This is a genomic window from Mucilaginibacter sp. P4_D1, from assembly GCF_056401935.1.
Genome location: NZ_JBFUIJ010000005.1, coordinates 57,672 through 115,342, shown reverse-complemented (window position 1 = coordinate 115,342; position 57,671 = coordinate 57,672). Strand labels below are relative to the sequence as shown.

The window sequence follows — 57,671 nt, the reverse complement described above, 5'->3', positions numbered from 1 at the left end:
TATGTTACGTTTACATTGATCGTTTCGGCGGTGGGGTTGGGGTAAAGGGTAAACATATTAACATTGCCACTTTTATCATAGTAAATATTAACCAGGGCCGAGTAGGTGATGTTTCCAAATAAGTCGACCTGTTTTAAGCGGTAAATGTTATTGCCCGCGTTTGGTGTTTTATCAGTGTACTTATAAATTGTGCCGCCATTGCTCTGCAACTGATAAATTGGCGAATAGTTGGTGCCGTTTGCCTGCTGTTTTTCGAGACTGAAGGAGTAATTATTGCCTTCATTGTAAGCACGCCAGGTGAGTAAAACACCATCCGTAGCCTTTTGGGCATTAAAGCTTGCCAACTGATAAACGGATGCCGGCAATTGCCTGATAGATAACTTAAACCGGTTGGCGCCAAAAGTGTTGGTATCGCTTTTTAAGATGTTGAAAGCATAAGATTTATAGCGCCCAATATCCAACGAATCGTTCTTGAAATGGTCCAGTAGGGTTATTTTGTAATTGAGGGTATCAATGTTTTGGATGCCTTCTATTTTTAATTTATATAAACCATCAGTTTTGCTATCGGTATATAGCCTGATAAGCGCTCCTTTTTTATAATCGGGAAAATGTTTTACTGCCGAGCGTATACCATCTGACGAATAGCTCGACATATAAACTCTCGGGCCGGCGCCGTCAAGATCAAAGGCGTCACCATCATGGAATTTGGCATCCCATTGATCATTGAAATAGATCCCACAATAATCATAAGTTGTACTGTCTTTTTCCATCTTCATGAAAAGACCGGTTAACCCATCCTGTATAGATTGAATAGTTGTGTTGCCGCCGACCGGAATTAGTTGATTGAAACTTCTTCCGGTATTAATATTACTTATGGTAAGTATTGGCCGTTCGGGTGCCGATAAAATCGACGAACTTCCTGTGAGCTGAATAAGGGGCGCTTTTTCACTTTCTTTAAATGTAAGCGCGCCTGAAATGCCCGCAGATGACTTTGCATGTACCATAAACCCTTCGCCGCTTGCAGCATAACCGCGGCCGCCGGTGCCCAGCGGCGCCGAAGTACCCGAGGCGGTATAGGCAGTGTAAACCTGGTTTGGGCTATTTTTTGCCGATAATAGGTAAATGTTATCAATTCCGGTACTGCTGTTATTGTCGGATAAAACTGTTGCCAGGTTTATGGTACAGGGATAGGGGTTACCAACCATGTTATAGCCCGGGGATAATGATGCCGTATTGCCAAGCTTCCCTACTCCGCCGTTAGGGCTATACCATAAATTGACGGTAACATCCCCCTGGTTAATGTACCCCCCTGCTGTTAATGTAGTATTGGCAGGCGCGGTTGACGTTGATCCGTCGGTACGGCTGCTTGGCCCAACAAAATACATCAGGAACCCGTTGGCTACCGGTAGCGATTGCCCGAGCGAAGAACCTGTCTGTGTATTGGTAAGATCGATAGTGCTGGTTGTGCCTGTTGCACTCGTCGTATTGGTTGTTGTAATTTTTATTACCGCAACATTTTTGCCCGATGTGAAAAGTGAATTATTATTGTTCAGGTTTTCGCGATAAACGTAAATAGTTGGGTTGGTATTGGCGTAACTAAACCCGCTTGAGGTGCCGCCGGGCCCGGCGGTAAAAGCACCTGCGTAGGTAGCATTACGATACACGTGACTATTCAGATAATTTAGCCCCACTGTATTTGATGTACTTGAGGTTGCGCTGGTTTGGTTAACCGGAGAGGATAGCAAACGATACCCGCGATTGGATGATAATCCGCCGCCAGTTAAAAAACGTTCCACATTAAATAATCCTACGGCAGTGCAACCAGAATTGATAGCACCAAAAGCTGCCGATCCGTATTGGTCTGATTGTAATGTTAAAATGCCTGGGTTTGTATTGGTTACATTTTCGGTAACTCCACTCATGGTTATAACAGAAGTTGAACCAACATAAAAAATATTGGTATTTGCAATATTGGCAGATTGTCCGGTTAAAGTTATATTACACGCCGAATTTGATGTTCCGCAATAAAATGTACCTGAATTGGTTATAGCACTGGTAAAAGTGCCTATTGTGATAACAGATGCCGAATCTACTTTAAATATATTCGTATTATTGATAACATGCCCGTTATTGGTGGGGCCAAAGGTTATAGTGGTGCCGCTGCCATAAAAATTTCCTGAACCCGTATTTTGAATGTTACAGCTTTGCCCGCTCAGGGTGAACGTAGAGCCATGGTCTCTGAATGTGCCTGTGTTGCTAAAATATGAACTGCTTGTTGTTAAGCCAAATGTACATGCAGACTGTGTTGTAAATGTGCCGGAATTTTGAATATTGTTGCCATTGCCAAACGGGAAGCTGCAAGCGGTAGCTTTAAACGTTGCCGAGTTAGTAATATAAGTACCCGCACCTGCCATATTAAACGTACTACTAACCCCAGTGACGGTTGCCGAGCCAGAGTTTATTAAGCGGCAGTTAGTATTGTTTAACCTTATAGTTGATGAGTTTAACGTTAAGGTATTTGTATTTGTAAAAATAGACGGTGTTCCGGGAAAGTCAAATAAGGCATTGCTTGTTAAGGCTATTTTATTATTATTAGTTAAGTCGCTTGTGGTATAAAACGTGCCGCTTGTGCAATTGATAGTTCCATTATTTGTGGTAGCGGCGCTTGTTGAAAAAGAGGCGCTCGCCCCACTGATATTAAGCGTACCTGTTGAGCTTATGGTTGAAGAGGTTGTTGTTGTAAATGTTGCATTATTTAAATTAAGCGTGCCATCACAAACAAATGAGGGGGGATTGTTGAAGGATACCGCCGCCCCTGAAGCAAAATTTACCGTAGCGTTAACACCAACACCAAAACCTGCTGCATAACCAAAGGAAGGTGAGGTAGCTATGTTAACCGTACCAGGGCCGGTAAATGTAATCCCGATTAACGAAGCAACTGGCTGAGCGACCGTTAGGCTACTAATATTTACCGTAGGCGACCCTGACATTGTAATTGTTACCCCGTATGTGCCATAATTTTGTGTTTGAAGCGAGGAAATTGTAATACTGCTTGAAAGCGTAATATTTGCCAGCGACAATTGGATTTGCGCCACATCTGTTGTTCCGCTGCTTCCCGGATACCCGGTACTTGGAGACCAGTTTGAGTTTTGAGTCCAGCTGCCCGAGAGTCCGCCAACCCATGTATAAGTCGTTGCAGCTACATCCGTAATATTTAATGTCATTACGAAAAGCAGAAGACAAAAAAGGAATCTCGTTTTCAACTGGCTATTTAATTAAATAAGGTTTACAATAGTTACATTGGTAGGTTTTATCATGATAAAAATACCTAAACTTATTGTATTCAAAACGTTTACGGAAATAAAAAAAATAAAGTTTCCTTATAGTTTTTTTGCTCAGTTTTGTTTATCTGAAAAGAAAAAAAATAAACTGCAGCTACTGCCTTCATGTATTTATTTTAAGCGGTTTTGCAGTATACGAAAATATGCGGTGAAAATGTTTCTTGTTGTAACCAATGTAGCCGACTTAAACAAGCAATAATCTTCTTCGTTTAAGTCAATCTCTGTAAATAAGGCAGCTACAATCATTCCTACGATAACCGAAAGAGAAATGAGTATGCGGTGCAAAATAAAGCGAAAGTATTCGGGGTAATTGGCCCTTTGTTTTGGCTGAAGCAGTAATATTAGCAATAGTTAAATTGGCAATAAGTGAGGCATTGTCATTTGGATGTGCTACATTTTTTTATTAGAGCAGATGATTTTACTATTGCTTTAAAAATTTGGTCTTTCCTAACGAACTGCCCTTATTGTCTTTTAATTCTACAACATAAACACCTGCTTTAAATTCCGAAACGTTTTGACTGAACGAACTGTTATCGGCTGTTTTTTGGGTTACCAATGAACCTGTTGCATCATAAATATTTAATTTATAACTCCCGGTGGTGGCAGATGATGTTTTACCATAGGTTACATTTATATTAATTGCCTCTACGGTAGGATTAGGGTATAAGGTGAACATACTTGCATTGCCGTTGTTATCGTAGTAAATATTAACAAGTGCCGAGTAGGTGATGTTACCAAATAGATCTACCTGTTTTAGGCGGTAAATATTATTGCCTGTATTTGGTGTTTTGTCGGTGTATTTATAAATGGTGCCACCATTACTTTGTATTTGATATAAAGAGGTGTAACCGGTACCATTTGCCTGTTGTTTTTCAAGCGTATAAAAGTAATTAACTCCCTCGTTGTATGCCCGCCAGGTAAGCAGCACACCATCTGTTGCCTTTTGTGCCGTGAAACTTGCCAACTGATACCGGGCAGTACTTGGCAGTTGCTGAATAGATAGTTCAAACCTATTGGCGCCATAAGTGCCGGTATCGCTTTTTAAGATGTTAAAAGCGTAAGATTTATAGCGCCCGATATCTAACGAGTCTTTTTTAAAGTGGTCAAGCAGGGTTATTTTGTAGTTATTGGTATCAATATTACGTATTCCTTCAACTTTTAAGTTGTATAAGCCATCAGTCTTTCCGTTGGCATAAAGCTTAATGCTTACGCCTTTTCTATAATCAGGAAAGTGCTTTACAGATGCATTCATCCCATCTGATGAAAGGCTTGACACCAACGCACTTGAGGTGCTTGCATCCAGCTCCAACGCGTCTAAGTTTTCATTATAGGTGCTTTGCCAGTCGCTTCTGAAATATACGCCGCAATAATCGTATGTAGCGCTGTCTTTTTCAAGTTTTACATATAAACCAGTAAGCGGATTGCCTTGAGCATCTGACTCTTTAACCGAGGCCGTTTGGGGTCCAAATGCTGTGGCGGCACTTTTAAAAGATTTACCGGTGCCATCAATTGTTAACGCCTGGCCTTTTGGCAACGACATAAGTAGGTTGCTGCCGGTAAGCTGTTGTGTAGCAACTTTATCGGTCTCCTTAAATGTTAATGAGTTGCCCCCGCTTGTTGTACGTACCAGGAAACCTTCGCCACTTAAGGCGTAACCAATACCAGGTGCCGATGTGCCGTTTGCGGTGTAAGCATAATAGGCCTGACCAGGGCTATTGGTTCTGTTTAGTAAATAAGCGGTACTTATATTGGAGTTATGGCCCAGCACCGTGGCTATATTGATTGTGCTTGGATAAGGATTACCTACCATATTATAGCCGGCACCGCCGGTTAACGTACTTAACGAATAAGATAGCTGGCCTGTAGCTGCATTTGATGCCCCGTTTTTAGGGGTATACCATAATGCAACCGTAACATCGCCCTGGTTAATGTAACCTACATTGGTAATGTAACAATCCAGCGGGTTGCCTGTAGTGCCATTTGTACGACTATTGGGCCCAACATAATACATTAAATAACCATTGCCCACAGGCATGCTTACAGCTCCAACGCCATTTAATGTAACGGTGCTGGCACCAATAGCGGTAACCCCAACGTGCTTGCCCGAATTGAATGTTAAATTGCTTGATGCCCTGGTTTCGTTATAAAAATATATAATTGAGTTGTTATTGGGGTTAATATAACTAAAGCCTGTTCCGCCCGAAGGCCCTGCAGTAAACGCGCCGGGATAGCTTGAACTGGCAGATAAACTGCTGTAAACCGTATAGCTGTTTTTTAGCGTGTTTAATGTGATGTAATTGGTATAAGTAGTACTTGTGGAATAAGGACTTGTAATGTTTGTTGGCGATGAAAAAATTCTGTAGCCGCGGTTGGTTGCAAGATTGCCGCCGCTTACAAAACGTTGAACATTATATGTGCCTGCAATTGCCAGAGTACCCGAATCGTAGCCGGTAGATGATATCTGATCAAAAGCAGCAGACCCTGAGGCATCAGACATTAAAGTAAAAAACGAATAAGCATTGTTGGTGTTGGTTACCGTTGGCAGGTAACCGGCCGAAAGATCGATGATAGATGTTGAACCAAGATTGAAATATGCAGCTTGTGACGAGCTGCCGGTATTGGTAACAAAACAAGCCTGGGCGCTTAATGTAATTACACAGGAGGATCCGGAAGTACCGGCGTTAAAAACACCTGTATTGGTTAATCCATCCTGGTACGATGCCAGGTTGATATATGACGTAGAATCGGCGGTGAAGGTGCCACTGTTGGTCATATTCATAGAATTACTTCCGTTGGTGCCAAGGTTAAAAGTAGCTCCCCGGGCTTTCACAACCGCACTGGTACCAGAATTTTGAAAATAGGAGCCTGAGCCAAACAGGTTATAGGTCGATCCGTGGTCGTTATAAGTAGCTGTATTAGCGATATACGAGTTGGATGTACTCACATTGAATATACAGCCCGATTGCGTAGTTAGTGTGCCCGAGTTCTTTATGTAGTTACCATTGTTGAAATTAAAAGTACAACCGGTTGCATTCAATGTATATGAATTGTCGATATAGGAGCCAGATCCCGATATGTTGAACGTAGTGTTTTTAGCAGTTACCAACGCAGTGCCCGAATTGGTTAAATTTACGTTGTTGTTGTTTAAAGTTATGGTTGATGAACTTGCGATAATTGTACCTGTATTGGCTATGTTTTGGTTGCCGCCGGATAAACTTAGTGTGCTTGATGCTAAATTGAGGGTGCCCGTATTTATAAAAGAACTTGAAGTGCCTAGACTTAAAGCACAGCCGGAAAGTAAATACAGCGTTCCATTATTGGTAAATGGTTTTTGAGTACCCGAATAATCAATAGTTGTATTGGCTGCAAATGTAATTGTATTACCGGTTCCAATAGTTAAAGACGAATTAAACTTAAAAGTTGGGTCGCCGGTTAAGGTTGTTGTGCCTGTTCCATTCCAGGTTAATGCAAAAGGCTGGCCCACAAATAACGCGGCACCAATGGTGTTGCCGGTTGCATTAGTAGTAATTGTTGTCGAACTCGTCACTGTCATGCCTCCGCTAATTGCTAATTGGCCGCTTAGTGTGTATGTACCTGTGGCGATGGATAAACTTGTAGCAGAGATAGTTGATCCTGTAGTAGACGTAATTGTGCTGCTGCTTGTGGCTGTTAAGGCACCCGAAAGTGTAAGTGTCGATCCTAATGCAACAGTTGAGCCCGTAACCGACATGCCTGCGGCAGCTACAGCGGCCGTGGTAGTTAAAGTGCTTCCGCTTGATAAAGTGACGGCCCCGCTAACACTAACGGGCGTATTCGCCGTAAACGCGACGGCGTTTATAGCCAATGTACTGGTACCCGAAAGCGTGCCTGTACCTGCAAGTGTTGTATTGGTACTGATACTGATTGCACCGCTCACCGCAAGGCCAACACCATTTAACGTGAGTGTAGTGCCAAGGCCATTTATAGTTAACGTTTTGCAAGCACCGGCTGTAGTACTTATGGTAGGGTTATTTAAAACTCCAGAAAGTGTAATTACGACATCCTCCGAATTTGTTGGTACATGTGATAAAGACCAATTAGTTGAAGTATTCCAACTGGAAGAAACGCCAAGCCAACTATTTGTTGCCGCATTTGCTTTCTCAGCGTTTATCATTACTCCTAAAAATGCTATCCAAAAAAGTAATTTTGTTTTCAAATAAATATTAATAAAATAGGGGTATATAAAACAATGTTAGAGAAATATAATCGCCTAAAACTAATAAAAATTTCAACAATAGTACTATTTGAATATGAAATCGATAAAATAGATGCGTTTTATGAAAAAAAGTTTCAAAAATAGTGCTCCTAAAGGTGTGTTGATTTTCACTTAAGGAAAGTGATGTTTCTCCCGGTGAAAAACCAGTACTTTGGATTGGGTGGTCTAAGAAAACTGAATCGTATTAGTTATTAAGTTGTCCTTTAGGTTAAAATATGGCATTTTTGGCAATGCATCGGATAATTGGTGAATTGAAGTTCCAAATCGAGGATAAAACAAGTTGAAAAATATATAAGATGGCAGCGATATGCACTGTCGCTGCCTTAAAATTAATGACTAACGGAAATTGTGCCCCTTAAATAAGTTACAGCTTTGCCACTCATAAGTACGCGGTCGCCTTTAAGTTCGCACCAAAGTTCGCCGCGGCGGGTCGAGATCTGGTAAGCGTGCAATGTGTTTTTACCTAACTTTTTTGCCCAGTAGGGGATCAGGTTACAATGTGCCGATCCCGTAACCGGGTCTTCGGGGATGCCCGCACCGGGGGCGAAGAAGCGCGATACAAAATCGCTGTTATCGCCTGGAGCTGTAACTATAACGCCCACAGTATCCATTTTTGACAAGGCGAAAAAATCAGGCATAATGTCTTTAATATCCTGTTCGCTCTCATAAACCAGGAAGTAATCCCTTGACCGGAAAAAGGCCAGCGGTTGTTTTTCGCCTAACGCCTCGGCCAACCCGTTTGGTGGTTCAATAGGTATGGGCGGCCTTGACGGAAAATCCATCGTGTACTTATCGCCAGCGCGTTTAATATGCAAAGTGCCTGCTTTTACGGTTTCAAAATGTATTTCGTCGCCCTCAAAGCCCAACTCGGTAAACAATATATGAGCGGCTGCCAGGGTGGCGTGGCCGCAAAGGTCAATCTCGTATTCGGGGGTAAACCAGCGCAGTTTGTAGCCACTATCAGTTTTTACAAAAAAGGCAGTTTCTGCCAAATTGTTTTCAATGGCTATCTTTTGCATGGTAGCATCTGGCAGCCATTCGGCAAGCGGGCAAATAGCCGCAGGGTTGCCGCCAAATAATTTATCAGTAAAGGCGTCAGCCTGGTATATGGGGATAGTCATAACAAATGTTTCGGTGTAGCTAATATAGTGATGAGAATCAAGAATAAAGTCTGATTAATCAATAAAAAGCTTATTAATTTGGAGTTACACTAAACTGCCAATAATATCCCGCCTTGAATCGTAATTTACTAACTCTCCGCTTGCTTTATAATTAGGGCCAAGCAAAAAGTTAATTATTAAACAATTCAATGTGTCCATTTGGCTCTTTGTATGAATAAATTGTTTTTATTCAGAAAAAAATCGCTTACTTAACCTATCTTTTTAGTGCTTTATCACGTAAAACCACCTTTTTAATTAATTATTTATTTTAAATKGAAAAGCTGAAGCGAATTATTGGTTATGGCGATCCAGCTTTATCGCTCGAGAATAAACTTTTTAATGCCATAGCCTTATTCATTTGCCTTAATAATGTTATATCGGTTAGTGTCAATGTCTTTTTAGGGTTCAGTTGGGGGCTGATACTGGCCAATCTTTTTGTACTAAGTTTTTCTGCTTTTGCTTATTACCGTAGCCGTTTTGTACGCTACAGCGAAAAAACGGCTTACATTTATATTGGTTTGGGTATTGCAGCCATGTTCCCTGGTTGGTTTTACAACGGTGGCATCAGCGGGTCAACAACCCAAATAGGCATCTTTTTAATTGTATTGATAACCTTATTAGTAAAGCAACGTTACCATTATATTTTCATCGCTTTGTTATGTGCAGTTTTTGTTACCTGTTATCAGTTAGAAAAAATGCATCCCGAATGGGTAACAGGGGCAGGCAGCAAAGCATCTGCCGAATTTGACCTGGTTGCATCTGCCGTAATTAATATAGTACTGGTAGGCTTACTTATAGGTTTCATCAAAAAAAGTCACGAAAGCGATAAACGGGACTTAATTAAAAAAAGCGAGGAACTGCAACAGTCACAAGTTGAACTCCGGTCGTCAAAAGAAGAGGCCGAAGCCGCTACATTTGCTAAATCGAACTTTTTGGCCAATATGAGCCATGAAATACGCACACCGTTAAATGGCATCATCGGGGCTTCGCAGTTGTTATCCAGGTCTGCCCTTACGCCAGAGCAGCATGAACTTTTGCAAACCTTGCAATCAAGCGGGCACATCCTCATCAATATCATCAGCGATATATTGGATATCTCAAAAATCGAGGCTGATAAACTAACCATTACCCCGGTTGCCACCAACATCAGGCATTGCGTTAAAACTATCATTGATATTAGCCAGCCAGGTATCACCAATTTGCGTAAACCCATTAACCTGAGTTATCATGTTGATGATAATGTATCGCAATTTGTAAAGGTTGATGAGGGGCGCCTGCAGCAAATTTTAGTAAACCTGATAGGCAACGCCATTAAATTTACCGATGAAGGCGCGGTTACTGTAACAGTTAAAGGGGCCGAGATAAAAGATAGCATACAGGATATCAGTTTCCACGTAAAGGACGATGGTATAGGCATTAGCCAGGAATCATTAACCCAATTATTTAAGCCATTTACGCAGGTAAATACTACCGCCCTGCGTAAGTACGGCGGTACCGGTCTTGGCCTATCCATCTGTAAAAAGCTGGTGGAGCTGATGGGGGGCAAAATATGGGCCATCAGTAAAGAAGCCAAAGGATCGGTGTTTATTTTTAATTTGCCCCTGCAAATTACCAGCGGCGATTTGCCCGCCGAAACGAAAACGGATAATAAAGAGACTTTTAGGTACCGCCCGCTTAAAATACTTTTGGCCGAGGATAATAAGATGAACCAGTTGATAGCCAGCAAAATTTTTAAAAAGGTTGGCTATAGCATCGACATTGCCGAAAACGGCGTTGAAGCCATCCTGATGAGCGACAAGCAGCATTACGACCTAATATTTATGGATGTACAGATGCCCGAAATGGATGGGCTGCAAGCCACCCGTACCATTATTAAAAAGCAGGGTAAAAACGCGCCGCCTATTATAGCCATGACCGCCAATGTTTTAAGCGAAGACGAAAACGAATGTGCCACAGCCGGTATGAAGGATTTTGTAAGTAAACCCTTTACCTTTGAGCGGTTGGAGAACGTAATACAGAAATGGACTAAGGTTTGATAGTCCCAAATTAAAAAATCAGTAAATAATACCATTCAAACTATGTACAGTACCATTAAAGCGATGGTATTGTGTGTAGCTTTGAATCATGATACAAAGCATTCCCGTTTATGATATTTGTTCCTTGTCTGACGTAAGGCAGGATGATTTGCTGGTAAGCCGTTTTGCACCGTATCTTGATGCTCATAAAAATCTTTTTTTTCCGCACCGGCATTCGTTTTATCACCTGGTACTATTTACCCACGGTGCCGGCACACATAGCATCGATTTTGAGCGTTTTGATGTAAAGCCGGGTCAAATATACTTTATGGTGCCGGGGCAGGTTCACTCCTGGCATTTTGAGGGTTTTACCGATGGTTATATCATCAATTTTTCGGAAGCTTTTATCCAGTCGTTTTTATTACAGCCGGGTTACCTGGATAGTTTTTCGTTTTTTAACGGCAATTTAAAGGATGCCGTGGTTAATTTACCTGCCGATACTTTTGCCACCGCAAAAGAGCTGTTTGAACAAACTATTCACGAAATAATGAAACCTGCGCCATCGGGCAGCGATATGGTGCGCCTGCTGATGCTACAGATATTTATCCATGTAAACAGGCTTAATTCCAATCCGGTTGGTACTGGTAAACTAACCTATAATCAAACACTGCTCAAAAACTATCAAAAATTAATTGAACAGCATTATGCCGATATTAAGCTGCCAAAAGATTATGCCGAATTGCTTTATATCACCCCAAATCACCTTAACGCGGTTTGTAAGGATCTGTTAGATCTATCGGCAGGCGAACTGATCCGTAACCGCACTTTGCTGGAGGCTAAACGCTTGCTCACCAATCCACAGTTGAACATCAGCGATATCTCGCTCAGGCTGAATTTTAGCGACAACTCTTATTTTACCAAATTTTTCAAAAAAACAGAAGGCGTTACCCCCGAAGAGTTTCGCAAACAAATATTAAAATCTTAAAACGGATAACATCATGGAAAATACCCAATATAAAATAGCGGCCTGGCCGGCCATAGTGCACGCCAAATGCCCCCGTTGTCGCCGGGGCGACTTGTTTGCCAACAGCATGTATGGCTTTAAAGGGCAGGTGATGAACAAAACCTGCGCACACTGCGGCCTCGTTTATGAACGTGAGCCAGGCTATTTTTATGTGGCCATGTTTGTGAGTTACGCCTTAAATGTTGCCGAGATGGTTACCCTTGCAGTTGCCATTAGTGTTTTAACTGGCAGCAGCAACCCATGGTTATATTGTGGTATTATATTAAGTGTGGCTGTGGTATTGTCGCCTTTTAATTTCAGGTATTCAAGGGTGGTGTTGTTGCATTGGCTAACTCCGGGTTTGCATTATCATCCCGAAATGAGCAAGGATAATTTGTAAACCATTAAACCAAGCGGTGCGCTTTCTGTCAAAATTATAACAGTCCACATTTACCGTGACTTTAATTTTTGAGTTATGAAAGCGAGAATAGAAACCATAAAGACCGACATGTACAAAGTATTTGTAACAGGTAATGCTGATAACGTGCAATTAGCCAAAGCGTATTTTTTATTGGCAATTCCGTTGCTTACTGTATTTTTCACCCTCGGCCATTTTAAGTATTAATATGCTGCACGGCAGTGTATAAAAACAAGGCAGCCGGCACATTACTGTACCGGCTGCTTGCAACTGTTTCCCTAACTAAATTAAACTAAAATTAACTGAATCGAACTATTTGAATTTTTGGGGCAGACTAAATTGATTAAATGCCATTTGAAAATTACCCAGGTACGAATACTTTTTATAGGCGTGAAGCATATTTTCGTTATTTGCATAATAAATATATGAAGGTGTAGTTTCCTTTACATTGGTAAGTACAAACGGCCCTGTTTGGTTGGCAGCCATTGTTGAATCATGTGCCGGGTTTTCGCTACCTGGCTCTGGTGATGTAAATTCGTCTGTTTGCGATTGAATCTGCGGATCGGATGCAAACACACTGGCACATGCCAATAACACGAGTGATGCAATCACGAAGAATAAAAAATGGTAAAATAATTTCATAGCGATAGGCGATTAATATCAGGACTAGGTATTAAATAAATGTTACATCAAATATACGGCTTGACAATTAAAAAACACACGGTGTTTTCACTGAAAATGCATACGTAGTTTTACGCAATTTTCAAGAGAAATTAGGTTTTATTGATATATTTTATAGTTAATACCCTCAGATTTTAAATTCTTTGTAACATACCTATTACAATTGAGCCATAAAACCCTCATCTGTTCTGGAGCGCCCTGGCACGTCAAATAGGTGCCAGCTTGTGGCTTGGTACCACTGAAGTCCTGCAAATTAACATCAGTGCTTGCTGATGCTATGGTTTAGATTGGGAGTATGCTTAACAACAGACATTGCCTAAATAACAAGTTGGCAAAAAGATAAACCTCAAACGTTTAAAACAATTTAGGCGCCCCACAAATGTTTAAAAACAAAAACTGAATCAACCGACAACTTTTCGTCGAAAGAAGCTTCTCAAAAATATGAACGGTTAAGTCAAATCAACACCATATCCGGTTGTAAATAAAATGGGATATCGGCACAAAAAACGTGCTCTAAAACTGTTAAATATAGATAGTGTTTTACGAACACCACAAAAACCATACCGCTTGCCTGTTTCCGTAGTTTTTATACAAAAACAGAATAATTCATCATTGTTGAATTATTAATTGATTGTAAATCAATATATTAAAAAAATTATCTATAGCTTATTTTTTTTGAAAATACACCGTACAATTGTAATTTTTTACAACAATTTTATAACTTTGGTCGTTCTGTAGTAAATAAAAAAGTACAGAGAGGTTTATAAATAGATGAGACAACTCAAAATAACGCAATCCATTACCAATCGCGAGTCGCAGTCGCTTGACAAGTATCTACACGAGATTGGTAAAGTTGATCTGATAACAGCCGAAGAAGAAGTAATATTAGCCCAAAAAATCCGTGAAGGCGACCAGGCCGCTTTGGAGCGTTTAACCAAAACCAACCTGCGCTTTGTTGTATCCGTTGCTAAACAATACCAAAACCAGGGCCTTACACTGGGCGACTTGATTAATGAGGGCAACCTGGGCCTGATTAAAGCCGCTAAACGTTTTGATGAAACCAAGGGTTTCAAATTCATATCCTATGCCGTTTGGTGGATCCGTCAATCCATATTACAGGCTATTGCCGAGCAATCGCGCATTGTACGTTTGCCGTTAAACCAGGTAGGCTCATTAAGTAAAATAAGTAAAGCATTCTCCAAACTGGAGCAGGAGTACGAGCGTGAGCCATCGCCCGAAGAACTTGCCGATATTTTGGAAACCACTGTAGATAAAATATCTGATACCCTAAGCAATTCTGGCCGCCATGTATCTATGGATGCCCCCTTTGTACAGGGCGAAGAAAATACCTTATTGGATGTACTGGAAAACCAGGAGCCCAACACAGATTCGATCCTGATCAATGAGTCGTTATCCGAAGAGATTAAACGTTCCCTTTCAACCCTAACCGAGCGCGAGCGTGAAATTATTGTGCTATTCTTTGGTTTGGGCACCAATCACCCGCTTTCGTTAGAGGAAATTGGCGAAAAATTTAACCTTACCCGCGAACGCGTTCGCCAAATAAAGGATAAAGCCCTGCAACGTTTGCGCCATACGTCAAGGAGCAAAATTTTGAAATCGTATTTGGGGTAGTTGAGCAGAGTCAAGAAATAAGAACCAAGAATTAAGATATATAAGGCCAGGATTGATTTAACTACTTAAGTCCCGGCCTTTTTTATGGGAGAAACGAATCGCATCGCATACATCCCTCAGCAATTGCACCCCATAATTACAAACCTGCAACAATTTAGTCTCCGTAAAATTTAATGCTCAAATTGCCGTTACATAGCTAACCTGTCATAGTTAGCTCAAATGGTAAAATCAATAAAAATAGGGTGGTACTTTTATAAACCGTTAATGGTATGGTGTATACTGGCTTCGCTGGCTTGTTTATATTACCTTACCTCGCACCAACTGAATGTTCCGTTCGTTGTACTATGTAAGCTGGTTAGTTACGCCGCCATACTTGGCGTGCAGTACCTCAATTTTAATGCGGTGCAAACCTATTTCTATTTTCGCAATGCCGGCTATAATATCAACCTGCTTTACTTATCCGTATTCGTCTGCGATTTTGCCGCTTTCATCATTCTTTTATCCTTATCAACTATCCGTTAAGTTTGGAGCCACTCATTTTAAAAACCGATAGCGTACAACTGGAGTTCGGCGGGCGCAAAATACTGCAGGATGTTTACCTGGAGTGCAAACAAGGCGAAGTATTGGGCATCCTGGGCCGAAACGGCTGCGGCAAATCATCTTTATTACGGATTATATTTGGCACGCTCAGCCCTGCCTACAAACACGTAAGCATTAACGGCGAATACATCAAAAAGGGTTATAAAAATATGCGCGTGGCGTACCTGCCCCAACACAATTATCTGCCCAAAGGAATCAAAATAAAAAAGCTGGCTGCAACCATTATCGACGATCGGTTTTGGGACGATTTTTCGGCTCATCCCATCTATGAAAAATACGCCGAAAAAACTATAGCCGACTTATCGGGCGGCGAACTGCGGCAACTGGAAACACTGATGGTTATTTACAGCAAAGCCGACTTTATTTTGCTTGATGAGCCTTTCACCCACATCTCGCCCATACAGGCCGAGGCTTTTAAAGAAATTATCAGGAAATGCGCCAAAATAAAAGGCATCATAGTAACCGATCATCAATATTACAATATCCTGGATGTAAGCGACAGGATTATCCTGATAACCGATGGCTACACAAGGCCAATACGCAATAAGGATGAATTGGTTACGTATGGCTATGTGAGCCATATTAATTAAACACCACCCCATGTAACATATAAGCATTTGGCACTGTCTACTACCTAAACAACCACGATGCCCCGGCCTTACGTATATTTGATAGTTTTGTTATTTGTTGCTTGCTGGCAAAAAGGCGAGTGCAGCATAAACACAGCCATCAACGGCATCACCTTCAAAAACGCCAAACGCGGACCCGATCCAGACCCCTCGGGCGATTTTAATACACTTATAGTGCCTATAAAACGGGCTGGTAATCTTATCCTGGTAGAAGCCCAGATTGACTCCGTTGCAGGCAATTTTGTGCTGGATACCGGCGCGCCTTACCTCGTTTTAAACGCTACCTACTTCAGGTACATGCCCGTTATAGCCGACCAGGAATCGGCGGGTTTAAATGGTAATGCGCCCGGCGCATTCACTACCGAAGTGCGCAATTTCAGCATCCTTGATTTGCATTACCCGCGCCTTACGGCCGATGTAACAGATCTTTCGGCCATCGAAAACGGGCGAAACATTAAAATACTGGGCTTATTGGGTACCCGGCTGTTTAAAAAATTTGCCATTACTGTTGATTTGTTCAGGAATACCCTGTACATCCACAAACTGAATGACGACGGTGAAATACCTGTAAATGAAAAAGTATTTCATAATCCATGGATGTTTACCTCGTTTAATTACACCAATGATGTCATGTTTATAAAGGGCGTTGCCAATAACACGCCCTTGTGGTTTGCATTTGATACCGGTGCCGAAACCAACCTGATGGATTATGACAGGGTGCGCAAACTATTGCCGGGGATGGCAGTACTCAACCGTACAAAAACTACCGGCATTGGCGGCTCATCATTCGAGGTGATTTACGCCAGGTTTGATACGCTTACGGTTGGCGGCCGGCGGTTTGTGAAAAACCGGGTGCTGTTAACCAACCTTGATAAAATGGGCAAAGCCTACGGGCACACTGTTGATGGGATACTTGGCTTTGATTTTTTTATCCGTGGTATCTTTAGCATCAACTTTGTAAAAAGAGAATTTGAAATGTACATTTACACTAACCAGTAGTATGAAAAAGTGCAGATCGGTTTTAATTATTTTTTTGTTGTTTACCTGCTTCTCAATTGCAGCAAGCGCGCAAACACGCAATTCCCTTGTGTTAGGTAAAGATCATTTGATTATGCTGCTTGATCTGCATTCGTCAAAAACACAACTGGATAGTGTTTTAAAAATCGCGGGTATAAAAAAGCCAAACGGCGCTGCTATTTTAAAGGGCGATTTCTCGTCATTGGCCAAAGACGGATGGAACATTGGTAAACGCGATAAAAATATGGTTAGGTTTGACAGGTCGCTTACCGATTTAAACCTGAACCCGCAAAACCCACCCTACCGGATAACCACCAACCTCGCCGGCAATATTGACGCCCCCGCGGGTATGCCGGGCTATCCTGCCGATGAATTATACGGCTTAAACAAGTTTATGCGGCTTACGGTATATGAATTACCATCGGGTTTAACACGCTTTTACCTGCCCGGCTATTTAAGCGCCAAGCGCGTTTTATTATCTGGTAACTTTAATAATTGGAGTACGCTGAAGGGTGTAATGGCAAAAACCGATAGCGGTTGGGTAAGCGATATAAAACTGTCGCCGGGGGTATATGAGTACAAATACATCATAAATGGCCGTTGGCAGCACGATAAAAACAACCTGCAGCAACACCCGGATGGTTTTAGTGATGTAAACTCGGTTTACTACCGCGTTAATCATATCTTCAGGCTTAATGGCTTTACAGGTGCCCATAAAGTTATGGTAGCCGGTAGTTTTAATAACTGGAATACCGATAATATCCCGCTACAAAAAAAGGACGGCGGCTGGGAAACCAAACTTTACCTGCGCGATGGCACCCATACTTATCGGTTTTGGGTAGATGGCCAATGGTACGCCGATCCGGCCAACCCGGCGAAAGTGAAAGATAACGAAGGGCATATTAATTCGGTGTTAAACCAGGGCGAGGCGGTTAGCTTTAAACTTGATGGATATAAAGATGCTAAAGCCGTTTACATTGCCGGAAGCTTTAATAACTGGAAACCCAATGAAATAAGCCTCCGGAAAACGGCTACCGGCTGGGCCATACCTTTAATGATTCCGGCGGGTAACTACGGCTACAAATTTATTGTTGACGGAAACTGGATAACTGACCCTAAAAACCGCCTTTATGCTATTGAGGGCGGCGTAAACAATTCCTTTATTGCCGTTAAACCTAATTATACGTTCTGGCTCAAGGGGCACGCCAACGCCGGAAGCGTGCACCTGGCAGGCAACTTTAATGATTGGGATCCATCGGGTTTCACCATGGCGCACAATGCCGACGAGTGGGTAATAAGCCTGTACCTTAAACCTGGCAAATACCGGTACAAGTTTTTGATTGACGGCAACTGGATTCTTGACCCCGCCAATAAATTATACGAGCAAAACGAATATAATACAGGAAATTCTGTTCTGTGGGTGGAGTGAACTGTGGGTTGTGAGTTGTGAGTTGTGAGTTGTGAGTTGTGAGTTGTGAGTTGTGAGTTGTGAGTTGTGAGTTGTGAGTTGTGAGTTGTGAGTTGTGAGTTGTGAGTTGTGAGTAAAATAGACGGTAAGATAATCAAAATCCAAAAAATCACGAAAGATTGTTTCCTGGTTCCAGGGCAAACGCATCTAAATAGTTAACGGCGATAAGCTGTATTTAATAATAGCTAACGAAATAAGCTTATGTCGTCGGGAAGATAGAAGCATTAAACGACACCTTGTTTTTATTGGCTGATCCTGGTTAAATGATCGAGGTACCGAAAGGTCTTGAATTGGTCAACAACAGGCACAAATATTTGGATGTGCCTAAATTGCGCTATCAGTTTAGTGTTAACCATGATTAAAGTATAAGACATTGTATATCAAGTGTTTGCAAATATTTTATCTGAAATGTGTTAAGTTATGTTAACCCAATTAGATGCGTTTCCCCTGTTCCTGGTTCATACAAAATATGGCTGTAGCAGTTTGTGCTGATTAGAGTCGCTTAACGAAAATTGCCGGCAACGCTCCGTAATCTGTTGGTTTTACGGGTGTTGTCGGCAATCTGTGTGCAATACAATCTCTTGTTCTGCAGCAATTAATAGGCGCTTGCCGTCGTCAATAATTCAATAGCCTCATTGCTTAGTTGCAATGTAGCTGCTTCGGTAAGGTCTTTTAATTGGGGGATATTGGTTGCGCTTACAATTGGGGCAGTTACCGTTGGCCTTGCTATTAGCCAGGCTAGTGCAACAGCGGCAGGTTTGGTATTGTATTGCGCCGATACCTCATCTAAAGCATTGAGAATGCGTAAGCCCCGCTCGGTAAGGTACTTTTTTACCATGCCCGCCCGTTTGCTGCCTTCCAGGTCGGCCTCAGAGCGATATTTGCCGCTTAAAAAACCACTCGCTAACGAAAAATAGCTGATAACGCCAATGTTTTGTTCTTTGATAAATGGTTCAAACGTTGTTTCATATTTTTCCCTGTCAAACAGGTTGTATTCGGGCTGCAGGCTTTGGTAGGCGGTTAGTCCTTTTTCTCGGCTCACTTTGAGCGACTCATGCAGCCTTTCTATCGAGAAGTTTGATGCGCCTATGGCCCTTACCTTGCCTTCCTTTACCAATTGGTCAAACGCGCTTAACGATTCTTCAACCGGCGTACCTGCATCATCATAGTGCGATTGGTAAAGATCAATATAATCGGTTTGCAGCCGGGTTAATGAAGCTTCGGCCGCTTTTATAATATAATCCTTTTTAAGCCCTCTTTTATCGGCCGATAGTTCGGCCCCAACCTTTGTGGCTATAATTACCTTATCGCGTTTGCCGCTTTGCTTAAGCCAGTTGCCAATCTCGGTTTCCGATTCGCCGCCCTGGTTGCCGGGTGCCCATGCTGAGTAAACATCGGCCGTATCAACAGCGTTAAAACCTGCATCTAAAAAAGCATCCAGCAGTAATGCCGTGCCGGTGCCCTTAACTGTCCATCCAAACACATTGCACCCAAAAATCAAAGGAGCTGTTTTAATACCCGATGAGCCTAATTCGCGTTGTTCCATAGCATAAATTGTTAAAAAACTTATATGCTGATAAAAGTGCCGGGGTGGGGTAATTGTTTGTCAGGGAAATGAAATAGTTGTGATATTAGTAGCAAGTAGTTAGTATCAAGTATCAAGACTGGAGTTGTGAGTTTTCATTGTTAATTCGACATTACTGGTGCCAGCTTGTGAGGACACAAGCTGCGGGAAAAATCTTGCTACTAGCTACTCGATACTAATAATACTATCCGTCACCTTCGCAATGTCGTAGCTTATTTTGTTGATGAAGCCCAGCTGCTCTTTCAGCAGGTTTTCGTCGGCGGTAAGTTCGGGCTTTTCAACTTCGGGCAATGGGGTTTTGCCAACAGTATACTCAATATTTTGGCCATGCAGTTTTTTATTACTTTCGTTAAGTACCGATATGTTTTTTTTGAGTAACCGCAGCGCTTCGGGGTGTGGCCGCTGCGCATTTTTTACCAGGCCGGCCTGTATAACGGCTATATATGATGATAAAATATGGTTGAGTACTACAAATTTGTGCACTTCCTTAACGTTACGCTGCTTGCTTTTTGGCTCGGAGGTCATACGCTCAAAAGCGGCCGATAAGTTGGCCGATTTTACATAGATATCTTTACGGGCCAGCTTGTAGGCTGTGGTACCTATAGTTTTGCCCGATAAACTTTCGGCAATGGTAACCAGGTACCTAATATTGGCTGTTACAACATCGCGCAGGGTTTCTTCAATTATCTCAAACTCCCAGGTTGGGAAAATAAGGTAGCTGGCAATAAAGGCTATGGATGAGCCTATTAATGTATCCAGTATGCGCTCCTGTGCAATATTTAACAGGCCTACGCCTAAAAATTTAAACAGGATAAGTACATAGGGTGTCATGAAAATAACGCTTACCACATAGTTTAGCCGTTGAAAACTATAAGCACCCACCATAAATATGGTAAGTAAAATAAATTGAACGGTGCTATCGGGTATAAAGTTCAAAATCAATATCCCCATTGCGCCGCCGCCTATGGTACCTATAAGCCTTTGATAGTTGCGTTGTTTAGATAGGCTGAACCCTGGTTTTAATATCACAATAATGGTTAACAATACCCAATAACTATGATGGCCCTGCGCTATGGTTTTGGCTGTTATAAAACCAACCAAACAAACCAATGATACCCGCAGTGCGTGTTTAAAGGCGCCCGATCCTAAAGTGAAGTTATCAAAGAAAATATGAGGGGCGTAATCCTGGTGGGTTACAAACTGGGAGTACTCCACTTCGCCCTTTATTTCGGTTGATTTTAATAAGGTTTTTGAATTATAGTAGTTATAAATATTGTTAATGCTTTCGGTAAGGTTGCGCAGGTTGATGAGCACCTTTTTTAGTACCAGGGTGCTGGTTTCCTGCTGATCTTTCCCTATGGCATCTATTTTTAATTTCAGCTTTTCAAGCTCTACATTAAAATCCATTACATGGCGGTGGCGGGTGTTTGATAATACAATATAGGCTACATCATCCAGTTCGTCGGCCATGTGGTGAATAATGCGGGCTATCTCGTTCAATACGCCGGTATCCTTAAACCTTTCGCGCATCTGGTAGTAATCATAGTGCGTGGCCATTATTTGCTCAAACATATCTACCAGGTCAACAAAGGTTAAAACCAGGATGCGGCTTGATGGGGTTGATTCCCTTACCACCAGCCTGCTTTTAAACAGCATTTCGCGTACGGCATCCTGGTGCTGGCTTACCTGTATCTGTTGCGATACCAGCTTGCGGTAATTATCGTCGATATCGCTATCGGGGTTGTAAAACTCGGCTTTGATGCGCAAAAATTTGGCAATATCGGCCACATTTTCACCAAGGGTTTGCTGTGCAGCCCGGTAGGGGCGGATGCCAAAAAAAATAAGGCTGAACAACATATACCATACACCACCGGCCAGTATCTGCAGGCTGTACAGTAAAACTGCTGATGGGGGCAGGGCCTTATCCATCATAAATATCATAATGAGCAAACTGCAGGTACCTACCGATGCGGCCCTGTTGCCGTAAACCGTAAACATGCTGAACAGGAAAGAGAATAAAGTAATCTCGATACCCAGGGTATAAATATTCAGGCGTGCAAAACCGGTAGTAACTGCTACAATGAACAGGCACAAATTACCAATGGCCATTGCGTTGCGCTTGTGTGTTGCCGGGCCTGGGTTGTCAATAACACAAATGCAAAGCGCCCCTAATGATAAGGTAAGCCCAAGATCAAATTGGCCAAACTCCAGTAACAAAAGCGATGGCAACAGGATGCCGGCCGAGATGCGCAAACCATCAGAAAAGTACTGACTGTAAAAAAAACTGTTGATTTCGCGGGTGTTAAATTTCATTATTTTTTGTCCGTTTTTACCGGCAATAAAGCTACGATGAATACTTTTATGATTGATTTTTTGTTGAAACAGATATTCTGTTTTCATTTACGCTTTTTTTACACTCAAAATGTACTGCAAATTTACAATAATTAAATATTTCGACCTGGTTTTAGTAAATATGGCATTAATACCAGTTTTTTGTTAGTAATTATCTATTTTTTGCCAAAAATGAATTAAATTCACCCCCGGTATTGTGGCCCGCCCTTTACCCATCAATTTTAACCCTCAATTTATTTGTGCTATGTCGTTAAATTTAAAACTCAGTCAAAGGGAAACAACTTTTAACAGCGAAGTTGTAACCCGTTTTGAGTTGTATAACAGTTTATTCCAAACCCTGCCGTTTTACCAGGTAAAGGATACCGGAATTTTGCTGCCCTTTTTCAGCTCGCATTGCGAAAAAGGCGCCGCAATGAACGCATCGCCTACAGATATTATTGAAAGCTTTTTCAAAAAGTACGTACCTGATATTGATCATCGCGAGCAAATTAACCGTATGTTCCGTTTTATACAATATATAGAACGCCAGGTGGTTTTGTTTGATGCCATTGAAGATTCGTCATTTAATAAAATAGGTAAGTTTGATGATACCGGCACCCTGCAAAGCTTGTTGCAGCAAGCCGCTATAAGCGATGATACCCGCAAAAACATTAGCGAGAAACTGAAAGATTTTTCGTTAAGGCTGGTACTTACTGCCCACCCAACCCAATTTTATCCGGGCACAGTGCTGGGTATCATGACAGATCTTATCGAGGCCGTAAAAATTAACGATATCCCTACTATTGATGTATTGTTACAACAGTTGGGCAAAACGCCCTTCTTTAACAAAACATCGCCAACGCCGGTTGATGAGGCCATCAGCCTTACCTGGTTTTTAGAGAACATATTTTATTATGCCGTATCGGGCATCCAATCCAAACTGGAAGAGGAGTTTGATATTGACACCACTAACCAATTGCTTGAAATGGGCTTTTGGCCAGGCGGCGACAGGGACGGCAACCCCAACGTTACCACCGAAAGTACCAAAGAGGTAGCCAGGTATTTAAGGCAGCGCTTGTTCAGGTGCTACTACAGGGATTACAGGGTGCTTAAGCGCCGCATCACTTTCCGCGGGGTAGAAAAACCGATGGCCAAGCTGGAAAAACTGATTTACAGGAACGCCAATGAAAACCATGCAGACCCCAAAGACCTGCAGGCCGAACTATTGGATTTGCTGCAAACCATTAAACACACCCTGATAACCGACCATGATGGCCTGTTTAAAGATGTTGTAGAAAACCTGATTCAAAAGATCCGACTGTTTGGTTGCTATTTTGCTACCCTGGATATCAGGCAGGACAGCCGCGTACTGCGTAATGTTTTTGATTATGTAACCTCGCAAACTGAAACAGGTGTTGTTGCAGGTTATAATAATTTTGAAGAAAAGGAAAAGCTTGAAGCGCTTCCATTTAATGAGCTTGATTATCATCGTGCGGAAGATGCAGATGCCATGACCTGCGATACGCTGGACACCATCAGGCTGATAAAACAAATCCAGCACAGCAACGGCGAAAAAGCCTGCCAGCGTTTTATTATAAGCAACTGCCAGCGCGCATCAGACATTTTACAACTGATTGACCTGTTTTTATGGAGTGGATGGAAAAAGGATGAGCTGAAAGTTGATTTTATGCCGCTATTTGAAACCGTGAACGACCTGGCCAATGCCGGCGAGATTATGGAGCAGTTGTACACCCACCCATATTACGCAGAGCATTTAAAGTTACGCGGCCAAAGGCAAACCATCATGCTCGGCTTCTCCGACGGAACTAAAGATGGCGGCTACCTGATGGCCAACTGGAGTATTTATAAAGCCAAAGTTGAAATGACGGCCATTGCCCGTAAGTACGGCATTAGCCTGGCGTTTTTTGATGGCCGGGGTGGCCCACCGGCACGTGGTGGTGGTAAAACACACCGGTTTTACGCCTCAATGGGTAACGAGATTGCTAATGAGCACATCCAGCTTACCATCCAAGGTCAAACCGTGAGTTCGCAATATGGCTCTGTGGAAACTGCAAGGTTTAATATGGAGCAGTTGCTTAACGCGGGTATTATCTCGGCCCTGCACCCTAACCGTAAAGATTTGTTAGATAACAGGCACAAAACCCTGATATCGGAAATGGCCGATGAGAGTTACTCACTTTTTATGGCATTGCGAGAGCATCCGTTGTTTTTAGAATACCTTGAAAAGTTTAGTCCGCTCAAATTACTATCAAAAATAAATATCAGCAGCAGGCCAACCAAGCGTGGCGGCGGCGGGCCAATGAAACTGGAAGACCTGCGAGCCATCAGTTTTGTAACCTCCTGGAGCCAGCTTAAACAAAGCATTCCGGGTTTTTACGGCGTAGGCACATCATTAAAAAAGATGAAGGACGAGGGTAAGTGGCAAGAAATTCAGGAGCTGTACCAAACATCGGGTTTCTTTAAAACCATGCTTGACAACTGTATGATGTCGATGTCAAAATCTGATTTCAGGGTTACCGCTTACCTCGAAAAAGACGAGAAGTTTGGCGAGTTCTGGAAAATGCTGAAGGAAGAGTTTGTACTTACCCGCGCCATGTTACTAGAGTTAACCGCCAGTACCGTACTGATGGAGGAATACCCCGTTGAACGTAAATCAATCGCCATCCGCGAAAAAATTGTATTGCCGCTGGTTATAATGCAGCATTACGCCCTGCAATGCTTAAATAATTGCGAGGACGAAGAACTAATCGAAATTTACCGCAAGCTGGTTATTAGAACGGTTTACGGGATAGTGAATGCGGGAAGAAATTTGGCATAGAAGCCCCTCTAAATCTCCCCTGAAGGAGAGACTTTAAAAACAAAACGGCGAGATTTTCAAAAAAGTCTCGCCGTTTTATTTTACATCATAAAAACTCATCTGCTAATTAAAAGTCTCCCCCTTCAGGGTAGATTTAGAGGGGGCTTACAAACCCGGCTCCATCCCGGTTGATATAGCAAACCTGTTCCATGCGTTTATGGCGATGATAGCAAGGATTACCTGTGCTATATAAGCTTCATCCAAAACCTTTGCAACAGCTTCATAGGTAGCATCAGATACATGATGTTGTATCAGGGTTACCTCTTCGGTTAAAGCAAGGATTGCCCTTTCTTCTTCAGTAAAAAATGGTGTTTCGCGCCAGGCGTTCAGGGCATAAATACGTTGCTCGGTTTCGCCGGCTTTGCGGGCGTCTTTGGTATGCATGTCTATACAAAAAGCACAGCCGTTTATTTGCGATGCGCGGATTTTGATCAGCTCGCGGTGGGTTTTGCTTACTATGCCTTTAGCAACGTATTGATCAAGGTTTAATAATATTTTGTAGGCTTCCGGGTCGGTTTTACCGATACTTACTTTTGTTTTCATTTTGTGTTGTTTTAATACCCCAAAGGTGGCAACAAAACAGGCCTCAAAAAATGAATCAAGATTAAGAAAATACAGAATAGCTAAACTTTTTTCGCCCTTATTTTACTCATAAACTGCGGAGTAAAACCCAGGTACGACGCCAGCATATATTGAGGCACACGCTGCATAAATGCCGGGAACAGGCTGCTGAAGTGGCGATAGCGTTCCTCGTCGCTCATGCCGTAAATGTATTTGATACGTGTTTGGGTTGCGCTAAAAGCCCGTTGTTGTACTATCCTGAAGTAACGTTCCAGTTTAGGCACAGTTTCAAAAAGCTCCTCCTGTTTGTTTTTGCTGATGCTGATAACTTCCGTGTTCTCAATCGCCTGGATATAGTAGTAGGAAGGGCGGCCGCTTTCCAAACTGTCAAAATCGGTCATCCACCAATTTTCAATGGCAAACAAGGTAGTTTGTTCATTCAGTTTTTTATTGATGAAATACAGGCGCAGGCAACCCTTGCTTACAAAAAAAAGCTCTTTACAAACACGTTCCGGTTCCAGCAGGAATGTTTTTTTCTTAACCACTTTTACAGTTACCGATGTATTAATCAGCTGTTCCTCATCCGCGGTAAGCTGAACAAATTTTTTAATATGGTTTGTAAGGGTAGATTGCACATACAATTATACAGGTTAATAGTTGATTACAAAAGGGATGACAAAGACTTCCGAAGTTTAACTCGATAATATTGTTTTTGGCTCGTTGAGGGCTTCGCCGTTTTAAAACTTCGGAAGTCTGGCAGAGAAATATGTTGTTCATTTCCCATTCCCGCGATCTGTGTCCTCACAAACCGCTATCCGATTGCCCGTTGGTTTGAGCAGGTTGCTCCGAATATATACAGGGTAGATGCCTGGGAGGACACAGGCATCGGCAAATGGTAATAGGTTGTTTTTGCTTCCCGCGGTATGTGTCCTCACAGACCACTATTCCAATGCCTATCGTTTGAAATTATTTTTCCAGGTATCCTTTCAACGATATGCCAGTAATATGTGTCCAGCCGGCCACAAAGTTTTCGCGTTTGAATGATGGTATATTGGGGAAGGTTTCCAAGCCTGTATGCGTAAGTTTAAGGCGGGTTCCGTCGCCTTCGGGGAATAACTCCCAGGTTACTTCCGAATAGCCTTCATAGCCATCGTATGTCCAACTGTGGGTAATTTTGCTGCCGTCAACCACCTCGGTAACCTTACACTTGTGTAAAAACTCCTTGGTGCCGTCGCCGCCTGTAAATTCAAACTCAAAGCCAACTACGGGTTTAAAATCGGCTAATTTAAAATACCAATCCGCCATTTTATTAACATCGGTAATAGCTGCCCAAACATTGCTGATGGGGGCTTTGTAAATGCGCTCAATTACAAARGGTTCTGTGTTCATAGCTTTTTAATTTTTGTTTATATCGATGGTGTATTTTGTTCGTTGGTTAAAAATGCGTCAAGGGCATCCAGCTTGTTTGTCCAAAAACGACGGTACTGTTCGGCCCAGTCGGTAACTTCTTTCAATTGCTTCAGGTCGGCCCTGCAGTAGCGTTCGCGGCCTTGTTGCTTAATCACCAGTAAGCCGCATTGCGTCAATATTTTGATGTGTTTGGATACCGCGGGTCGGCTCATGTCAAAGTTATCGGCCACAGCGTTCAGGTTCATGCTTTGGTGGGCAATCAGGTTAATGATCTCGCGGCGTGTAGGATCGGCAATGGCTTTAAAAACGTCTCGGTGCATATGTTAAAAACGGCTATATGAAACCATTTGGTTACAAATATATATGAAACCAAATGGTTACGCAAGAGTTGGCTGAAAAAAAATGTTATGACGATTTTTTTCGGAGTATTACCGCATTATAAAAAAGCTATATATAACTCTTGATAATACCGGGGAACCATCAATGTTAATTGAATTCCGATGTTAAAATCGAGTTTGGATTACTATCACCACCGAAGGTGCATAACAGGTTAGCTATAGGGCGTCGGGAGGGGTTTCGAGAGGAGTGCAACTGTGCATCAACGGTATATGAAAAGGTAGGTTATGAAAATATAAATTATTGATTATTAAATAATTGAAAATTTAAAACAACTATTTGTCAGACGGGTTTTTCTTTTTGTTCAATAGCATATCTATCATTTTGGCCAAACGTTCGTCGCGGGTTTTTTCCTGTTTGGCGGTTAGTATCCAAAGCACATATTCTTTTTTGTTACTGTATGATAGCTGCTGGTACCAGGCCATTGCCGGGGAATGTTGTTCAATGGCGCTTTTTATATAATCGGGTAGGGTAACAATCTTATTATCAACATCAATATAGGCGCTGTGCTCATTGTTGCGAATGCCATCATTGCGTCCTTCGGATACTTTTACCTTATCCTGCGGGCGAAAACGCAGGGCAGTCCACGTTTCATTTATTGCGGCAGATGCTACCGGGCGCAAGCCATAAACGGACGGTTCGTTCCAGCTGCTCATCATCTCTAGGTCGGCGGGGATTTTAGAAGTCTTTTTGGGATAGATGATCCAGAAAACAGCGTCATCATTTAGTACAGGGGCAATTGCTTTAAGTTCGGATGCCAGTTCCTGGCTGTTGGTTACAAATAAAAGTATCCCGTTAAAATTTCCGGTTGTATTGAAAGCAATTTCGACATCACTGGGCAGCGGCAGTAAGCTATCCAGGAAATTAGCCGGTGAATTATGCAATAACCAACGCGAATTGGGTTTTATCTGGAGCTTTTTGGATAGAGGATTCATGATTAGTATCAAGTAGTTAGTATCAAGTATCAAGATAAAAGAACTGTTGTTACAAACTTAAAAGAAAACCATGAATCATGGTCTATGAACGAATAGCCAGCTTGGCAAAAAAATCCCACAGCACAATACCAGCTGATACTACGATATTGAACGAATGTTTTGTGCCAAACTGGGGGATTTCGATACAGGCGTCTATGGTTTGCATAACCTCGTCGCTTACGCCGTTTACTTCGTTGCCAAATATGAGGGCATACTTTTGTGTGGCATCGGGGGCGAATTCATTGAGCATGGTGCTGTTTTCTGCCTGCTCAATGGCAATAATAAGGTAGCCTTCGCTACGCAATTTTTCAATAGCTTGCAGCGGGGTTTCGTAATAAGTCCAGTTTACGGATAGGGTGGCACCCAGGGCAGTTTTTTCAATTTCGCGGTGCGGGGGCTGGGCGGTGATGCCGCAAAGACAAATTTGCTCAACAGCAAAACCATCTGAAGTACGAAAGATGGAGCCGATATTGTGCATGCTACGCACATTATCCAACACTACGGCAACCGGCAGTTTGGCTTGTTCTTTAAATTCATCAACCGAAGCCCGGTTTAGCTCATCTAATTTTAATTTGCGAATCTCCATGGTGGTTCATTAGTTCCTTGGTTCATTAGTTCATTGGTCTTTTATGACGGGTTAATGAACTAATGAACCATTGGAGCGCAAAAGTATCGATTAATAGCTTAAATAACCACTTCGTTTAGCAAGCCCACGCCATTGCCTATTAATGAGCTATATACCGATGGTGCGTAACCTATTTTGCGGGTATAGTATTCGGTAACGCCTTTGCTATAGTCTTCAAAGGCATCGCCTTTTACTAAGGCTATTGCACAGCCGCCAAAGCCTGCGCCTGTCATGCGGGCTCCGGCTACATTGGGATTGGTTTTACTGTATTCGGCAACGGTATCCAGTTCAATACCGCTTACCTCGTATAAATCGCGCAGCGAATCGTGGGAGGCATACATCAGGCGGCCAAATTCATCCAGGTTGTTGCCGGCTAATGCTTTGGCTGCAAGTTTTACCCGGTCGTTTTCTTCAATAACGTGTTTGGCGCGTTTAAGTACGGTAGGGTTGGTAATAAGGTGCTGGTATTTGCCGAAGGTTTCGGCATCGATGTCGCATAAGTAGTTGATGTTCAATTCCTGCTGTAATGCTTTTAAAGCGGTTTGACACTCTTCTACGCGTTCATTGTATTTTGATTCGGCCAGTTTGCGGGGCTTGTTGGTATTGATGATGGCCAGCACGTATTCGCCCAGGTTACTGTCAACTGCTTCGTAATCAAGGGTGTCGCAGTTCAGCATCAGGGCTTTGTTTTTTTCGCCAAAGGCAACTGCAAACTGATCCATAATACCACAGTTTACGCCAATAAAGTTGTTCTCGACAGATTTGGACAGTTTAACCAAATCAAGTTTGCTGTAACCGCTATTAAAAATATCATTCAATGCGAAAGAAGTTACCACCTCGATAGAGGCCGACGATGACAGGCCCGAACCGATGGGGATATCACCATAAAAAAGCATGTCAAGGCCTTGTAAATCATGGCCTTCCTGTATAAAGCTGTTGATTACACCAATTGGGAAATTAAACCAGGTTTCGCCCACTTTTTCGTAGGATGCCTGTAAAGGGGTATCTTGTTGCTCGCTAAAATTTAAACTTCTGAAACGGAAAACCCCATCCTCATTGGGCGACGTTAACAGGTAAGTACCAAAAGTGATGGCACAGGGCATAACCAGGCCCCCGTTATAGTCGATATGCTCGCCGATAAGATTTACACGCCCTGGTGAAAAATAGGCGTTGTCGGCTTCTTTATTAAAGATGTTGATAAATTCCTGGTGCAGATTATTCTTCATTATTAGGTTATATTACAATTGGGAAACAAATATTGTAAAAATTGTCAAGTTTACATTTATAAATTTAAATTAATTTCAAAAAACATCAAATTTTTATTAGGAATATTGAGGTTTCTGCTGGATTTTTAATTTTATAGCTTTACATCCGGCAAAAACACAAACCAACCTAATCAGTTGATTTTACCAAAATTTAAAACTTATGAAACAATACCTGGTTACCGGTTACGATTATACCGACGAAGGCGCCCCTGAACGCCGCATGAATGTACGCCCACATCACCTTGATGGGGTAAAGGAGCTTAAAGCAAACGGCAATTTTATTGCCGCCGCAGCCTTCTTGAACGACGAGGGCAATATGATAGGCTCGGTAATGATGCTACAATTTGAATCGGAAGAGCAATTAGATGCCTGGAAACTGGCCGAGCCTTACGTAACCCAAAACGTTTGGGAATCTGTAGATGTGAAACCTATTAAAGTAGCGGTTATTTAGGTAGTATCAAGTAGTAAGTATCAAGTAGTAAGACCGCTGCAACGCGCAGCTAATTTAAATATCTTCATCTGAACGTGAAAATCTTGATACTTGATACTTACTACTTAATACTAAGAACTATTCCCTTCCCACTCTCCAGCGGTTCATTTGCCAGTAGCCATCGGTATCTTTAGTGTAAAATGCGGTGTAGCCAATGCCCATCATGTTAAAATCGAACGCAAATTCGGTTACTGCAGGGTCATCGGGTAAAAAATTGGGGAGTACGCTATCGGCAACTAAAGCTATTTGTTCGCTTAGTTCATCTTTATCGTTTTTAACAACTTTAATTTCGGTGCTTTTGATATAATCTTCCAGATTTTTAAACTGGTAATCGGGTATGGGGGCAAATTCGTCCTTAAGTTTGCGGGCGCCGGTAAATGCATCAGCAAGGCTTTGCTGTTTATAAGCTTCCATGGCTTTTAGTAAATCGGGAGCTGATATTTCGGGCACACCATCGGCGCTGGTGGTGTAAAAGCTGTTTAGTATTTCTTCTTTAGTTTTCATGTGCAGGGTATCACTTTAATACAAAACAAAAGGATGCGGTAAAATTAACCACATCCTTTTGCTTTTAGCCTTAAATAGCAAATTAATTACAATTCGCCAAGGCTGTTCAGCACATCCATATCATCTTCAGATAATTGAATGTCGGCTGTTTTCATGTTTTCTTCCAAATGTTTTACGCTGGAGGTACCTGGGATGAGCAATATATTTGGCGAATGGTGCAGTAACCAGCTTAAAGCAACCTGGTGAATGGTTGCGCCATGTTTATCGGCCACGCGTTGCAATATCTCTTCGCCTTTTACATTACCGCCGCCAAGCGGAAACCAAGGGATAAAGGCGATATTATGTTCGCGTGTGTACTCCAGCTCGGCCTCCCATTTGCGGTTATCAACGCTGTACATGTTTTGTACCGATACCACTTCAAAAAATTGTTGTGCCAGTTTTATATCCTGCACACTTACCTCAGATAAGCCGATGTGTTTAATTTTGCCGTCCTGCTGCGCTTTTTGCAACACCTCAAATGATTTTTCGGCCGGCACTTTCGGGTCAATGCGGTGCAGTTGGTACAGGTCAATCCTTTGCAGTTTAAGGCGCTTAAGGCTTCCTTCAAGGGCCTGCGTTAAATGTGCAGGCGATGAATCAATTGGCCATTCATTTGGGCCTGTACGCAACAACCCGCCTTTTGTTCCAATAACCAGGTCGGCGGGGTAGGGTACAAGTGCTTCGGCGATTAACTCCTCCGAAATAAAGGGCCCGTAGCTATCGGCCGTATCGATAAAATTTACGCCAAGTTCAACCGCGCGTTTTAGCACCCGGATGCACTCTTTTTTATCATTGGGTGGCCCCCAAATACCAGCGCCTGTAATGCGCATAGCGCCATATCCCAATCGGTTTATTTTGAAATCGCCCCCTAAACTGAAAGTTTTTTCAAATGAACTTGTTGTAGTTGCCATATTGTTATTGTTGATTATAAGTTGAACTCAATTATGCCCTTATTGTTTGAGTTTTGAGTTTTGAGTTGGCATTATGTTAAATTAAGAATCTTTATCCGAGAAAACCTTGTTCAGACTAAAAAGGTAGCGATTTAATGCAACAGTCTTGATACTTGATACTCGCTACTTGATACTAAACGATACTCGCTACTTGCTACTAAAAAAGCTATCTTTCCATAAAAAATCAACCTTCATGACCGATCAGAATTTTACCAATCACAGGCGTTTAGCACCAGGTTATCATTATGTATTAACGCTTTTGCTTTTAGTCGGTGTTGTATCAGCTATAGTAAATGTAGTATTGCAATGGGGCACCAGCGGACTAATGGCCTCGCTGCTGATATTGCTATTATTTATCTGTTTGCTTTTTGTTTTTATTATGATGCGCACTTTCCCGTTAAAGGCGCAAGACAGGGCCATACGCGCCGAAGAAAGCCTGCGTTATTTTATGCTTACACGCCAGCCGTTAAGCAGAAAACTTAGTATAGGCCAGATAGCTGCGCTTCGTTTTGCAGCCGATGAGGAAATGGTTCAGCTTGTTGAAAAAACACTGGCAGATAACCTTAAACCCGACGAGATTAAAAAAGCCATCCAAACCTGGAGGGCCGATCATCATAGGGTATAAGTTTAAACTCTAAATCCCAAATTCTAACCTCCAAATCCTAAATTCTAAAACCCAAATTCGAAGATTGGGAGTCGGGATATTAAAAGACTGAATTTAGAATTCAGATTTTAGGATTTAGAGTTTGGGTTTTGGGATTTAGAATTTAGAATTTTCATCCCCTTACCTCCAGGCTCCCAAAATAGCGCCCATAAGCGTTAGTGATACCAAACTGTAGCCGCCATTAATAAATATCAGCCGCCAGCTTTTAAGTTCAAACAGGCTCATGGTGGCAATGGCGCTAAATGTCCAGATGCCGGCAAGGGCGCCTGCTGTTGTGCCCCAGGCCAGGTCTGTTTTTGCATCGGCTAAAAAAGCTGCCAGGTTTGCGGCCATGATGAGTGAAAAAATGGCGGTCATTCCAAAAATTTTGAGTTTGTTACCGGCCTTTAAGTCGGCCTCATTGAGTTTGTTATCGGCTACCCAGGCTTTGGCAAACATTATTGGCGAATACCAGATGCCGCCTACTAAAAATGAGGAGAGAGCAGCCACCACAACGGCAGCCCAGTTGATTAATTGGGGATTCATAATGATAAGTTTATGTGTGATTTACGTGTGATTAAAGTTATCTGTTTTTGGATCAAAGAACAAAGCTTTTTTGCGGAATAAGGTGCGTTGATTTTAGGATTTGGATTGGACGAGGCATGGTGGATTTATTTCGGTAGCCAACCTGCAAGGTCTGCGATATAAGCGGTGAATTCTGTGGAGTGAATCCTGAAGCGAGCTACCTATGATAACTTCCGTTTTCGAAGTGTGCAGGCGTGTCACACTGAGCCTGTCGAAGGGTCGTGCGGAGAGGCCTTTGCCCACTATGCTTCGACAGGCTCAGCATGACAACGCTCTTTGGTATGTCATTTCCCCTTCAGAATTTTGTGGGATTTTACCACTCCCTATGACTAATTTGGTTTTACACAAACATCGGCTTTGAACGCGGGCCACGACTCACCCCGGCTGCGCTGGCCGACCCTCTCTCCGGCTGCGCCGCAAAGAGGGTGAAGGCCATTCTTTCATTTTTACAGTTTCTTTTTTCGCCCCTCTATGCGCGAAGCGGAGAGAGGGGCAGACGGGCGTAGCTTGGTCGGGGTGAGTCGACTCGCCGTCATATAAACCTACTTTACATTAAAATGTATTACCTGCCTGCCTAAATTACCATCGCCATCAAGGCCTTCAATAATGGCCCGGTATGAGCCGCGTGCGTCGCTGTTGTAAAAGTTAAAGGTGGCTACGCCATTTTTATCGGTAATTACCTTAGGGTTCCAGTATATGGTGTTTCGGAGGTCGAGGCCTATTACGCTGCTTTTGCCAACTTCGTATTTAGGTACGTAAAAATCTTTTGCCTTGCTATAGCCTTGTACCGCAAACGTAATTACGTTTTGTTTGGGTATCAAGGCCATTAATTGCGACAGTGAAATTTTTTGAGTTTTAATCACTTTTTTGTGGATGATCATAACACCTTTTGTACCGTTTACCCGGTTTATGCCGCTTAAGCCATCGTTCAAAAATATCTCTACCGATTCCACATCATCGCCGCTCATTGATCCCAGGTTGCTAACATCTATCTGGGCGCTGTTGATGTAAATTTGTACGGGCGTTGTTTTGTTGCCCTGGTTATAATCGCGGGTTACATAAAAGTTATTATCGGCATAAGTTAAGCCAAGCGCCATGGTGCTTAAGCAATTAATCAATATAGGGCAGCCTTTAAGCTGGTCGGGGTTTATTTCATGATCGGCCTGTGGGCTTAAGCCTGCAAATGTGCCATAATCGGAGTGGCTGGCTTTTTTAACAACGGCTTTCGCTTTAATTACTACCTCTTTAAGCACCCTCGAACTTTGATATTGTTTATGGCTGTTTTCCAGGTAGGGGCGGATAACGCTATCGATATTCACAATTTCGTCGGCTACATTGGGGTTTTTGTTTACCTTTTGATAAAGTTCGCCGTTAACATTTATCACCATGTTTCTGCCGTTGGGGTTGTTGCGGGCACTCAAGGTGATTTTTGAAGTATCTCTTACCATTACATCCGAAAATTTGAAGTTGCCTGTCATATCGGTGAGGGTTTCGGCCGAAAAATTATTATCGGGTACAATCAGGCGTACGCTGCCCTTGCTAACCGGCAGCCCGGTATTGGTGCGTAATATACCCGATACTTCGATGCCCTGCTCAGGTGCTGTATAAATAGGCGGGTTTTTATCGGCCAGGATGTCCTCATAATTAAAACGGGTATACCCTTGGGTAAGCATCAAAACATCAAGATTATCTGATTTTTCCTGGTCGGGTTTATTAAAATAGTAATTGGGTTTTTCGATGTATCCTTTAAGATCAGATGTAAGCAGGATGTAACTTAATATGGTTTGCTCGTTATTTTCTTCGGATGGGATGGTGGCATCATCCAAAACGGCTACCGAAAAGCTGCCTATTACCGGGGCAGTTTTGTTAAGCGCCGTTACCGACATTTTTACATTTTGCCGAACAGTATATGATGGCTTATCGGTTTTTAAATTAAGGCTCAGCTGATCGTTATGCTGAATAAATACCAGGCGTTGGCATAGCGCGTAGCCGCCCGATGAAAACAACGTGATTTGCAATATACCGGTAGGGAATTTTGCTTTTGGGATAGCTGCCGAATAGCTTAGATCTTTTAACACGGTAGAGGCTGCGTAGTATATAACACCCCCGCTTTGCGCTACAAGATAAAAGCTTTTGTTTTGCTTGCGCTGCAAAAACACATCGTTGGCTGCTATTTTTATGTTAAGATTATCGGCGTCGCTGTTATTAACGGTAAGGCCTATGCCCATGCTTTGCACCCTTGGTAACTTGTATACTGCCGATGAGCCATTGGGAAAGGTAACAGTGGCGGTGTATAACTTACCACTCTCGGGCGTCATGGCAAATACACCCATCCCCAGGTGGGCCGATGTAAATGTGGCCACCTCGGTGCCGGCATCATCGGTTATTTTGCCTTTAATATCGGCTCCCAGGCCCTTGGCGTTGATAGCCTTAAATGCTATTTTGGTGCGCACGCCATTGGTTAACTGGCCACTTTCGGGAAAAAATTGTACATCGAAATTGGTTATAGATCCTGTTAGCGGAAATGTGTTGGTAATAAAATTGCGGTCGCCCATATCAATAGCCGTTACCAGCGATCCTGAAGTAAGGGTTGGTGCGTCATTTTCCGGTAGTTCAACCAATAAGTTACCTTTGGCATCGGTAGTGCCTTTGCCTTTGGCTATGGCGTCGCCGTTGCGTACCAATTGCCAGCTTACTTTTTTATCGGCATAAGGCGCACTTGTAGGGTCTTTATAAACAATATTGGCGTTGAGCTTAATCATGCCACCCTTTTTGCCCGAACTTTTGTAGCTGATAAAGGTATTTACCTTATTATCAATAGCGTTACCAATGTTTATGGTACGGTCATAAAAATACTCGGCATCAAAATTACGCATCCAGTTGGTGTATGCCCTTATGCGGTAGGTGCCCTGTTTAATTGTTTCGCCATCCAGCGTAATGTTTCCGTTGGCAAAGCCGCTTTTTAACGGTAATCGCAAGCCTGCTATCACCGAATCCTGGCTGTTAAGCAAATCCACATAAACAATGCCGCTTAAGGCCGAAGGCTGGTGCTTCTCCACCGTTACATAAGCTTTAAGCCATATGGTATCGCCGGCGGCATAATAAGGCTTATCCAGGTGCAGGTAAACTTTTTCTATCGGAAAGGAGGTGGAATACTTTGCGGTTTTTTCGATAACGGAATTAATAGGGATGCTATCCTGCTGGGCCATTGCGGCTAAGCCAAAAGATAAAAACAGCGATGCTACGAGTAAAAATTTTCTTGATATCATTAATATAATATAAAGCGGCTAACGGGGCTAATATAAACATTTAGGGCTGTTGCATACCGGGCGCACACAGCATTTAACATTTTTTTACAAACTGGCAGGATTTGAACTGTGTTTTACAATGAACGCTTAAAATTAAGCTGCATTGTTTTGCATGGCGAAAGTTAAAGCCATTTGGCAGCATAGCACTGAAAATAACACTATTGTTACTTTTTGTAGTGAAAAATGGCTGTAGCGGAATATTATCAATGTCGTCGGGTTAACGAATGGAAATTGATTTAAATATCGAACACCGAATGTCCAATATCGAATAATGAAAGTTGAATTTCGATGTTCGGTGTTCAATATTCATCATTCGATATTATTTATACTCCTGTTGTTTTTTAAACCCAGGCTATTTGGCAGGTGCCACTTTGCCTTCAACATGTACAGATATCATGCTTGAATGTACAATACCCAGCGTAGAGCCTGGCTTTACATTGAGATATAACTTAAAATAGCTATCCATAATACCACTGGCCATCCTGTTGTAGGTCTGGGCAAATTCGGGACCGCTTATGGCAAGATCAATAAGGGGGATGCCGTAATGCATGCCGCCCTTATCATCAATATACATGGTGAATGAATAATAAAAATCCTTGTACGCTTTGTTGATCACGATATCGTAAGTAGGGTCGAGGTAGTCGTCGGACGGGTCGAAATTGTTTTCGATAGTGGGTTTTGTAGTGCGGCGGCTTACTGCTACCTGTGGGCTGCGGCTTGTAATTTGGGCGGGTTGCCGTGCCGAAAACTGTTTTTTATAATCGGCATTTGCTTTTGCCGCCAGCGAACGGATAAACAAAGTATCCTGCCGGCTGGGGTGCCTTAGTATTGATGTATCGGTATGCAATACATTTTTCACGTAGTTATCGGCATAAAAGGTCATGTACACTTTGGTGCCTTTGATGTCAAGCGAATCGCCTTTTTGCTTAATAATTTCAAGGATAAGACTGTCTTTGGTCATTTTTTGCACCTTTAGCCAGGAGCGTGCGGCATTAAAAATAGAATCGTATCCGCGGGTAAGCGGAAAGTTGATGAACGCTTTTTTGGTAGGGCTGTAAATACTCACCGAATCGTCCGATTCAAATTTAAGCTTCCACTGCGGCTCCAGCTGGTAGCCATATTCGTTAAACGATAGCCCGTTTTTTTGCCTGCGTTTTACTTCAGAATAGTTGATGCCGTTGTAAGGCTTAAAATCTATTAATTCTTTTTTTTTATTACCCGGGCCGCCGCAACCCATTTGTGCAAGCGAGATGAAAGTAAAGAGTATAAAACCAGCCAGTTTTATTGTTTTTATATTGATAGATAGCATACGCCTTAAAGATATATATAATTCAATAAACAGCTAAAACGGACTTTTGGATTTTGAAGGTTTGAGTTTCGGACGAAATATTTCTTCCCATTTATTTCAAAATGGTTTACCAATGAACGAATAAAGCACTGAACTGATGAAATTAACTACTCGCTTTTAAGGCTTTTTATGGGATTGGCTATTGCTGCTTTGACAGTTTGGAAGCTTGACGTAATGACGGCTACAATAAGCATCCCGCCGCCGCTCTCGGCAAATATCCACCAGCTAATGGGAGTGCGGTCGGCAAAGCTTTGCATCCATTTGTTCATGGCCAGCAAGGTTATTGGCGTTACCAAGACAAACGCAAGCAATATTAGCAGTACCAGTTCCCTTGAAAGTAAAGCCACTATCTGGCCAACCGAGGCACCTACAACCTTGCGGATACCAATTTCTTTAGTGCGTTGGTTTGTGGTGTAAATGGTAAGGCCCAAAAGGCCCAGGCAGCTAATGAGAATAGATAATGCGGTTGCCCAGCTAAGCAGGGTAGAGGTGCGTTGCTCGCTTTCATAAAAACGGGCGATATTTTCATCAAAAAAATGGTAATTGAAGTCCTGTTCGGGGTAGGTTTGTTTCCATGCGCTATGCATGGCTGTTATGGCTTTTTCCCAATCGCCGGGGGCGGCTTGCGGGTTTAAGGCAATGTGAAAAATACGGTTAAAATACTGTCCGGGTTGTATAAGCAATATAACTGGCTTAATGGCATCATGTAGTGACGATTGGTAAAAGTCAGAAAGCACGCCAACTACCTGGCGGTGGTCGCCATGAAAGGATATAGCTTTTCCAATTGCCCCTGCCGGGTTTTTAAAGCCAATAACTTTGGCATAAGTTTCATTGATGATCAAGCCGCTCAATGTATCGCGTTGTTCCAGCGTTCGGCCTTTTAATAACTTTAAGTGATATATTTGGGTGTAGTTTTCATCTCCAAACTTAGGTAATACATCTGTTTTAATTTCTTTTTTACCATCGTTGTAGGTGGCCTGCTCCATATCTGTATAATTGGATGCAGGTGCATCTATACCCATGCTTAACTGTTTAACCTGCGGAATTGCCATTAATTTATCCCTGAAAAGATATTGAACCTGAATCGACCGGTTTTGCCATGGAGTTTCAATAATCAGGATAGCATCTTTTTTGTACCCGAGGTTTTTATTTAGCGCGTAGTATACTTGTTTGCTCACCAAAACTGTTACCATTACAAAAAACTGAGCTATAACAAACTGGGTAACGGTTAGTGTTTTACGTAAAAAAGAGTTCGTGTTTTGTGAGTTATCGTTACCCGATTGGTTTTTAAGTACCTGTAGGGTTTTGTATCCAGACAGTACTTTGGCTGGGTAAAAGCCTGCAAGCAAGCTTACCACCACAGTTAAACAAAGCAAAAACAGGATAATGTCCGGATGGGTAAAATCGACCTTAAGCCCTGCCGGTGTAAAGCCCGAAAATGCTTTTAACAAAACAGGACTAACTACGGCTGATATCATAACAGCCAATACTGTGATGCAAAAGGTTTCTAAAATAAACTGGAATACCAGTTGCTTACGGCTACTGCCCAATGTTTTGCGGATGCCTATTTCTTTTGCCCGTTGGGTAGCCTGTGCTGTTGTTAGGTTGATGAAATTGATGCAACCTAACAAAAGTAACATAGTGGAAATTGCTATTAAACCATATAAAGTTGACTTATTGGATGTTGGCCGGTTATAAAATATACCGTACCGACTATCAAAATGCATATCGCCAAGTGGCTGTAAGTGCAACTGGTAAGATGAACGATTAAATTGCTTATCGGCAGTAGTATGTACCTTTAATATTGCATTTAGCTGTTTTTCGATCGATGTAGGATTTACACCTGATGCTGTTTTTATAAAATACTGGTCCCAGGCTAAATTTGTATTGGGGTACCAATCGGTAATTTTATATTGCAGGGTTTTGACTGCCTTAAAAGTGTGATATGAAATAAAATCATGAAAGGCTAGATCTGTGTTGCCGACAGGTTGCTCAACAATGCCAGTAACCACGGAAGTTTGCTGATCATAGTGCCTGTCGTAAATAATTGTTTTACCCACCACTTCGGCAGGCGAAAGGTTGGGAAAATATAGTTTGGCCCTGGCCGTTGTTAATACCACCTGGTTAATTCCGGTTAAAGCCGTTTGGGCCGAGCCGGCAAGCCAGTGATAGTTGAACATATTAAAATAACGTTCATCGGCATAAATCATATCGTCCTGCTCTTTGTAACGCGTGCCGGCGGTTTGGCTGTTGGGGATTACGACATCAAGGTGCGCTATGGTTTCAAAGGGGGCAGCGTTTTCTATCCCAGTTGCTTCTTTTTTTGCAGCATCGGCCAATGGTACAGGCGATGCGCTGCTGTAAGATAAATTGCCATTCAATGTATAAATGGTTACAACGCGATAAATGCGGTCGCCGTCCTCATGAAATTTATCAAAAGTAAAATCAAAATGTACTATGAGGTATATAACCAGTGCGGCGCTTATGCCTACAGATAAGCCGATGATGTTGATGAGCGTGAAAAGTTTATGACGCCAGAAATTCCGGACAGCTGATTTGAGGTAAGTTTTTATCATGGCTGTTAACTGATTATAGGTTTGATGGTTAACGCTAAATTAAAGGGTTTATTGGACGTCTGTCATTAAATTCCTGTTATTCCCTGCACATGAATGTTAATTTCGCTGGTATGCAGCATATTCAATGTTTTGCCCGGTGTAACTTTGAGGTAATGTTTTAAATAGCTGTTCATGACGGCGGTAGATTGCCGTATGTAGTTGTCCTTTAAGGATTGGCCAAGAAAGGGGATGAGCGGCTGATTATAATGCATTTGCCCATCCGAATCAATATACACGCTGAATGAATAGTAAAAATCAGCATAAGCTTTGCTGATAGCAACATCAAAGGTTGGGTTCATATAATCATCAGATGTATCGAAGTGATTAAGCAGATCGCCCTCTGCAACCCATTTTTTTACCTTAACCCGAGGGCTTGTACTGGTTAAAAAAGCAGGCTGCCGGGCTGCAAATGCTTTGGTGTAGTCTTTGTTAGCCGCATCGGATAACGCCCTGATGAAGAGCGAGTCTTTGCGATTGGGTCTTTTTAACATCGTGGTATCGGTGTGCAAGCTATTTTTAATGTAATCATCGGCATAAAAGGTCATATACAATTTTTCCCCGCGGGTATCAACGGTATCGCCATAGGAGTTAATCATTTCCAGTTTCAGGCTATCCCGGTTCATTGCTTTTACTTTGAGCCAGGTACGCGCGGTATTAAAAATGGAATCGTAGCCCCGTGTTAACGGAAAGTTGATGAATTTTCCCTTTGTTGGGCTATAGATACTTGCCGAATCGTTGGATACAAAGTTGATACGCCATTGAGGCTCCATCTGGTAACCATAGTTTGTGAACGAAAGCCCGTTTGCTGTAAGTCGCGAAATTTCGGAATAAGCTACTCCCCATACAGGTTTAAATGATATCAGGTCTTTTTCGCCGTTATGTTTAACAACAGGAGGCTGTTTACAGGCAAGGTCAAAGAATATTAAAAGTGTTAGCAGTAATACAGGTAGCTTGGTTTTTGTTATCATCAGGTAAAGGATTTGGTTTTAAATATAGGTTATTGATTTAATAAAATAATATTTGCCCGCGGTTAAGCTAAAAGCAGAAGGCGCAAAGCCTAAAGCTAAGCCCCGTTAACAGTTAAATTAATGCATAGACTGTTTATAGTATATGATAATTTAAAACCAATAGCCGGCAACATAGTTAAATATATAAAACGCAGATACATGGGAGTTGAAATAGAACGTAAATTTTTAGTTGACAACAATCAATGGCAGCAAATGCCAAAGCCAATAGGTACCTACTTTAGGCAAGGCTATATTTTAAGCGAACCAGGCAAAACTATCAGGGTGCGCGTAACACCTGATGAGGGTTTTATTACCATAAAAGGAGGTACTACCGGCTTAAGCAGGTTAGAGTATGAATATCCAATCCCTGCCGTTGATGGCGAAGAGCTGTTGGATAATTTTGCCATATCCGAGCTAAAAAAACGCAGGTATCGGATTGATGTTGGCGGCAAGGTGTGGGAAGTAGACGAGTTTTTAGGCGATAATAAAGGCCTGCTGGTTGCCGAAATTGAACTGGAAAGCGAAGACGAAAAATTTATCCTGCCACCATGGGTTACCACCGAGGTTAGCGGCGATGCAAGGTATTACAATTCAAATTTATCGGTAATGCCATTTAGCCAATGGTAGCAACATCAGGCGCACTCGGGCAAACCCAGTAAAATATCCGTGTCAGGATCGCCGCTGATGGTTTTAACATATTTGTTGCCTTTGGGGCAAAGGGCCGGTATCAGGCAGGTTTTATTGCCATGCTGGTCAATAATATAGGCTTCACCGTCCTCGTTCTTTATCCAGTCGTAAAGTTTAGCACGTTCGGTTATCCCTTTAACGTTTATTCGCTCGTTAATCCACTCCAGCGAATCAATTGCCACATACGGATTATCGTGCGGCGTTTCATCGGTTTTAATGCAAAGAATACGTACAGCCATGGTTAAAAACTTTAATTAATCAGGTGCGATAAAATTAAAGCAAAAAGAAAAATGCTGAAATAGGTGTTTTAACCCATTTGGGCGTACGTAGTTTTACTTAAGGCAAGCTACGCTACCTGTTGCAATTATCAGTGCTTAGCGCAAAATAAGTAAAGCGTGCCGGTATGGCTGCGGTGCCCTTTACAAAACCGCTTATGGCAAAAATACCGATGTACCGGGGCTGTATTTCAAAGTCCTGGCTTGCCACTTGCTTAAAGGCACCGTTGGGCCTAATACCACCGGCATACAGGAAACGGAAGGTTTTGCCATGCTTCTCGATGCGTAAAGCAGAGTTTTGAAGATTGTTAAGAATAACAGGGCTATTACGCGTGCTGTCGTTTAACAGCACAACCGGGGTATGCGCTATCTCTTCTGGTTTTCCAAAACCGTTGCCCAGGTAGGTAATAGCCTGCACCAATATTTCATGCGGCCGCCTATAGCCGCCAAAGTAATCATTATAGGCTAACGACAGGCGAATGCTTTTGCCGGTAAACGTTGTATCTTCCAGTAGCAAAATACCTGCCTGCTGCCATTCCTGCCGGGGGATAAAATTATCCAGGTGAATTTCGGCGGTAAAGCAATCAGCGCTTATCTTTCGAAGCAATAAATTTGATATGCCGGGTTTAGCATCGGGGCTGGGCCAGTTATCGCCATTAAGGGTAAATAAGGACAGTGCACCTGGTTTCTCGTTCTTTTTGTTCCAGTACAATGTTTTTTTTGCCTGCACAAACCAGCCATTATTGGCAATTGCTTTATCGCTTACATCCCTGAAGGTATCGGTAAATGACCGGGTTGCGGAACGCGGGTATATAAAAAGGGCTAAAATTAAAACTGTCGCCAGCCCTGCAAGCAACACTACAACTTTGCCGGTTGGCTTTATAGCGGTTTGTTGTTGCACCGTTTGCTGAAATTGTTTGCGGTACAGGAACCAATAAGGGTGATGACTTTCGTTGTTTTTGCGCTGAATTTCGGATATGCGTGGTGCTTTAAGTACGTAGCGGGCAAGGGTATCTAATGTAGCAGTTGATGGGTTTTCCTGCTTTGCCGCGTTGCCATCTAAAATAAATTCGAATAATTTTTAACACTCTTCCAGCCAATGGTGAGGCCTGTTTGTTCCTCCACATTATTACAGAAAATCTTGCTTTCTGTTTCGGGGATAATGTCGGTAAGATGCCGGCCAAAACATTTTTGGTAAGCTTCCTTAAATAATGCCGCGAAAACTGAAAAATCTGATGTTGTCATAAAGTGTTGATTTGTAATTTTTTGTAATTCCGGATTCAGAATTACGCCAAAATTACGCTGCAATTACGCCCTTCTAAAATACATCAAAACATCTTTACCAACAGGCCGCAAAAGGTGGTGTTTTTAAAAAGTCAATTTTATCAAATTTAGCACACAGTATCATGAAATTCAGATTGTTGTTCGTTTGTTGTGTTTTTTACAGCGGGGCGTTCGCGCAAATCCTCCAGTTGCATTACGACTTGCGGCACACGGTTGATCCCGACCGCAATCCCAAAAACTTTTGCTCATTGTATTTTGAGTATTTTAAAGCGCAGGATAGTACATCCGCTTTTTTTAAGTCGGGCGCATTTTTTTTAAAGGTACAAACAGATATGCGGGGGCAGCAGGGTAACATAGCTCAGTCGTTTATTCAGGCTTCGCAAAGCTTCAGGTTTTGGAAGCCTAAAATAAACATTGCAGTACAATACAGTGGCGGGCTTGGCGTAACCGAGCCAAAGCAATATAGCTATTACATTAATAATGCATTCTCCGTTGGCCCAACCTATGCCTTTACCTGGAAGGGGGCTTTTTTCAGCAACACCTTAAGTTATACTTATAATGCCATGAAAAAGGCAAGTAACGATTTGATGTATTCCTTTTACTGGGGCAAAGGCTTTTGGAACTACAAGGTTGAATTTGCCGGCGATTTTGAGTTATACACCCTCAGCAAAAATCAGGGCGACGCAGCTACCCAAAATCTAAGGGGTAAACGCCTTTGTTTTTTTGGCGAACCGCAGCTATGGTTCAACTTTAATAAAACTGTGGGCACCGGCACAAGGGCTTTGTTATACTACCATGTAACTACTACCGATAACGTTTTCCAGCTTTACCCAACTGTGGCACTTAGGTTTAAGCTTTAAAAAACACGGGCTGTTAAACTACAAAAGCCCTGGTTTAAGCATAACTCAAACCAGGGCTTTTGCGGTTAATAAAATATTAAGCCCAACCAGTACCTTTTTTAGCGTTACCATTGGCAATATGCTCTTCGGCAGTGGCTTTGCCCATGATAGCAGCCATTTTGTTACCTGCACCATCCGTACCGGTAGCAATGTACCTTCCAGATTTAATGTCGATCACAGGATCAACCATTGGTACATTCTTAGTTTTGGTTTTCACTGAATACGCGGTAATTCCGCTTCCTTTTTCTGTTGCCATGATAAGTTCTTTTTGTTTAATTTAAGTTAACCTCATTAATGCCAAATTGTTTTCGGCTTACTCATAATTGGTTTTACAGTGTAAACATGCATTAAAAAATTTTAATTCAAAATAGTTAGCATAAATAATTTGTTAACACATTTAATGCATTGTTAATAAAAAATAGACTTGGCCGGTTTAATGACGTCTGTTAAGAAACTAAATATATTTAAAAGACAGTTTTAAGTAAACTGAACGTACTATTTCAACATTATGGCTTTGCGTTTTGCATTAACGCACTATTGAATTTAACAATGAGGCTGAAAAGGTCCCGGTACTTGTTTAACGGGAGTGTCGCGCTTATATCAAATACGTCATGGTAGGCTTTTATGCCACCCAGGGTGTAAATAAAAAATGCAGGCACGCCTTTTTCGGTAAATAAATAATGATCGCTATTGGCCGCTTTACCCCGTTTGGTCACTTTAACAAAGTAGTGATTATCGTTATTGATCTGCTCCATGGCGGCAAATTCATTTGGGTAAACGGTGGCGTTTACCACGGTTATTCCATCGATGCCGGTGCCGTTAAGATCAAGGTTTATTAAAAAGCGAACTTTTTTAAGGTCGATCAACGGATTTTCGGTAAAGTATTTTGAGCCAAGTAAACCAGCCTCCTCGCCCGAAAAGGCAATAAAAGCCATGGTATACGGCTGTGGATTGGCGGCATAGTATTTAGCCAGGCTTAGCATCTGGGTAAGTCCGCTGGCATTATCATTGGCCCCGGGGAAGTAAGTATTGCTGCCCATGCCGCCTAAATGATCGTAGTGGGCGGTAATTACGATGATAGAATCGGGCTTAACGGTACCCTTTACCACGCCACAAACATTTGCAGTTTTAAAATCAGGGATGAGTTGGTTTTCTATAGCTACGGTTAATGAAGCTGGTAACTGCTTCAGCGCTTTTTTATCAACCTGTATCACGGTAAAATCAAGCACCTTACCTTCAACAGACCAGGTGAGTTTATCTTCCAGCGATACAATAACCCTGTTTTGCCTGTCCACAAAATGCGTGCTGTCAGTTTGTTCCAGTTTGCCTGTGCCGGTAGCGCCCCGGCTGTCGGGACTTACAATGAACTCCTTGCCGGGCACAAGCTTAACCCCATTGATGGTAACATCCATTTTGCCGGGGAAAATATTAACCGGGTAGCTAAACTCCTGCAGGTAATTTTTGCCCGCCATTGGTTTTACACCATAGCTTTTAAACTGTACCGATATAAATGCTGCGGCCTTGTGCACGCCATCATGGGTATAACCACGCCCCCAAAAGTATGGCGAGGTAAGTGTATCTACCAGGTTACGGGCAAACAGGCTATCTTGCGCAAACGTGGTACCCCAGATGAAAAGGAGTAATAAGGTAAGTTTAAATTTCATTGCCTAAAATTATGTAATTTGTTTAATTTTTGCGGATGTACATCAATTGTCCAGGGAAATCGCATTTAAAAGTTGATCCGGAAGAAAGGTAGCTCCTAAGGAGCAAAAAAGGGGATTGCTCGTTTTTCTACAAACGGGTAGCCTCTACGAGGCAGCTTAAAAGTGTATTACTAAAAAGTTAACCATTTGTAGACGAAGAAGTTTAAACATGATTCACCTGATTAATTGCTCTGATAAAACTAACTTGCCAAAGTTATACAACGCCAACCACCAATGAACTAATGAACCAGTGAACCAATGAACCTAATACGGATAAATTATTACAATATATTAGGCATGCTTGCTGCTGCATGCCTGGCTATTGTTATTCCGTTTGAGTTGGTGCTAATATCTTACGCCACGCTTGGCCCACTGCATTATTTTACCGAAATATCGTGGCTAAATGGCAAACGATATTTTACCCTCAAAAAGTACGACCCTTTGTTTATTGCCGGGGTGGTGGTTATCTCTGTTTTGCTTAAACTGCCATATCCCTACGTTATTTACTACGCGTTTGGCCTGTCGTTCATATTGCTGGTAATTCCGGGAGCAATTATGCGCATTGTTGCTTTTGCGGTAATTATTGCGCTCGGCTATTTTTTACTCACCAATAATATACTGCGCACTATTTTTGGCTTGTATCTGCCTACGCTCATCCATGTTTATGTTTTTACCGGATCTTTTTTGCTGTTGGGGGCATTAAAAAACAAAGATTTTTCGGGCTACCTGGCATTTTTTACCTTTTTAATTTGCCCGGTATTGTTGTGCGTATTATTTACCGGTTTGCACAACGCCCCGGCGCAATGGGCCATGCGTAACTACGGGCATTTTGCAAATTTGAACACCACAACCCTGCGCAGTAAAACCATCGATTTGTACAATAACAAAACCAGTATTATACTCACCCGCTTTATTGCCTTTGCTTACACCTATCACTATATCAACTGGTTTGCCAAAACAAGCGTAATTAACTGGCACCGCATTACCATTACCCGCGCAACAATTATTGGTATTTTGTGGCTGGCATCGGTAGGCCTGTATTTTTACAATTATAACCTGGGGATACGCTGGTTGTATATCCTGAGCCTGGCGCATGTGATATTGGAGTTTCCGCTTAATCAGCGCAGTTTTATGGGGATAGGGCGGGAGTTGGGGACGCGGTTTACGGCGTGATGGTGTATTTAATTCTAAAAGACTTATGAACAGGTTTGCGTTGGGGCTTTTTCTGATAATTTTTGTTTCGATGGCTTGTAGCAGGAAGGCTGTAACGCGCAATCCACATGTTGACACTTTAGTAGTTTATTTTAGTCCGGCGTTTATCGCCTCATCAAAAGTTACTATCCTTAGGTTTTCCGATTCAAGTATTATCGATCTGAAGCTTTTTAGTAACGATAGCGCCCGGAACATTTATGCCAAAAGCATAAAGACTGAAAATAAACAAACCGACTCCTTATGGCGAATTTTAAACGTGTATAAATTTGAGAAGTGGGACAAACCGATGTTAGATGGTATGACCGTGTATGGTAAGTTTAAAAACGGAACTTCGCATGAGTTTTCTTTATGGTCGGGCGGCAGGAATAATGATAAATTGATAAACAGCATTTACGCGCTGCTGGGCAAATCATTCAATGATAAACAAATCGAAAATTATCTAAAACAAATAAAAGAATATTGATCTACATAAAACTATCAGCTTCCCTGTAAGCCTTTATTAACGCCAGTTCGCCTTCTTTTCCTTGCCCGGCGGTGCCGTGTTCCATGCCTAAAACGCCGCGGTAGCCTTTGTTATAAATGTGTTTGAAAATGTTTTTATAGTTTACCTCGCCGGTGCCGGGTTCTTTACGGCCGGGGTTATCGCCAATTTGATAGTAACCTATTTCGTCGTAAACCAAATCAAGGGTAGGGATGATGTTGCCCTGGTTGCGCTGTACGTGGTACATATCATACAATATTTTGCATGATGGGCTGCCTACGGCTTTACAAATGGCGTAAGCCTGGTCGGGAGTGCGCAAAAACAGATCGGGGTTGTCGCTTAGTGGCTCCAGCACCATAATAACGCCGTGGGGTTCTAAAATGGCGGTGCCTTTTTTAATGGCCTCTATCACATTGCCGGTTTGCACGCCAATGGGCAGGTTGCGCACAAAATCGCCCGGTACAACAGTTACCAGTTTGCTGTTAATACGTTTGGCAATCTCAACCGCCTGCTTGCACGATGCAATAAATTTCTCCAGTTGGTCGGCCTTGCCTGATGCCAGCATGTTACTGTCATTACCCAAACCCGGCTGAACAAAAACGCCCATAGCCATGCCGAGTTTGGCCAGGGTGTCGCCAATTTTTTTCTGCTCATCTTCGGTACGGTGGCTCATGCCATTATCCTCAATAGAGCGAAAGCCTTTATCGTAGGCAAATTTTATCTGCTCAACAAAATTATCGCCGGCGTGGTTTTTAAACATCCCATCGTGAATGCCATAATTAAGATTGAAAGGCTTATCGGCTGCGGTGGTTGTTACGCCAGCCGGATCGGCACAGCCGGTAATTGTGGCCGCATTTAATACACCGGTACTTAATAATGATGCACCTGCAAGCATTGAGCTTTGCACAAAGTTTCTGCGTTTCATAGGCCTGGATTGGTTTGAGCAGGCAAGATAGTTTTATTGAAGGCAAAATTCAAAAGTAAAAAATCAAAAATATCTCAGTTTAATACCGTTTATGATTACATAGTAGTATTTGAAATTTATATTACTTTAAATCAGTTGGTTGTGTGTTGTAACTTAAAAATAAGTTATATAACTTAAAATTTAGTTGTATAACTGAAAAATCAGTTATATATTTGATTTATGGAAGAGCTAACAAAAACAGAAGAGCGTGTAATGCAGGTAATATGGCAGTTAAAACGATGCTTTGTTAAGGATATTATTGAGGCGTTGCCGGATGATCCGAAGCCGCCTTATAATACCATATCATCGGTTGTTCGGCTACTGGAGAAGAAGGGCTACCTGGACTATAAAGCCTATGGTAAAACCTACGAATACTTCCCCAAAATAACCAAGGCCGAGTATCGGAAGGCTTTTTTCAGCCGGTTTTTTGCCGGTTACTTTGATAACTCGGCCGAGAGCCTTTTTTCATTTATGGTGAAGGAAGAAAAGCTGAGCCAGGAAGATATCGACAAGTTAAAAGCCATCATCAATAAAAACGAAAAATAATGGAAGCCATCGCCTATTTGCTGCAGGTATCGGCCTGTACCGGCATTTTTTATATGTTTTATTACGCATTTTTGCGCAGGCTTACTTTTTTTACCATCAACAGATGGTACCTGCTGGCAACATTGCTGCTTAGTTTTGTTATACCGGCCATTAAAATACAGGTTGATGAACAGCCACATTATGTAGCTGTAGTACAGCACGTGGTTTACGTGAACGCGCCGGAGGTTATTCAACCAACGCCTGTTAACATTGCTCCTCAAAAAATGGGGACTGTTGCTCCGCCGGTAAATTGGGCGAGCATCATGGGGTGGGCATACGTAGCAGCTGTTGTTTCATTATCGGGTTACTTATTAATAACGCTTATTTTCTTTTTTACCAGGCTTAAAGGCAAGTCTTTGGCTAAAATGGGAAATGTTAAAATTGTAAGCGGTTACAAAAAGCTTGGCAATGGTTCGTTTTTCAACTATATATTTTTAACTGATGAAAATATTAGTTACGAAGAGCTGAAACACGTAATAGGGCACGAGATGCTGCATGTAAAGCTGTATCACTCGGCAGATAGGGTAATAGCGCGGCTGGCACAAATAGCCCTTTGGTTTAATCCCTTTGCATACCTGTTTGCCCGCGCTATTGAAGCCAACCACGAGTTTGAGGTTGATGCAAAAATGGCCAGTACCATTGATAAGCGGATGTACGCCAACCTGCTGCTCCAGTTATCGGTAACGGGACAGGGAATGCTGTACAATGGTTTTAGCAAAGTGCAACTTACCAGCAGGATACAAATGTTGTTTAACAAACCATCAAAAAATATGAAAAAGTTAACTTACGTGCTGATTGTACCTATGGTAACCATCAGCTGCCTGGTGTTTGCAACCAGTTTAAAAACAAGGGTTGAAAAGCATGTTGTAGCGCCTGTTAAGGCGGATACCGCAACTATCTATCGCCAAAAAATAAAATATAGGGTTGGAGAAAGGGAATCCATTGCAAAATTTAAAGCCTATCAGCAAACAGATGACTATAAAAACAAATCGGCACTGGTTAGGGAAATTATAAATAAAGAAATTGCCGTAAAAATAACGGAACTTATAAGAGATAAGAAGACCGGGATGCCACAGGGATATAAGGTAAATTACAACAATATACCGTTGGAAATTAAAACCTTTTACGGCGACGGCAAGGAACTTTATAGCCTGCTTAATGTTGGCGATGAAGTTACTGTGAAGCTGTTTGGCGGCGGTATTGGCCAAGGTATCCCGGTTGTTTTTTTTCCGCAATATATTGTTAAAAACAATGTCAGAATTTTTCAGCCGGTGCAGGCAGAAACCATTCCTGAATATCCTTTTTTATATGAAGTAAACCGGGTTAGGTTCACCGATGGCAAGGTTGCACAAATTGAAAAAGACAGCAATGGAAAATGGAAAACCGCGGTAATTGAAAAAGATAATGGCTATAGGTTTAACCTGGCATTCAAGGCCAACTCTCCTGATTTTGCCGGCATCAAGCAAGGCGACCAGGTACGGCTGCGTTTTGTACACGAGGTAAAAGCAGGAAAAAAAGTATACACCGTAAACGATTGGGTTTCAATATCCGGGAACATTGCAGACTATGGTTTTAAAAACCCGGATATGTTTTACAAATTTTATGAAAAAATGTAAAATGGTTTATAGTGATATTGTTTTTCGGAATCCGGATTGAGCAGCCTTTATTAAGGCTCCTTCATCCTAATGTTTAACCAACAATGGCCGTTCTTTCGCAGGACGGCCATTGTTGGGTTTTTATTACCCATTTGTTGAATTTTTCGTGCCCTTTCCCGGAGGATTTCTATTCGTTGCTTGTCTAATGTGTAGCAACGATTCAGCAAAAGCGAAAATATTTATCCCCCGTTCACCGACTTTAATCCGTTGTTCGCCGATAAAAACATGGCCTATATCTAATTCACCAAAAACAACTGTAACGTTTTAAAAATGGGGGCGTCTTATTGGTGTATTTAAAAATTACAATATACAATTACTTGACAATCAAAATATTAATATCATGAAAACTACATTAATCACCGTTGCTGCTTCTTTACTTTTAGTAGCTGGTTTATCAAACTCAACTTTCGCATCTACAAAAAATACCCAAACTGTTGCCACTGTATTAACTGATGTAAGCAACATTAACAAAATCGAAATCCGCGGTAATGTTGAACTTTACGTATCGGCCGGCGCAACCGACCAGGTGAAGGTTTACAATAAATACTACGCCGAAAGCGCCCTGGTACAAAGCTCAAAAGGTGTATTACGTATTACATCATACAATAACGAAAAATTGGTGGTTTGGGTAACAGCTAATGGTTTGCGGGCCATCAGCGCTTATGATAATGCCGAGGTTAAATCATTCGGTAACCTGTCTGCTATCGAATTGGAAGTTAACCTGCATAACAACGCTACTGCCAATTTGAAACTGGATGTTTTTACCGCTACCGTAAACACAAGCGATAAATCAAAAATTGAATTATCGGGCACTGCCGAAGTATATACTTTGAACCACAATACCCAATCGAGTGTAAACAATAACAAATTTATTGCCCAGGCTTATACCGATAAAGTGACTAACACAGCTGCAAAACATAACGACGACCTGGCAGGCATATAATCCTCCTGGATACTTTTGACAAAAGTCTATCATATAATACTACGGGAAGCTATCATTTTTATATGGTGGCTTTTTTTGTTTTAGTTGGGCAACATAGTGGCCTTTAGGGTCTACCAGGTAAAGAGGCTTTGCAGGGGGGCAAAATAACTATCAGTTTGTTGCTATATCTCCGTTTATGAATTAACTTTACGCCATGCCTGTTACCTATAAATTCATCAAAGAGCCTACCAATCGCTGGTATATTGACCTGCCCGACTGGCAAGGCGTGCACGCAGAATTGGAAATGGTTGAAGGCGCCGACACCATGCTTGATTATGTTAGCCAGGGCGCCCGCGAAGTGGAACTGCAATTAGCCGAAGAGTCTTTTGAAAACGCAACCCCGCTTCAACTTATTGAGGATTACCGCGACCATGTGGGGGGCGGCGTATACCTGCTTGCACAATACAATGGCGAAGAGCTTAACCAGAAGATGTGGCTCTGCGGCGTTACCGAATTTGTGTTTGGTAAACTGCCCGAAGTTATTTATTTCGGGAAGGTTTAAAATACTTAAGACTAATAAATATGTTCAATAAAAAAGCGGCTGCCCTAATAAGAACAGCCGCTTCGTTTTAGCTATACTTAAGTTTACTGGGTAATAGTTACCGTGCCCATGTCTTTAACTGCACCATTTACCACAACCACACCGGTTATGGTTTTAGTGACATAAGGGCTTACGGGTACAAATTGTACATTGTAGGTGCCTGCAGCCAGGCCCGAAAAGTAGAATTTACCGGTAGCATCCGCCACGGTGCCAACAGTATCGGCGCCGGTAATGGCATATACTTTAGGCGATGATGCTGCCGGAGATATTATACCGTTTAGCGCGCCCGAAACAGCCTGTGGTATTGCCCTTATTACAGGTTTAAGTATGTATTTGCCGTTCCCGGTTAATACTATTGATTGGGCTGCGTCAAAATCTAAACGTAGGGTATAGGCAACGCCTGCTGTTAAATTATCATGCACGTTAAGTTTTACGCCCGATGTTTGCCCGCTTGGGGTAGTCAGGTCGTAAGATACGCCACCCACAATTACCCTGTTGCCGGTGCTGTTTAATATCAGCCTTATTTGCTGGATAGTGCCCGCCGGGATATCCTGGGCTGCCAATATGGTATCTTTACCAGCCCTGAACCTCAGGATATCTATAGGGCCGCCATTTACATCAAGCGTATTTTCTCCTTTGTCGGTAACTACAACAACGCTTTTAACATTAAGGATAACGGCATCAAAGGCGCCTGGGGCGTCGGTCATCTTCACTGTAACGTGCGATATGCCGCCTGCACTGTTGCTGCTATCCTTTTTACAGGAAAACAACAATAAGCTGAGTGCAGCGGCAAATAAAAGTAACTTTTTCATAATGTATTATTTTAGTGTAGTAGCGAATATTCAAAACCGGTGCCTTGTTGGGTAATGTGCCGATGAAATGGCATAATGTATCGATGAATTGGTATTTTGGTCGTAAGTAAGGGTTGAATTATACTACCGATGCAAGAGTTCGCCGATTATTGGCCATTTATCTGCACAATTATGCCCGGTGGTCCTTGCTACTGTATGMCTTTGTGATCTGTATAGAAAGTTTACTGCGGCAACCACTAGGTGCAGGTGATCTGTTTTGCCGACAAAAAGGTTTTGTTCGATGGCCTTTTCCAGAAACCGGAAGAACCGGTCTATATAATCTAATTGTTAAGCCCAAATCAAGCTAAAATGATTTCGCAGCCAGGGCTATAAATTGTACTTTAAAAAGTGTACCTTTGCGCCATTATTTTCTTGAAAACAAAGCGCTTAATTATCATGCTTTTAGCTTCAACGACGATAAAATAAAACTATTGCAATGAAAAAAATTGTCGACTACAGAAAGCTTTTAAACGTTACCGAAGCTGCAGAATTACAGGAATTAAAATCAAACTACCGCAACATGATGAAAACCTGGCATCCGGATAAGTTCCAGGACGAGAGCAGGGTTGAAGCGGAAGAAAAAAGTAAAACCATTATTGAAGCCTACCACTTTTTGGTAAGTATAGCGCCCGAAACCCGTGCGCAATCGTTAACCGAATATACGGCCACCACCACGCTGTCAAACATTGCCGATTTTGAATACAAATCGCAGGTGTTGAAAATTTCGTTTTTGGATGGTAATGAATATGAGTATTTTGACGTACCCAAAGCGGTTTATGTAAAGCTGATAAATGCCGATTCGCCGGGCAGGTTTGCGCGCAGGCATATTTATAACGAGTACGTTTACCGCAGCGTAAGCAGGCTGGTAGCTACTGCATAGTTGGTAGGGTTCTGATTTTCAGGTTCGGGGTTCGGGTTGCCAGGTTCGGGTAGGGTGTTGCGGGTTTTAAGATCTTTTTAAAACCCAATTTACTCCTGAACCGGGCGACTCGCACCACAAACCGCGCAACCCGAACCTCTCATCTCTGGTTCAAGCGTTCAAAATCCTCAATGGTGTCAATATCAATGGCGCCAAGGCCAAATGGTACCGACATCACATCATCCGGATAGGTATTGATGATTTTTTTGGCACCTTCGCTGCCGGTCAATTTCATTAATTCGGGAAAATACTTTTTGTCGAACAGAGTGGGTACACCCAGTATGTTCTTATAAGCGCAGGCAATTATACCCGCATCGTTCTCGGCCTTTCTTTCGGTTAACTGGTAAAGCAGCAATGGATCAACAAATGGCTGATCGCAAAGCATTAATATTGCTGTTGTAACCGAAGGCTCCAAGCGTAACAGTTCAGTTATGCCTAAACGAATAGAAGAAGCCATGCCTTCATGCCAGTCGGGGTTGTAGGTAATGTTAATTTGCTGGTCGGATATGTTTGGGCGAATATCGCCTTCATTGGCACCTAATACTACAACGGCGCAATCGCAGCAAGCCGAGGTTAAAGCGGTTTGTATGGCGCGTTGTAACAACGTTTTACCCTGGTAAACCAGGTTTTGCTTTGGCGATCCGAAGCGGCTTGAAGAGCCGGCTGCAAGTATAATTACCCCCGTCATTGGTTTTCTTAAGTTTTGTTAAGGCATAGATTGATGTACAATTTGCTGCAACACATGGTTATGGATAGTAGTTTTATAACGTAATGATGTTCCTGCGCGGCTCTTTAATATCGCCTGCATTTCGGCAACAATAGAGAGTGCAATTTCATCGGCATTTTCAGATCCTATATCCAATCCCGCGGGCCCAAATACGCTTTCCAGTTGTTGCGGGGTGGTTTCTATACCTTCACCGGCAAATTCATCCAGCATTCTTTGTAATCGTTTTTTTGGTCCCAGCACCCCGATGTAGGAGGGGCTGAGCGGCAGCAGTTGCTTTAATACGCAGGCATCGTAATTATAGTTGTGTGTCATCAAAATAATTACAGTACGCTCATCTATTTTTACATATTGTAAAGCGTTCTCCGCTTTTGATATCGTGATTTTTGCAGCAAATGGAAATCGCCCGGGCACAGCATAGTTGGCGCGGCCATCTACCAGGTGAATTATCCAGCCCAGGGCGGCGGCTATTTGTACCAGCGGGATAGCATCATTGCCCGCGCCAAATACCACCAAAGATACCGCAGGCTGCAGCAACTCGATAAAGCAGGTAAATTTATCGCCATACAAATAAGTTTTAGTTACCGAATTGCCGTTAACCAATACGTGTTTGGCATCTTGCAGCAGGGCATCCTTAATAGCATCATCAGGAAATTGGCCGCGTATTTCTTCGTCCTTATTTAACAACAGGCAGGTGCCTGGCTGCGGGGCCTGTTTGTCGTTCATGGTAAACAGGGTGATAAGCACCACAGGCTCGCGTTTGCTTAAAAATTGTTTAAACAACTGTATCGGGTTGTCCGGTCTGTCGGCAAAAATAGGTTCAATCATAATATGGATAATCCCGTTGCAACCCAGCCCAACACCAAACTTGGCGTCGTCATCGTCGGTAGTATCGTAGGTCACCAGCATGGGTTTGTTTTGGGCCATTACCAGGCGGGCTTTGCGCAGGGCATCGCCCTCCAGGCAGCCGCCGCTAATGGCGCCGGTAAGCTGCCCGTCTTCAGTAATAAGCATGCGGGCACCGGCCCTGCGGTACGATGAGCCTTCAACATGTACAACAGTGGCCAGTGCGGTTTGCCTGCCGGCTTTATGCGCGGTATCAAAAGCGGCAATTATATCTTTAAGTTCTTTCACTTTGAAGTTTCAATATTGGGATTGGATAAGTGAATATCGGGGTATAAGTGGATTTAGCCAATTTTAACCGGCAAAAAAATACATTTAAACCACAAAGGTCAAATTTGTAATTTTTACTTTTACATTAACGATCATCAGCCAAAAACATCAAATTTGTTAATTAACTTATAAACGCAGTAAATTTTTTCAATTGTTAACAGATAACCACGGCCGAAATATCAATTACCTGCGCTTAGCAGTTACAGACCGCTGTAACCTGCGCTGTTTTTATTGCATGCCCGAAGATGGCCTTAACTGGCTATCGCGTAAGGAACTGATGAGTTACGAAGAAATGCTGAAAGCCTGCGCCCTGATGGTGAAAATGGGCATCCAGAAGATCAGGATAACCGGCGGAGAGCCATTTGTGCGTAAGGACATTATGCAGCTGCTTACTTCGATATCAGCATTAGATGGCTTGCAGGAGTTAAGCCTCACAACTAATGGTGTGTTAACCGCACCCTATGTGCCCGAACTGAAGAAAATAGGTGTGCGCTCGGTAAACCTGAGCCTGGATACGCTGGACGCCAACCGTTTTTTTACCATCACCCGTCGCGACGAATTTGCTAATGTGATGGCCGCTTTAGAGGCGTTGCTGCATCACGGCATCGAGGTAAAAATAAATGCCGTAGTAATGGATGGCAAAAATACACAGGATATTATCCCACTGGTTGAAATGACCCGGAATTTACCCATAAGCGTAAGGTTTATAGAAGAAATGCCTTTTAATGGCGATGGTCATTTATACACCGGCCTGCAATGGGATTATGTACGGATACTGGATGAGATTAAAACCCAATACCCGCAGATACAGAAAATAGGGGATCCGGCTTACTCCACATCATACAATTACCAGGTACCTGGGCATAGGGGTACGGTTGGCGTAATAGCCGCTTACTCGCGTACGTTTTGTGGCACTTGCAACCGTATCAGGATAACCCCGCAGGGCGAACTGAAAACCTGTTTATACGATGATGGCGGATTAAATATTAAAGACCTGATGCGT

Annotated in this window: 52 protein-coding genes (2 of these 52 cut by a window edge); 23 read left to right on the top strand and 29 right to left on the bottom strand. The window is 42.4% G+C overall.

The genetic code is table 11. From position 1 onward, the window contains the following. Both AC1DV1_RS07230 and AC1DV1_RS07225 read right to left on the bottom strand, forming a co-directional pair. On the bottom strand, window positions 1-3,224 hold the 5' portion of the coding sequence (locus AC1DV1_RS07230; protein ID WP_477357032.1) for a T9SS type A sorting domain-containing protein. The gene continues 199 nt to the left of window position 1, outside the view; the window shows 3,224 of its 3,423 coding nt (coding positions 1-3,224); the start codon lies at window positions 3,222-3,224; its stop codon lies beyond the left edge, outside the window. A 538-nt stretch (window positions 3,225-3,762) separates the two neighbouring features. Continuing rightward, a complete protein-coding gene (locus AC1DV1_RS07225) occupies window positions 3,763-6,894 on the bottom strand; it encodes a T9SS type A sorting domain-containing protein (RefSeq protein WP_477357030.1) in 3,132 nt (1,043 codons plus the stop codon). Window positions 6,895-6,943: 49 nt separating this feature from the next. Between AC1DV1_RS07225 and AC1DV1_RS07220 the strand changes: the two genes are divergently transcribed. Beyond that, window positions 6,944-7,540, top strand: coding sequence for a hypothetical protein (locus tag AC1DV1_RS07220; RefSeq protein ID WP_477357029.1), 597 nt, complete (start codon window positions 6,944-6,946; stop codon window positions 7,538-7,540). Window positions 7,541-7,925: 385 nt separating this feature from the next. Here AC1DV1_RS07220 and AC1DV1_RS07215 read toward each other — a convergent pair whose 3' ends face one another. Continuing rightward, window positions 7,926-8,717 carry a PhzF family phenazine biosynthesis protein gene (locus AC1DV1_RS07215; protein ID WP_477357027.1) on the bottom strand — a complete coding sequence of 264 codons (792 nt, stop codon included), beginning with the start codon at window positions 8,715-8,717 and terminating at the stop codon, window positions 7,926-7,928. 557 nt (window positions 8,718-9,274) lie between these two features. On the opposite strand from AC1DV1_RS07215, the gene AC1DV1_RS07210 reads away from it, so the two are divergent. The 4 genes from AC1DV1_RS07210 to AC1DV1_RS07195 all read left to right on the top strand — a co-directional run bounded on the left by AC1DV1_RS07210 (window position 9,275) and on the right by AC1DV1_RS07195 (window position 12,399). Beyond that, window positions 9,275-10,792, top strand: a complete 1,518-nt coding sequence (locus AC1DV1_RS07210) for an ATP-binding protein (protein ID WP_477357025.1) — start codon at window positions 9,275-9,277, stop codon at window positions 10,790-10,792. An 88-nt stretch (window positions 10,793-10,880) separates the two neighbouring features. Continuing rightward, window positions 10,881-11,756, top strand: a complete 876-nt coding sequence (locus AC1DV1_RS07205; protein WP_477357023.1) for an AraC family transcriptional regulator — start codon at window positions 10,881-10,883, stop codon at window positions 11,754-11,756. A 13-nt stretch (window positions 11,757-11,769) separates the two neighbouring features. After that, complete coding sequence (locus AC1DV1_RS07200) at window positions 11,770-12,174, top strand: DUF983 domain-containing protein (RefSeq protein ID WP_477357021.1); 405 nt, start codon at window positions 11,770-11,772, stop codon at window positions 12,172-12,174. Window positions 12,175-12,249: 75 nt separating this feature from the next. Next, on the top strand, window positions 12,250-12,399 hold the full coding sequence (locus AC1DV1_RS07195; protein ID WP_477357019.1) for a hypothetical protein: 150 nt from the start codon (window positions 12,250-12,252) through the stop codon (window positions 12,397-12,399). A 105-nt stretch (window positions 12,400-12,504) separates the two neighbouring features. On the opposite strand, the gene AC1DV1_RS07190 is transcribed toward AC1DV1_RS07195, so the two are convergent. Continuing rightward, window positions 12,505-12,834 carry a hypothetical protein gene (locus AC1DV1_RS07190; protein WP_477357017.1) on the bottom strand — a complete coding sequence of 110 codons (330 nt, stop codon included), beginning with the start codon at window positions 12,832-12,834 and terminating at the stop codon, window positions 12,505-12,507. Between the two features lie 810 nt (window positions 12,835-13,644). Between AC1DV1_RS07190 and AC1DV1_RS07185 the strand changes: the two genes are divergently transcribed. The 5 genes from AC1DV1_RS07185 to AC1DV1_RS07165 all read left to right on the top strand — a co-directional run bounded on the left by AC1DV1_RS07185 (window position 13,645) and on the right by AC1DV1_RS07165 (window position 18,180). Then, a complete protein-coding gene (locus tag AC1DV1_RS07185) occupies window positions 13,645-14,505 on the top strand; it encodes a sigma-70 family RNA polymerase sigma factor (RefSeq protein WP_090466905.1) in 861 nt (286 codons plus the stop codon). Between the two features lie 219 nt (window positions 14,506-14,724). Then, the gene (locus tag AC1DV1_RS07180) at window positions 14,725-15,027 is read left to right on the top strand and encodes a hypothetical protein (protein ID WP_477357015.1); all 303 of its coding nucleotides are present in this window, start codon (window positions 14,725-14,727) and stop codon (window positions 15,025-15,027) included. A 2-nt stretch (window positions 15,028-15,029) separates the two neighbouring features. Continuing rightward, window positions 15,030-15,695: an ATP-binding cassette domain-containing protein gene (locus AC1DV1_RS07175; RefSeq protein ID WP_477357013.1), complete on the top strand. Its 666-nt coding sequence runs from the start codon at window positions 15,030-15,032 to the stop codon at window positions 15,693-15,695. Between the two features lie 57 nt (window positions 15,696-15,752). After that, window positions 15,753-16,733, top strand: a complete 981-nt coding sequence (locus AC1DV1_RS07170; protein WP_477357011.1) for an aspartyl protease family protein — start codon at window positions 15,753-15,755, stop codon at window positions 16,731-16,733. A 1-nt stretch (window position 16,734) separates the two neighbouring features. Then, a complete protein-coding gene (locus AC1DV1_RS07165) occupies window positions 16,735-18,180 on the top strand; it encodes a hypothetical protein (RefSeq protein WP_477357009.1) in 1,446 nt (481 codons plus the stop codon). A gap of 634 nt (window positions 18,181-18,814) precedes the next feature. On the opposite strand, the gene AC1DV1_RS07160 is transcribed toward AC1DV1_RS07165, so the two are convergent. Together AC1DV1_RS07160 and AC1DV1_RS07155 are read right to left on the bottom strand one after the other, a co-directional pair. Further along, entirely contained in the window at window positions 18,815-19,765 is a 951-nt protein-coding gene (locus tag AC1DV1_RS07160; protein ID WP_477357007.1) for an aldo/keto reductase, read from the bottom strand. Window positions 19,766-19,969: 204 nt separating this feature from the next. After that, window positions 19,970-22,204 carry an FUSC family membrane protein gene (locus AC1DV1_RS07155; protein ID WP_477357005.1) on the bottom strand — a complete coding sequence of 745 codons (2,235 nt, stop codon included), beginning with the start codon at window positions 22,202-22,204 and terminating at the stop codon, window positions 19,970-19,972. A 196-nt stretch (window positions 22,205-22,400) separates the two neighbouring features. Between AC1DV1_RS07155 and AC1DV1_RS07150 the strand changes: the two genes are divergently transcribed. Next, a complete protein-coding gene (locus AC1DV1_RS07150; protein ID WP_477357003.1) occupies window positions 22,401-24,974 on the top strand; it encodes a phosphoenolpyruvate carboxylase in 2,574 nt (857 codons plus the stop codon). 144 nt (window positions 24,975-25,118) lie between these two features. Here the strand turns inward: AC1DV1_RS07150 and AC1DV1_RS07145 are convergent, their stop codons facing one another. The 7 genes from AC1DV1_RS07145 to AC1DV1_RS07115 form a co-directional block, all read right to left on the bottom strand. Continuing rightward, entirely contained in the window at window positions 25,119-25,556 is a 438-nt protein-coding gene (locus tag AC1DV1_RS07145; protein WP_477357001.1) for a carboxymuconolactone decarboxylase family protein, read from the bottom strand. A gap of 80 nt (window positions 25,557-25,636) precedes the next feature. Then, window positions 25,637-26,209 carry a Crp/Fnr family transcriptional regulator gene (locus AC1DV1_RS07140; RefSeq protein WP_477356998.1) on the bottom strand — a complete coding sequence of 191 codons (573 nt, stop codon included), beginning with the start codon at window positions 26,207-26,209 and terminating at the stop codon, window positions 25,637-25,639. A 331-nt stretch (window positions 26,210-26,540) separates the two neighbouring features. Next, complete coding sequence (locus AC1DV1_RS07135) at window positions 26,541-26,963, bottom strand: SRPBCC family protein (protein ID WP_477356996.1); 423 nt, start codon at window positions 26,961-26,963, stop codon at window positions 26,541-26,543. Between the two features lie 17 nt (window positions 26,964-26,980). Then, complete coding sequence (locus AC1DV1_RS07130) at window positions 26,981-27,304, bottom strand: ArsR/SmtB family transcription factor (protein WP_477356994.1); 324 nt, start codon at window positions 27,302-27,304, stop codon at window positions 26,981-26,983. A gap of 351 nt (window positions 27,305-27,655) precedes the next feature. Then, window positions 27,656-28,315: a YdeI/OmpD-associated family protein gene (locus AC1DV1_RS07125; RefSeq protein WP_477356992.1), complete on the bottom strand. Its 660-nt coding sequence runs from the start codon at window positions 28,313-28,315 to the stop codon at window positions 27,656-27,658. Between the two features lie 82 nt (window positions 28,316-28,397). After that, window positions 28,398-28,934, bottom strand: a complete 537-nt coding sequence (locus AC1DV1_RS07120; RefSeq protein WP_477357248.1) for an RNA methyltransferase — start codon at window positions 28,932-28,934, stop codon at window positions 28,398-28,400. Window positions 28,935-29,038: 104 nt separating this feature from the next. Then, window positions 29,039-30,205: a galactokinase gene (locus tag AC1DV1_RS07115; RefSeq protein WP_477356990.1), complete on the bottom strand. Its 1,167-nt coding sequence runs from the start codon at window positions 30,203-30,205 to the stop codon at window positions 29,039-29,041. A 199-nt stretch (window positions 30,206-30,404) separates the two neighbouring features. Here AC1DV1_RS07115 and AC1DV1_RS07110 point away from each other — a divergent pair, with 199 nt between their 5' ends. Then, window positions 30,405-30,695: a YciI family protein gene (locus AC1DV1_RS07110; RefSeq protein ID WP_477356988.1), complete on the top strand. Its 291-nt coding sequence runs from the start codon at window positions 30,405-30,407 to the stop codon at window positions 30,693-30,695. Between the two features lie 117 nt (window positions 30,696-30,812). Here the strand turns inward: AC1DV1_RS07110 and AC1DV1_RS07105 are convergent, their stop codons facing one another. After that, window positions 30,813-31,238, bottom strand: a complete 426-nt coding sequence (locus tag AC1DV1_RS07105) for a hypothetical protein (protein ID WP_477356986.1) — start codon at window positions 31,236-31,238, stop codon at window positions 30,813-30,815. Window positions 31,239-31,324: 86 nt separating this feature from the next. Next, a complete protein-coding gene (locus AC1DV1_RS07100; RefSeq protein ID WP_477356984.1) occupies window positions 31,325-32,188 on the bottom strand; it encodes an aldo/keto reductase in 864 nt (287 codons plus the stop codon). Between the two features lie 232 nt (window positions 32,189-32,420). Between AC1DV1_RS07100 and AC1DV1_RS07095 the strand changes: the two genes are divergently transcribed. After that, on the top strand, window positions 32,421-32,852 hold the full coding sequence (locus tag AC1DV1_RS07095) for a DUF6526 family protein (RefSeq protein ID WP_477356982.1): 432 nt from the start codon (window positions 32,421-32,423) through the stop codon (window positions 32,850-32,852). A 159-nt stretch (window positions 32,853-33,011) separates the two neighbouring features. On the opposite strand, the gene AC1DV1_RS07090 is transcribed toward AC1DV1_RS07095, so the two are convergent. The 5 genes from AC1DV1_RS07090 to AC1DV1_RS07070 all read right to left on the bottom strand — a co-directional run bounded on the left by AC1DV1_RS07090 (window position 33,012) and on the right by AC1DV1_RS07070 (window position 41,694). Further along, entirely contained in the window at window positions 33,012-33,416 is a 405-nt protein-coding gene (locus tag AC1DV1_RS07090; RefSeq protein ID WP_477356980.1) for a DUF1761 domain-containing protein, read from the bottom strand. Window positions 33,417-33,997: 581 nt separating this feature from the next. Next, entirely contained in the window at window positions 33,998-36,724 is a 2,727-nt protein-coding gene (locus tag AC1DV1_RS07085; protein WP_477356978.1) for a carboxypeptidase regulatory-like domain-containing protein, read from the bottom strand. Window positions 36,725-37,115: 391 nt separating this feature from the next. Then, window positions 37,116-38,072, bottom strand: a complete 957-nt coding sequence (locus AC1DV1_RS07080; protein ID WP_477356976.1) for a hypothetical protein — start codon at window positions 38,070-38,072, stop codon at window positions 37,116-37,118. A 146-nt stretch (window positions 38,073-38,218) separates the two neighbouring features. Beyond that, window positions 38,219-40,687 carry an ABC transporter permease gene (locus AC1DV1_RS07075; protein WP_477356974.1) on the bottom strand — a complete coding sequence of 823 codons (2,469 nt, stop codon included), beginning with the start codon at window positions 40,685-40,687 and terminating at the stop codon, window positions 38,219-38,221. A gap of 65 nt (window positions 40,688-40,752) precedes the next feature. Next, window positions 40,753-41,694 carry a hypothetical protein gene (locus AC1DV1_RS07070; protein WP_477356972.1) on the bottom strand — a complete coding sequence of 314 codons (942 nt, stop codon included), beginning with the start codon at window positions 41,692-41,694 and terminating at the stop codon, window positions 40,753-40,755. 120 nt (window positions 41,695-41,814) lie between these two features. On the opposite strand from AC1DV1_RS07070, the gene AC1DV1_RS07065 reads away from it, so the two are divergent. Next, window positions 41,815-42,360, top strand: a complete 546-nt coding sequence (locus AC1DV1_RS07065) for a CYTH domain-containing protein (protein ID WP_477356970.1) — start codon at window positions 41,815-41,817, stop codon at window positions 42,358-42,360. A 5-nt stretch (window positions 42,361-42,365) separates the two neighbouring features. Here the strand turns inward: AC1DV1_RS07065 and AC1DV1_RS07060 are convergent, their stop codons facing one another. The 3 genes from AC1DV1_RS07060 to AC1DV1_RS07050 form a co-directional block, all read right to left on the bottom strand. Next, a complete protein-coding gene (locus AC1DV1_RS07060) occupies window positions 42,366-42,659 on the bottom strand; it encodes a hypothetical protein (protein ID WP_477356968.1) in 294 nt (97 codons plus the stop codon). Window positions 42,660-42,771: 112 nt separating this feature from the next. After that, complete coding sequence (locus AC1DV1_RS07055; protein ID WP_477356966.1) at window positions 42,772-43,596, bottom strand: hypothetical protein; 825 nt, start codon at window positions 43,594-43,596, stop codon at window positions 42,772-42,774. Window positions 43,597-43,754: 158 nt separating this feature from the next. Further along, a complete protein-coding gene (locus AC1DV1_RS07050; RefSeq protein ID WP_477356964.1) occupies window positions 43,755-43,940 on the bottom strand; it encodes a hypothetical protein in 186 nt (61 codons plus the stop codon). A gap of 161 nt (window positions 43,941-44,101) precedes the next feature. On the opposite strand from AC1DV1_RS07050, the gene AC1DV1_RS07045 reads away from it, so the two are divergent. Then, window positions 44,102-44,839 carry a DUF5020 family protein gene (locus tag AC1DV1_RS07045; RefSeq protein WP_477356962.1) on the top strand — a complete coding sequence of 246 codons (738 nt, stop codon included), beginning with the start codon at window positions 44,102-44,104 and terminating at the stop codon, window positions 44,837-44,839. A gap of 76 nt (window positions 44,840-44,915) precedes the next feature. Here the strand turns inward: AC1DV1_RS07045 and AC1DV1_RS07040 are convergent, their stop codons facing one another. Next, the gene (locus tag AC1DV1_RS07040; protein WP_090649425.1) at window positions 44,916-45,134 is read right to left on the bottom strand and encodes a hypothetical protein; all 219 of its coding nucleotides are present in this window, start codon (window positions 45,132-45,134) and stop codon (window positions 44,916-44,918) included. A 250-nt stretch (window positions 45,135-45,384) separates the two neighbouring features. After that, window positions 45,385-46,542 carry a M28 family metallopeptidase gene (locus tag AC1DV1_RS07035; protein ID WP_477356960.1) on the bottom strand — a complete coding sequence of 386 codons (1,158 nt, stop codon included), beginning with the start codon at window positions 46,540-46,542 and terminating at the stop codon, window positions 45,385-45,387. A gap of 297 nt (window positions 46,543-46,839) precedes the next feature. On the opposite strand from AC1DV1_RS07035, the gene AC1DV1_RS07030 reads away from it, so the two are divergent. Next, window positions 46,840-47,754 (top strand): hypothetical protein, encoded by a 915-nt coding sequence (locus tag AC1DV1_RS07030; protein ID WP_477356958.1) that lies wholly within the window; start codon window positions 46,840-46,842, stop codon window positions 47,752-47,754. Window positions 47,755-47,779: 25 nt separating this feature from the next. Continuing rightward, the gene (locus AC1DV1_RS07025; RefSeq protein ID WP_477356956.1) at window positions 47,780-48,256 is read left to right on the top strand and encodes a hypothetical protein; all 477 of its coding nucleotides are present in this window, start codon (window positions 47,780-47,782) and stop codon (window positions 48,254-48,256) included. Between the two features lies 1 nt (window position 48,257). Here AC1DV1_RS07025 and AC1DV1_RS07020 read toward each other — a convergent pair whose 3' ends face one another. Further along, a complete protein-coding gene (locus AC1DV1_RS07020) occupies window positions 48,258-49,199 on the bottom strand; it encodes a hydroxypyruvate isomerase family protein (protein ID WP_477356954.1) in 942 nt (313 codons plus the stop codon). A gap of 219 nt (window positions 49,200-49,418) precedes the next feature. On the opposite strand from AC1DV1_RS07020, the gene AC1DV1_RS07015 reads away from it, so the two are divergent. The 4 genes from AC1DV1_RS07015 to AC1DV1_RS07000 all read left to right on the top strand — a co-directional run bounded on the left by AC1DV1_RS07015 (window position 49,419) and on the right by AC1DV1_RS07000 (window position 52,962). Next, complete coding sequence (locus AC1DV1_RS07015) at window positions 49,419-49,784, top strand: BlaI/MecI/CopY family transcriptional regulator (RefSeq protein ID WP_477356952.1); 366 nt, start codon at window positions 49,419-49,421, stop codon at window positions 49,782-49,784. Next, a complete protein-coding gene (locus tag AC1DV1_RS07010; RefSeq protein ID WP_477356950.1) occupies window positions 49,784-51,439 on the top strand; it encodes a M56 family metallopeptidase in 1,656 nt (551 codons plus the stop codon). Before AC1DV1_RS07015 ends, AC1DV1_RS07010 begins: the two co-directional genes overlap by 1 nt. A gap of 379 nt (window positions 51,440-51,818) precedes the next feature. Next, a complete protein-coding gene (locus AC1DV1_RS07005) occupies window positions 51,819-52,421 on the top strand; it encodes a GIN domain-containing protein (protein ID WP_477356948.1) in 603 nt (200 codons plus the stop codon). 193 nt (window positions 52,422-52,614) lie between these two features. Continuing rightward, complete coding sequence (locus tag AC1DV1_RS07000) at window positions 52,615-52,962, top strand: DUF6717 family protein (RefSeq protein WP_477356946.1); 348 nt, start codon at window positions 52,615-52,617, stop codon at window positions 52,960-52,962. Between the two features lie 83 nt (window positions 52,963-53,045). On the opposite strand, the gene AC1DV1_RS06995 is transcribed toward AC1DV1_RS07000, so the two are convergent. After that, window positions 53,046-53,813 (bottom strand): DUF4382 domain-containing protein, encoded by a 768-nt coding sequence (locus AC1DV1_RS06995; protein ID WP_477356944.1) that lies wholly within the window; start codon window positions 53,811-53,813, stop codon window positions 53,046-53,048. Window positions 53,814-54,288: 475 nt separating this feature from the next. On the opposite strand from AC1DV1_RS06995, the gene AC1DV1_RS06990 reads away from it, so the two are divergent. Continuing rightward, on the top strand, window positions 54,289-54,732 hold the full coding sequence (locus AC1DV1_RS06990; protein ID WP_147052465.1) for a KTSC domain-containing protein: 444 nt from the start codon (window positions 54,289-54,291) through the stop codon (window positions 54,730-54,732). 139 nt (window positions 54,733-54,871) lie between these two features. On the opposite strand, the gene AC1DV1_RS06985 is transcribed toward AC1DV1_RS06990, so the two are convergent. Then, entirely contained in the window at window positions 54,872-55,459 is a 588-nt protein-coding gene (locus AC1DV1_RS06985) for a nucleotidyltransferase family protein (protein WP_477356942.1), read from the bottom strand. A gap of 18 nt (window positions 55,460-55,477) precedes the next feature. Then, a complete protein-coding gene (locus AC1DV1_RS06980) occupies window positions 55,478-56,629 on the bottom strand; it encodes an XdhC family protein (protein ID WP_477356940.1) in 1,152 nt (383 codons plus the stop codon). 190 nt (window positions 56,630-56,819) lie between these two features. Between AC1DV1_RS06980 and moaA the strand changes: the two genes are divergently transcribed. Beyond that, window positions 56,820-57,671, top strand: partial view of a GTP 3',8-cyclase MoaA gene (gene moaA / locus AC1DV1_RS06975; RefSeq protein ID WP_477356938.1) — the 5' portion only. It continues 138 nt past the right edge of the window; the window shows 852 of its 990 coding nt (coding positions 1-852); the start codon lies at window positions 56,820-56,822; its stop codon lies beyond the right edge, outside the window.

Excerpts from the sequence above, each read along its gene's own strand:
- AC1DV1_RS07080 (WP_477356976.1), bottom strand. The coding sequence starts at position 38,072 with ATGCTATCTATCAATATAAAAACAATAAAACTGGCTGGTTTTATACTC.
- AC1DV1_RS07200 (WP_477357021.1), top strand. The coding sequence starts at position 11,770 with ATGGAAAATACCCAATATAAAATAGCGGCCTGGCCGGCCATAGTGCAC.
- AC1DV1_RS07010 (WP_477356950.1), top strand. The coding sequence starts at position 49,784 with ATGGAAGCCATCGCCTATTTGCTGCAGGTATCGGCCTGTACCGGCATT.
- AC1DV1_RS07160 (WP_477357007.1), bottom strand. The coding sequence starts at position 19,765 with ATGGAACAACGCGAATTAGGCTCATCGGGTATTAAAACAGCTCCTTTG.
- AC1DV1_RS07215 (WP_477357027.1), bottom strand. The coding sequence starts at position 8,717 with ATGACTATCCCCATATACCAGGCTGACGCCTTTACTGATAAATTATTT.
- AC1DV1_RS06990 (WP_147052465.1), top strand. The coding sequence starts at position 54,289 with ATGAAAAAAATTGTCGACTACAGAAAGCTTTTAAACGTTACCGAAGCT.
- AC1DV1_RS07095 (WP_477356982.1), top strand. The coding sequence starts at position 32,421 with ATGACCGATCAGAATTTTACCAATCACAGGCGTTTAGCACCAGGTTAT.
- AC1DV1_RS07070 (WP_477356972.1), bottom strand. The coding sequence starts at position 41,694 with ATGATAACAAAAACCAAGCTACCTGTATTACTGCTAACACTTTTAATA.
- AC1DV1_RS07195 (WP_477357019.1), top strand. The coding sequence starts at position 12,250 with ATGAAAGCGAGAATAGAAACCATAAAGACCGACATGTACAAAGTATTT.
- AC1DV1_RS06995 (WP_477356944.1), bottom strand. The coding sequence starts at position 53,813 with ATGAAAAAGTTACTTTTATTTGCCGCTGCACTCAGCTTATTGTTGTTT.
- AC1DV1_RS07105 (WP_477356986.1), bottom strand. The coding sequence starts at position 31,238 with ATGAAAACTAAAGAAGAAATACTAAACAGCTTTTACACCACCAGCGCC.
- AC1DV1_RS07185 (WP_090466905.1), top strand. The coding sequence starts at position 13,645 with ATGAGACAACTCAAAATAACGCAATCCATTACCAATCGCGAGTCGCAG.
- AC1DV1_RS07225 (WP_477357030.1), bottom strand. The coding sequence starts at position 6,894 with ATGACAGTGACGAGTTCGACAACAATTACTACTAATGCAACCGGCAAC.
- AC1DV1_RS07075 (WP_477356974.1), bottom strand. The coding sequence starts at position 40,687 with ATGATAAAAACTTACCTCAAATCAGCTGTCCGGAATTTCTGGCGTCAT.
- AC1DV1_RS07045 (WP_477356962.1), top strand. The coding sequence starts at position 44,102 with ATGAAATTCAGATTGTTGTTCGTTTGTTGTGTTTTTTACAGCGGGGCG.
- AC1DV1_RS07030 (WP_477356958.1), top strand. The coding sequence starts at position 46,840 with ATGAACCTAATACGGATAAATTATTACAATATATTAGGCATGCTTGCT.
- AC1DV1_RS07100 (WP_477356984.1), bottom strand. The coding sequence starts at position 32,188 with ATGGCAACTACAACAAGTTCATTTGAAAAAACTTTCAGTTTAGGGGGC.
- AC1DV1_RS07040 (WP_090649425.1), bottom strand. The coding sequence starts at position 45,134 with ATGGCAACAGAAAAAGGAAGCGGAATTACCGCGTATTCAGTGAAAACC.
- AC1DV1_RS07085 (WP_477356978.1), bottom strand. The coding sequence starts at position 36,724 with ATGATATCAAGAAAATTTTTACTCGTAGCATCGCTGTTTTTATCTTTT.
- AC1DV1_RS07180 (WP_477357015.1), top strand. The coding sequence starts at position 14,725 with ATGGTAAAATCAATAAAAATAGGGTGGTACTTTTATAAACCGTTAATG.
- AC1DV1_RS07050 (WP_477356964.1), bottom strand. The coding sequence starts at position 43,940 with ATGACAACATCAGATTTTTCAGTTTTCGCGGCATTATTTAAGGAAGCT.
- AC1DV1_RS07025 (WP_477356956.1), top strand. The coding sequence starts at position 47,780 with ATGAACAGGTTTGCGTTGGGGCTTTTTCTGATAATTTTTGTTTCGATG.
- AC1DV1_RS07130 (WP_477356994.1), bottom strand. The coding sequence starts at position 27,304 with ATGCACCGAGACGTTTTTAAAGCCATTGCCGATCCTACACGCCGCGAG.
- AC1DV1_RS07205 (WP_477357023.1), top strand. The coding sequence starts at position 10,881 with ATGATACAAAGCATTCCCGTTTATGATATTTGTTCCTTGTCTGACGTA.
- AC1DV1_RS07125 (WP_477356992.1), bottom strand. The coding sequence starts at position 28,315 with ATGAATCCTCTATCCAAAAAGCTCCAGATAAAACCCAATTCGCGTTGG.
- AC1DV1_RS07060 (WP_477356968.1), bottom strand. The coding sequence starts at position 42,659 with ATGGCTGTACGTATTCTTTGCATTAAAACCGATGAAACGCCGCACGAT.
- AC1DV1_RS07150 (WP_477357003.1), top strand. The coding sequence starts at position 22,401 with ATGTCGTTAAATTTAAAACTCAGTCAAAGGGAAACAACTTTTAACAGC.
- AC1DV1_RS07170 (WP_477357011.1), top strand. The coding sequence starts at position 15,753 with ATGCCCCGGCCTTACGTATATTTGATAGTTTTGTTATTTGTTGCTTGC.
- AC1DV1_RS07065 (WP_477356970.1), top strand. The coding sequence starts at position 41,815 with ATGCATAGACTGTTTATAGTATATGATAATTTAAAACCAATAGCCGGC.
- AC1DV1_RS07005 (WP_477356948.1), top strand. The coding sequence starts at position 51,819 with ATGAAAACTACATTAATCACCGTTGCTGCTTCTTTACTTTTAGTAGCT.
- AC1DV1_RS07090 (WP_477356980.1), bottom strand. The coding sequence starts at position 33,416 with ATGAATCCCCAATTAATCAACTGGGCTGCCGTTGTGGTGGCTGCTCTC.
- AC1DV1_RS07020 (WP_477356954.1), bottom strand. The coding sequence starts at position 49,199 with ATGAAACGCAGAAACTTTGTGCAAAGCTCAATGCTTGCAGGTGCATCA.
- AC1DV1_RS07220 (WP_477357029.1), top strand. The coding sequence starts at position 6,944 with ATGGATAAACTTGTAGCAGAGATAGTTGATCCTGTAGTAGACGTAATT.
- AC1DV1_RS06985 (WP_477356942.1), bottom strand. The coding sequence starts at position 55,459 with ATGACGGGGGTAATTATACTTGCAGCCGGCTCTTCAAGCCGCTTCGGA.
- AC1DV1_RS07110 (WP_477356988.1), top strand. The coding sequence starts at position 30,405 with ATGAAACAATACCTGGTTACCGGTTACGATTATACCGACGAAGGCGCC.
- AC1DV1_RS07190 (WP_477357017.1), bottom strand. The coding sequence starts at position 12,834 with ATGAAATTATTTTACCATTTTTTATTCTTCGTGATTGCATCACTCGTG.
- AC1DV1_RS07145 (WP_477357001.1), bottom strand. The coding sequence starts at position 25,556 with ATGAAAACAAAAGTAAGTATCGGTAAAACCGACCCGGAAGCCTACAAA.
- AC1DV1_RS07165 (WP_477357009.1), top strand. The coding sequence starts at position 16,735 with ATGAAAAAGTGCAGATCGGTTTTAATTATTTTTTTGTTGTTTACCTGC.
- AC1DV1_RS07035 (WP_477356960.1), bottom strand. The coding sequence starts at position 46,542 with ATGAAATTTAAACTTACCTTATTACTCCTTTTCATCTGGGGTACCACG.
- AC1DV1_RS07115 (WP_477356990.1), bottom strand. The coding sequence starts at position 30,205 with ATGAAGAATAATCTGCACCAGGAATTTATCAACATCTTTAATAAAGAA.
- AC1DV1_RS07000 (WP_477356946.1), top strand. The coding sequence starts at position 52,615 with ATGCCTGTTACCTATAAATTCATCAAAGAGCCTACCAATCGCTGGTAT.
- AC1DV1_RS07155 (WP_477357005.1), bottom strand. The coding sequence starts at position 22,204 with ATGAAAACAGAATATCTGTTTCAACAAAAAATCAATCATAAAAGTATT.
- AC1DV1_RS07015 (WP_477356952.1), top strand. The coding sequence starts at position 49,419 with ATGGAAGAGCTAACAAAAACAGAAGAGCGTGTAATGCAGGTAATATGG.